Source organism: Novosphingobium sp. JCM 18896 (genome assembly GCF_025938095.1).
Taxonomy (GTDB): Bacteria; Pseudomonadota; Alphaproteobacteria; order Sphingomonadales; family Sphingomonadaceae; genus Novosphingobium.
The window spans coordinates 55854-112019 of sequence record NZ_JAPCZF010000005.1 but is presented as its reverse complement, the minus strand read 5'-3'; the positions used below and the strand labels follow the sequence as shown (position 1 = coordinate 112019).

General features: G+C 66.8%; 53 protein-coding genes (1 of these 53 cut by a window edge). 26 read left to right on the top strand and 27 right to left on the bottom strand.

Annotated features, from left to right (window positions below):
* Positions 1-181 precede the first annotated feature (181 nt).
* From OLX23_RS17800 to OLX23_RS17745, 12 genes are all read left to right on the top strand, one after another.
* A complete protein-coding gene (locus OLX23_RS17800) occupies positions 182-1471 on the top strand; it encodes an amidohydrolase family protein (protein ID WP_264446382.1) in 1290 nt (429 codons plus the stop codon).
* Between the two features lie 13 nt (positions 1472-1484).
* Positions 1485-2918, top strand: a complete 1434-nt coding sequence (locus tag OLX23_RS17795; protein ID WP_264446381.1) for an aromatic ring-hydroxylating oxygenase subunit alpha — start codon at positions 1485-1487, stop codon at positions 2916-2918.
* A 122-nt stretch (positions 2919-3040) separates the two neighbouring features.
* Positions 3041-4012 carry an enoyl-CoA hydratase/isomerase family protein gene (locus OLX23_RS17790; protein WP_264446380.1) on the top strand — a complete coding sequence of 324 codons (972 nt, stop codon included), beginning with the start codon at positions 3041-3043 and terminating at the stop codon, positions 4010-4012.
* Positions 4012-5052: an aldo/keto reductase gene (locus OLX23_RS17785; RefSeq protein WP_264446379.1), complete on the top strand. Its 1041-nt coding sequence runs from the start codon at positions 4012-4014 to the stop codon at positions 5050-5052. Before OLX23_RS17790 ends, OLX23_RS17785 begins: the two co-directional genes overlap by 1 nt.
* Entirely contained in the window at positions 5049-6206 is a 1158-nt protein-coding gene (locus OLX23_RS17780) for a CaiB/BaiF CoA transferase family protein (RefSeq protein ID WP_264446378.1), read from the top strand. The genes OLX23_RS17785 and OLX23_RS17780 overlap by 4 nt, the downstream gene beginning before the upstream one ends.
* Positions 6206-7423 carry a CaiB/BaiF CoA transferase family protein gene (locus OLX23_RS17775; RefSeq protein WP_264446377.1) on the top strand — a complete coding sequence of 406 codons (1218 nt, stop codon included), beginning with the start codon at positions 6206-6208 and terminating at the stop codon, positions 7421-7423. The genes OLX23_RS17780 and OLX23_RS17775 overlap by 1 nt, the downstream gene beginning before the upstream one ends.
* Positions 7424-7590: 167 nt before the next feature.
* On the top strand, positions 7591-8514 hold the full coding sequence (locus OLX23_RS17770; protein WP_264446376.1) for a TIGR03619 family F420-dependent LLM class oxidoreductase: 924 nt from the start codon (positions 7591-7593) through the stop codon (positions 8512-8514).
* Between the two features lie 150 nt (positions 8515-8664).
* The gene (locus OLX23_RS17765) at positions 8665-9888 is read left to right on the top strand and encodes a CaiB/BaiF CoA transferase family protein (protein WP_264446375.1); all 1224 of its coding nucleotides are present in this window, start codon (positions 8665-8667) and stop codon (positions 9886-9888) included.
* Positions 9885-10721 (top strand): SDR family oxidoreductase, encoded by an 837-nt coding sequence (locus OLX23_RS17760; RefSeq protein WP_264446374.1) that lies wholly within the window; start codon positions 9885-9887, stop codon positions 10719-10721. Before OLX23_RS17765 ends, OLX23_RS17760 begins: the two co-directional genes overlap by 4 nt.
* 26 nt (positions 10722-10747) lie before the next feature.
* Complete coding sequence (locus OLX23_RS17755; RefSeq protein WP_264446373.1) at positions 10748-11173, top strand: Zn-ribbon domain-containing OB-fold protein; 426 nt, start codon at positions 10748-10750, stop codon at positions 11171-11173.
* Position 11174: 1 nt separating this feature from the next.
* On the top strand, positions 11175-12338 hold the full coding sequence (locus OLX23_RS17750) for a thiolase family protein (protein ID WP_264446372.1): 1164 nt from the start codon (positions 11175-11177) through the stop codon (positions 12336-12338).
* A 100-nt stretch (positions 12339-12438) separates the two neighbouring features.
* A complete protein-coding gene (locus tag OLX23_RS17745) occupies positions 12439-13440 on the top strand; it encodes a LacI family DNA-binding transcriptional regulator (protein ID WP_264446371.1) in 1002 nt (333 codons plus the stop codon).
* Here OLX23_RS17745 and OLX23_RS17740 read toward each other — a convergent pair whose 3' ends face one another.
* The 4 genes from OLX23_RS17740 to OLX23_RS17725 form a co-directional block, all read right to left on the bottom strand.
* Entirely contained in the window at positions 13441-14730 is a 1290-nt protein-coding gene (locus tag OLX23_RS17740) for an MFS transporter (RefSeq protein WP_264446370.1), read from the bottom strand.
* A 151-nt stretch (positions 14731-14881) separates the two neighbouring features.
* Positions 14882-15349, bottom strand: coding sequence for a VOC family protein (locus OLX23_RS17735; RefSeq protein ID WP_264446369.1), 468 nt, complete (start codon positions 15347-15349; stop codon positions 14882-14884).
* 90 nt (positions 15350-15439) lie between these two features.
* A complete protein-coding gene (locus OLX23_RS17730) occupies positions 15440-16222 on the bottom strand; it encodes an SDR family NAD(P)-dependent oxidoreductase (RefSeq protein ID WP_264446368.1) in 783 nt (260 codons plus the stop codon).
* Positions 16223-16470: 248 nt separating this feature from the next.
* Entirely contained in the window at positions 16471-18606 is a 2136-nt protein-coding gene (locus OLX23_RS17725; protein ID WP_264446367.1) for a PQQ-dependent dehydrogenase, methanol/ethanol family, read from the bottom strand.
* Between the two features lie 146 nt (positions 18607-18752).
* On the opposite strand from OLX23_RS17725, the gene OLX23_RS17720 reads away from it, so the two are divergent.
* Positions 18753-20009: a CaiB/BaiF CoA transferase family protein gene (locus tag OLX23_RS17720; RefSeq protein ID WP_264446366.1), complete on the top strand. Its 1257-nt coding sequence runs from the start codon at positions 18753-18755 to the stop codon at positions 20007-20009.
* Positions 20010-20199: 190 nt separating this feature from the next.
* On the opposite strand, the gene OLX23_RS17715 is transcribed toward OLX23_RS17720, so the two are convergent.
* The 4 genes from OLX23_RS17715 to OLX23_RS17700 are packed head-to-tail and all read right to left on the bottom strand — an operon-like array spanning position 20200 to position 24326.
* A complete protein-coding gene (locus tag OLX23_RS17715; protein ID WP_264446365.1) occupies positions 20200-20991 on the bottom strand; it encodes an enoyl-CoA hydratase-related protein in 792 nt (263 codons plus the stop codon).
* An 11-nt stretch (positions 20992-21002) separates the two neighbouring features.
* Complete coding sequence (locus OLX23_RS17710) at positions 21003-21983, bottom strand: NAD(P)H-dependent flavin oxidoreductase (protein ID WP_264446364.1); 981 nt, start codon at positions 21981-21983, stop codon at positions 21003-21005.
* Between the two features lie 46 nt (positions 21984-22029).
* Positions 22030-23238: an acyl-CoA dehydrogenase family protein gene (locus tag OLX23_RS17705; RefSeq protein WP_264446363.1), complete on the bottom strand. Its 1209-nt coding sequence runs from the start codon at positions 23236-23238 to the stop codon at positions 22030-22032.
* Positions 23235-24326, bottom strand: coding sequence for an acyl-CoA dehydrogenase family protein (locus tag OLX23_RS17700; protein WP_264446362.1), 1092 nt, complete (start codon positions 24324-24326; stop codon positions 23235-23237). The genes OLX23_RS17705 and OLX23_RS17700 overlap by 4 nt, the downstream gene beginning before the upstream one ends.
* A 161-nt stretch (positions 24327-24487) precedes the next feature.
* Between OLX23_RS17700 and OLX23_RS17695 the strand changes: the two genes are divergently transcribed.
* Positions 24488-25345, top strand: coding sequence for an SMP-30/gluconolactonase/LRE family protein (locus OLX23_RS17695; protein WP_264446361.1), 858 nt, complete (start codon positions 24488-24490; stop codon positions 25343-25345).
* Here the strand turns inward: OLX23_RS17695 and OLX23_RS17690 are convergent.
* Positions 25342-25776: a hotdog fold thioesterase gene (locus OLX23_RS17690; RefSeq protein WP_264446360.1), complete on the bottom strand. Its 435-nt coding sequence runs from the start codon at positions 25774-25776 to the stop codon at positions 25342-25344. The two genes, OLX23_RS17695 and OLX23_RS17690, sit on opposite strands and share 4 nt — an antisense overlap.
* Positions 25773-26753 (bottom strand): aldo/keto reductase, encoded by a 981-nt coding sequence (locus OLX23_RS17685; protein ID WP_264446359.1) that lies wholly within the window; start codon positions 26751-26753, stop codon positions 25773-25775. Before OLX23_RS17685 ends, OLX23_RS17690 begins: the two co-directional genes overlap by 4 nt.
* A 212-nt stretch (positions 26754-26965) precedes the next feature.
* Here OLX23_RS17685 and OLX23_RS17680 point away from each other — a divergent pair, with 212 nt between their 5' ends.
* Complete coding sequence (locus OLX23_RS17680) at positions 26966-28756, top strand: sensor domain-containing diguanylate cyclase (RefSeq protein WP_264446358.1); 1791 nt, start codon at positions 26966-26968, stop codon at positions 28754-28756.
* 22 nt (positions 28757-28778) lie between these two features.
* Here OLX23_RS17680 and OLX23_RS17675 read toward each other — a convergent pair whose 3' ends face one another.
* Complete coding sequence (locus OLX23_RS17675) at positions 28779-29828, bottom strand: PAS domain-containing sensor histidine kinase (RefSeq protein WP_264446357.1); 1050 nt, start codon at positions 29826-29828, stop codon at positions 28779-28781.
* A gap of 232 nt (positions 29829-30060) precedes the next feature.
* Here OLX23_RS17675 and OLX23_RS17670 point away from each other — a divergent pair, with 232 nt between their 5' ends.
* From OLX23_RS17670 to OLX23_RS17660, 3 genes are all read left to right on the top strand, one after another.
* Positions 30061-31614: an AMP-binding protein gene (locus tag OLX23_RS17670; protein ID WP_264446356.1), complete on the top strand. Its 1554-nt coding sequence runs from the start codon at positions 30061-30063 to the stop codon at positions 31612-31614.
* Positions 31615-31867: 253 nt separating this feature from the next.
* On the top strand, positions 31868-32287 hold the full coding sequence (locus OLX23_RS17665; RefSeq protein WP_264446355.1) for a GlcG/HbpS family heme-binding protein: 420 nt from the start codon (positions 31868-31870) through the stop codon (positions 32285-32287).
* Positions 32288-32349: 62 nt separating this feature from the next.
* The gene (locus OLX23_RS17660; RefSeq protein ID WP_264446354.1) at positions 32350-33492 is read left to right on the top strand and encodes a zinc-binding dehydrogenase; all 1143 of its coding nucleotides are present in this window, start codon (positions 32350-32352) and stop codon (positions 33490-33492) included.
* On the opposite strand, the gene OLX23_RS17655 is transcribed toward OLX23_RS17660, so the two are convergent.
* Positions 33476-34162 carry a TetR/AcrR family transcriptional regulator gene (locus tag OLX23_RS17655; protein ID WP_264446353.1) on the bottom strand — a complete coding sequence of 229 codons (687 nt, stop codon included), beginning with the start codon at positions 34160-34162 and terminating at the stop codon, positions 33476-33478. The genes OLX23_RS17660 and OLX23_RS17655 overlap by 17 nt on opposite strands.
* A 133-nt stretch (positions 34163-34295) precedes the next feature.
* Here OLX23_RS17655 and htpX point away from each other — a divergent pair, with 133 nt between their 5' ends.
* Positions 34296-35180, top strand: coding sequence for a zinc metalloprotease HtpX (gene htpX / locus OLX23_RS17650; RefSeq protein WP_264446352.1), 885 nt, complete (start codon positions 34296-34298; stop codon positions 35178-35180).
* Between the two features lie 198 nt (positions 35181-35378).
* Positions 35379-36812 carry an aromatic ring-hydroxylating oxygenase subunit alpha gene (locus OLX23_RS17645; protein ID WP_264446351.1) on the top strand — a complete coding sequence of 478 codons (1434 nt, stop codon included), beginning with the start codon at positions 35379-35381 and terminating at the stop codon, positions 36810-36812.
* 79 nt (positions 36813-36891) lie between these two features.
* Here the strand turns inward: OLX23_RS17645 and OLX23_RS17640 are convergent, their stop codons facing one another.
* Positions 36892-38163 carry a DUF1214 domain-containing protein gene (locus tag OLX23_RS17640; RefSeq protein WP_264446350.1) on the bottom strand — a complete coding sequence of 424 codons (1272 nt, stop codon included), beginning with the start codon at positions 38161-38163 and terminating at the stop codon, positions 36892-36894.
* A gap of 165 nt (positions 38164-38328) precedes the next feature.
* Between OLX23_RS17640 and OLX23_RS17635 the strand changes: the two genes are divergently transcribed.
* The gene (locus OLX23_RS17635) at positions 38329-38592 is read left to right on the top strand and encodes a hypothetical protein (RefSeq protein ID WP_264446349.1); all 264 of its coding nucleotides are present in this window, start codon (positions 38329-38331) and stop codon (positions 38590-38592) included.
* A 133-nt stretch (positions 38593-38725) separates the two neighbouring features.
* Here the strand turns inward: OLX23_RS17635 and OLX23_RS17630 are convergent, their stop codons facing one another.
* The 4 genes from OLX23_RS17630 to OLX23_RS17615 form a co-directional block, all read right to left on the bottom strand.
* Positions 38726-39511, bottom strand: coding sequence for a LysR family transcriptional regulator (locus OLX23_RS17630; protein ID WP_264446348.1), 786 nt, complete (start codon positions 39509-39511; stop codon positions 38726-38728).
* A 55-nt stretch (positions 39512-39566) separates the two neighbouring features.
* Positions 39567-40013, bottom strand: coding sequence for a Co2+/Mg2+ efflux protein ApaG (apaG, locus tag OLX23_RS17625; protein WP_264446347.1), 447 nt, complete (start codon positions 40011-40013; stop codon positions 39567-39569).
* Positions 40014-40095: 82 nt separating this feature from the next.
* Positions 40096-40935 carry an SDR family NAD(P)-dependent oxidoreductase gene (locus OLX23_RS17620; protein WP_264446346.1) on the bottom strand — a complete coding sequence of 280 codons (840 nt, stop codon included), beginning with the start codon at positions 40933-40935 and terminating at the stop codon, positions 40096-40098.
* Positions 40936-41070: 135 nt separating this feature from the next.
* Complete coding sequence (locus tag OLX23_RS17615; protein WP_264446345.1) at positions 41071-42279, bottom strand: trans-sulfuration enzyme family protein; 1209 nt, start codon at positions 42277-42279, stop codon at positions 41071-41073.
* On the opposite strand from OLX23_RS17615, the gene OLX23_RS17610 reads away from it, so the two are divergent.
* Positions 42278-43663 carry a phospholipid carrier-dependent glycosyltransferase gene (locus OLX23_RS17610; RefSeq protein WP_264446344.1) on the top strand — a complete coding sequence of 462 codons (1386 nt, stop codon included), beginning with the start codon at positions 42278-42280 and terminating at the stop codon, positions 43661-43663. The two genes, OLX23_RS17615 and OLX23_RS17610, sit on opposite strands and share 2 nt — an antisense overlap.
* A 364-nt stretch (positions 43664-44027) precedes the next feature.
* On the opposite strand, the gene OLX23_RS17605 is transcribed toward OLX23_RS17610, so the two are convergent.
* Positions 44028-44423, bottom strand: coding sequence for a CHAP domain-containing protein (locus OLX23_RS17605; RefSeq protein ID WP_264446343.1), 396 nt, complete (start codon positions 44421-44423; stop codon positions 44028-44030).
* A 280-nt stretch (positions 44424-44703) separates the two neighbouring features.
* On the opposite strand from OLX23_RS17605, the gene OLX23_RS17600 reads away from it, so the two are divergent.
* Positions 44704-45933: an MFS transporter gene (locus OLX23_RS17600; RefSeq protein ID WP_264446342.1), complete on the top strand. Its 1230-nt coding sequence runs from the start codon at positions 44704-44706 to the stop codon at positions 45931-45933.
* A gap of 4 nt (positions 45934-45937) precedes the next feature.
* On the opposite strand, the gene OLX23_RS17595 is transcribed toward OLX23_RS17600, so the two are convergent.
* From OLX23_RS17595 to OLX23_RS17565, 7 genes are all read right to left on the bottom strand, one after another.
* Entirely contained in the window at positions 45938-46525 is a 588-nt protein-coding gene (locus OLX23_RS17595; RefSeq protein WP_264446341.1) for a DUF2238 domain-containing protein, read from the bottom strand.
* A gap of 41 nt (positions 46526-46566) precedes the next feature.
* A complete protein-coding gene (locus tag OLX23_RS17590; protein WP_264446340.1) occupies positions 46567-47685 on the bottom strand; it encodes a glycosyltransferase in 1119 nt (372 codons plus the stop codon).
* Positions 47686-47691: 6 nt separating this feature from the next.
* Positions 47692-48735 carry a 3-isopropylmalate dehydrogenase gene (gene leuB / locus OLX23_RS17585; protein ID WP_264446768.1) on the bottom strand — a complete coding sequence of 348 codons (1044 nt, stop codon included), beginning with the start codon at positions 48733-48735 and terminating at the stop codon, positions 47692-47694.
* A gap of 17 nt (positions 48736-48752) precedes the next feature.
* Positions 48753-49361, bottom strand: a complete 609-nt coding sequence (locus OLX23_RS17580) for a recombination protein O N-terminal domain-containing protein (protein ID WP_264446339.1) — start codon at positions 49359-49361, stop codon at positions 48753-48755.
* Between the two features lie 60 nt (positions 49362-49421).
* The gene (locus OLX23_RS17575) at positions 49422-49670 is read right to left on the bottom strand and encodes an accessory factor UbiK family protein (RefSeq protein WP_264446338.1); all 249 of its coding nucleotides are present in this window, start codon (positions 49668-49670) and stop codon (positions 49422-49424) included.
* A gap of 52 nt (positions 49671-49722) precedes the next feature.
* A complete protein-coding gene (locus OLX23_RS17570) occupies positions 49723-50277 on the bottom strand; it encodes a TspO/MBR family protein (RefSeq protein ID WP_264446337.1) in 555 nt (184 codons plus the stop codon).
* 97 nt (positions 50278-50374) lie between these two features.
* Positions 50375-51139, bottom strand: a complete 765-nt coding sequence (locus OLX23_RS17565) for a TlyA family RNA methyltransferase (protein ID WP_264446336.1) — start codon at positions 51137-51139, stop codon at positions 50375-50377.
* A gap of 48 nt (positions 51140-51187) precedes the next feature.
* Here OLX23_RS17565 and OLX23_RS17560 point away from each other — a divergent pair, with 48 nt between their 5' ends.
* Both OLX23_RS17560 and OLX23_RS17555 read left to right on the top strand, forming a co-directional pair.
* Positions 51188-51727: a hypothetical protein gene (locus tag OLX23_RS17560; RefSeq protein WP_264446335.1), complete on the top strand. Its 540-nt coding sequence runs from the start codon at positions 51188-51190 to the stop codon at positions 51725-51727.
* Between the two features lie 625 nt (positions 51728-52352).
* Complete coding sequence (locus OLX23_RS17555) at positions 52353-53450, top strand: branched-chain amino acid aminotransferase (protein ID WP_264446334.1); 1098 nt, start codon at positions 52353-52355, stop codon at positions 53448-53450.
* Between the two features lie 279 nt (positions 53451-53729).
* Here OLX23_RS17555 and OLX23_RS17550 read toward each other — a convergent pair whose 3' ends face one another.
* Positions 53730-54332, bottom strand: a complete 603-nt coding sequence (locus tag OLX23_RS17550) for a hypothetical protein (RefSeq protein ID WP_264446333.1) — start codon at positions 54330-54332, stop codon at positions 53730-53732.
* A gap of 135 nt (positions 54333-54467) precedes the next feature.
* On the opposite strand from OLX23_RS17550, the gene yghU reads away from it, so the two are divergent.
* The gene (gene yghU, locus OLX23_RS17545) at positions 54468-55316 is read left to right on the top strand and encodes a glutathione-dependent disulfide-bond oxidoreductase (protein ID WP_264446332.1); all 849 of its coding nucleotides are present in this window, start codon (positions 54468-54470) and stop codon (positions 55314-55316) included.
* A gap of 49 nt (positions 55317-55365) precedes the next feature.
* Here yghU and OLX23_RS17540 read toward each other — a convergent pair whose 3' ends face one another.
* On the bottom strand, positions 55366-56166 hold the 3' end of the coding sequence (locus OLX23_RS17540; protein ID WP_264446331.1) for a TonB-dependent receptor. 1653 nt of this gene lie beyond the right edge of the window; 801 of the gene's 2454 nt are visible here — the last part of the coding sequence; the start codon falls outside the window, past its right edge; it ends in the stop codon at positions 55366-55368.

Here is a 56166-nt window from a genome sequence, read left to right as displayed (position 1 = left end):
TCTTAGCAGCAGCCACCCCCTTGTCAATTTGCCGATGACCGATGTGATCGATTGGCCACCGCCATGGAAAACCGCTTCTGCCCTACCAGTCATTTGGCGTAGTCTGCTCTGAGCCTATTGGACAGAACAGCAAATTTGCAGCGCCTTAGGGCTCCCGGGGCGCCGCGACGAGGAGAGGCCAGTGGCCACGACACTTATCCGCAACGCCACGATTTTCGACGCGACCGGCGCGAAGCCGTTCCAGGGCAACCTGCTGGTCGACGGCAACAAGATTTCCGCGGTCGGCGCCGCCGCCGCGAGCGCGCAGGCCGATAGCGAGATCGACGCGACCGGCATGTTCTGCATGCCCGGCATGACCGAGGGCCACGCGCACCTCTCGTTCGAGGGCGTCTGCGCCACCGAGAACCTGATCACGCCCACGCCCGAGGAACAGGTCTTCACCGCCGCGCGCGGCGCCAAGGCGCTGATCGAGATGGGCTTCACCAGCTCCTACGGCGCCTCCGAGGCCAAGCTGCGCCTCGCCGTCGCGGTGCGCAACGAGGTCAACGCCGGCCGCCTGCCCGGCCCGCGCATCCGCGCCGGCGGACTCGAGCTCAGCGTCACCGGTGCGATGGGCGACGAGAGCAAGGAGCACGATCTGCGCCCCGGCGGCCCGTCGCAGATCGTCGACGGCGTCGAGGAAATGCGCAAGGCCGTGCGCTTCCAGATCCGCGAGGGCATCGACAACATCAAGCTCGACGTCTCGGGCGACCCCTTCTACCCCTCGACCCCCGGTGCCTGCACACCGATGACCTTCGAGGAGATCAAGGTCGCGGCCGACACCGCCCACGGCCTCGGCCGCAAGATCAACGCGCACACGCGCTCGGTCGAAGGCTCGAAGCACTGCGTCCGCGCCGGCGTCGACGGCCTGTTCCACTGCGAGTTCTCCGACGAGGAAATGCTCGACCTGATGGAAGAGGCGAAGGATCGCATCTTCGTCTCGCCCACGGTCGGCCTGCTCCACCAGATCATGACCGGCGAAGCCGCGGGCAATGGCCTTTCGGCCGAGATCGGCGGCTACATGGGCATCGGCGAGCTGCTCGAAAACTCGGCCCGGACCCACACCGAACTGCGCAAGCGCGGCATTCGCCACCTGATCGGCGGCGACTACGGCTTCGGCTGGTCGAAGCAGGGTGAGCAGGCGAAGGACATCGCCCTGTTCATGAAATACTACGGCTACTCGGCCGAGGAAGCGCTGATCTGCGCGACCCGCAACGGCGGCCGCGCGATGATGGACGGCGACAGCCTCGGCACTCTGGAAGCCGGAAAGCTCGCCGATTTGATCCTGGTCAATGGCGACGTGCTGGCCGACGTGTCACTCCTGACGGACCATGGGCGCATTGCGCTCGTGATGAAGGATGGCGCGATCCAGCGGATCTCGCCCGCACTCAACCAATCCCACCATTCCCCCGCGCTCGAAGCCGCGGAATAAGGAGTCACGCCTAATGAACGTCGAAACCGGCAAGCTGAAGCCCGGTGAGGCCCGGTGCCCGGCCGAGACCACGCAGGAGATCATCGCGCGCGACAAGGTCGCCGCCCCTGCCTGGGCCGCCAGCGAGAGCTACGAATACCTCGGCAGCGAGGACGTCTCGAAGGAACGCTACACCACCGCCGAATTCGCCCAGGGCGAGTTCGACCGCATGTGGACGCGCACCTGGCAGATGGCCTGCCGCGAGGAGCACATCCCCGACGTCGGCGACTACTACGTCTACGATCTCGGGCCCTATTCCTTCGTCGTCACGCGCAGCGGCGAGGACCAGATTCAGGCTCATTTCAACTCGTGCCTGCATCGCGGTACCAAGCTCAAGCCCTCGGGCACCACGGGCTTCTCGAACAACCTCAAGTGCCCGTTCCACGGCTGGACCTGGAACCTCGACGGCAGCCTCAAGGAAATCCCCGAGAAGTGGGACTTCAGCCACACCGAGGGCCGCAAGATGTGCCTGCCCGAAGCCCGCGTCGAGCGGCTGGGCGGCTTCGTCTGGATCAACATGGATCCCGACGCGCCGAGCCTGACCGACTATCTCGGCAAGGAAATCATGGAGCACATGAAGGCCTGGAAGCTCGAGGACCGCTACATCTACCTGCACGTCCAGAAGAGCTACCCGGCCAACTGGAAGCTGACGATGGAAGCCTTCATGGAGGCCTATCACGTCGGCGACACGCACCCGCAGGTTGCGCCCGCCAACGGCGACGTCAATTCGCAGTACGACTGGTACGAGGATCACGTCGACCGCTTCATCTCGACGCTCGGCGTGGTCAGCCCCAAGCTCTACGGCAAGTATTCCGAGCAGGACATCGTCGAGAACTTCACCATGGGTGACAGCTCGTCGATGGGCGGGCAGAAGCCGCAGCTCAAGGAAGGCGAGCGCGCGCGCCAGGTCATGGCCGACATGTTCCGCAACATGTTCGAGACCGCGACCAAGACCGATCTCAGCCACGTCTCGGACACCGAACTGCTCGACACCTACAGCTACACGTTCTTCCCGAACCTGTTCCTGTTCCCGGGCATCTCGCTGCCGATGATCTATCGCTTCCGCCCCGACGCGCGCGACCATCGCCGCACGATCTACGAAGTGATGTTCATGCGCCCGCGTCCCAAGGACGGCACCGAGGTCGAGACCGCCGAGGTCGAGATCCTACAGGATCACCAGTCGTTCTCCGAGGCGAAGGGCATGGATCCGGGCTTCGGCCACATCCTCGATCAGGACACGGACAACCTCTACGCCCAGCAGGAAGGCCTGGAAGCCAGCTCCAAGCCCGGCATCACGCTCGGCGACTATCAGGAAATCCGCATCCGCCACTTCGAGAAGACGATCGACAAGTACATGGCGATGGGCCCCAAGCTGCCGAACTGGGACAAGCTCCAGCGCGACTGCTGATGTGCCGCACGCTTAGTCGATGAAATTGCGGGCGCGTCCTTGGTGGGCGCGCCCGAACTGCGCAAAGAACCAAAACATGCGGACGGCGCCCCCTTGCCATCCGCCAACCGGGAGAGATTTCCATGCGTGCAACCCTGCGCCGCCCGCCGGCCGAGGAACTGGTCCTCTATTCGAAGGACCCGAAGACCAAGATCGCGACGATCACGCTGAACCGCCCCGACGCGCTCAACGCGCCGACGATCGCGGCGCGCCTGCGCTTCGCCGAACTGGTTCACCGCGCCAACATCGACGACGACGTCAAGGTCCTCGTCATCAAGGGCGAAGGCAAGCACCTGGGCTCGGGCGCCGATCTCGAGGAACAGGACGGCATGCTCAACCCGCAGCCGGGCACCTCGCTGCTCCACGAGTTCAAGATTCCCGAGGACGGCTCGGTCAAGTATCCGCCGGCGGGTTCGTACCGCTTCCTCGGCTCGATCACCAACCTCTATGCCGACGACAGCTTCGGCTGCCGCTCGCTGCAGAACTTCAAGAAGATCTCGATCCTGCAGTGCAAGGGCTACAACTACGGCTGGCACTTCTACCTCGCCGGTGACGCCGACATCGTCGTCTCGTCGGACGACGCATTGTTCGGCCACGCCGCCTTCCGCTACGTCGGCTGGGGCCCGCGTATGTGGACCTGGTGCGAGATGATGGGCGTGCGCAAGTTCATGGAGATGGTCTTCACCGGCCGCCCCTTCACCGCCCAGCAGATGTACGACAGCAATTTCATCAACTCGGTCGTCCCGCGCGAACAGCTCGAGGAAGAGACGATGAAGTACGCGCTGTCGTGCTCAATGACGCGTCCGAACGACACCGTCGTCGCGCAGAAGACCTTCTTCGAGATCTACAAGCAATACCGCGGCGAATACATGGGCTCGCTGCTGACCGGCTTCCTCGAAGGCCTCAAGCCGATCATGACCGACGACGCCGGCGGCATGGACCAGGGCCTTGGCGACGACGTCATGGAAAAGGGCCTGGCCAACTCGGTCAAGGACAACGACCTGCGCTTCCCGCCCGATTGGCGCCTGAGCTTCGGCGGACGCGCGAAGCCCTGATGCAGTACACGCAGCTCGGTTCGACGGGCCTGATCGTCTCGCGTCTCGCCCTGGGTGGATCCACGTTCACCCAGGGCGACAAGTCGCTCGGCGCCTTCTACAAGGTCGGTCCCGAGCTCGCGGACGAACTCGTCGGCAAGGCGCTCGACGCCGGCATCAACTACTTCGACACTGCCGACGTCTATGCCAGCGGCCAGTCGGAGGAGCTGCTCGGCGCCGCGCTCAAGCCGCATCGCGATCGCGTGGTACTGTCGACCAAGGTCGGCAACCGCGGCGCGGGCAATCGCGAGCTGCTGCATTCGGGCCTTTCGCGCCGGCACATCCTGTGGTCGGTCGACCAGAGCCTCAAGCGGCTCGGCACCGACTGGATCGACTACTACATCGTCCACAAGACCGACGTCTTCACACCGCTCGACGAGACGCTCGAAGCGCTCGACGCGGTCGTGAAGGCCGGCAAGGTCCGCTACATCGGCTATTCGAACTGGCCGGCCTGGGAAGTGGCCAATGCGGTGGCCGAGCAGAAGGCCAGGGGCCTCGCGCGGTTCAGCCACGGCCAGATGTACTATTCGCTGCTGGGCCGCGACGTCGAGCGCGACACCACGGCGATGATGAAGCACTTCGGGCTCGGCATGACCGTGTGGAGCCCCCTCGCCTACGGTTTCCTCGCGGGCAAATACACCGCCGAGGACATGCAGAAGGACGACAACCGCTTCGCCAATTTCGACTGGCTGAAGTTCGACCGCGACCAGGCCTTCGCGCTACTGCCGATCCTCGAGGAGATCGCCAAGGCCAAGGGCTGCTCGATGGCGCAACTGGCGATCGCCTGGCTGCTGACGCGGCCGCAGGTCGACAGCGTCCTGCTCGGCGCGACCAAGACCCATCAGCTCGAGGACAACCTCGGCGCGGTCGACGTCGTGCTCGACGAAGAGGATCTGAAGCGGCTCGACGAGGCGACGCGCAACACGCCGATCTATCCGAGCTCGGACTGGGTCGAGATCGACGGCCTCGTCCGCAAGCGGCTGGGAGCACACCGCAAATGACTGATAGTCCCGGCGCCCTCGCCGGCATCACCCTGATCGAGATCGCCGAGCGTCCGGCCGGCGAGAACACCGGCAAGCTGCTGTCCGACTTCGGCGCGACGGTGATCAAGGTCGAGCGCCCGGGCGGCGCGCCGACACGGCGCATGGGGCCGTTCAAGAACGGCGAATCCGCGCTGTTCGCCTTCCTCAACACCAACAAGAAGTCGGTCGTGCTCGACCTGACGCAGCCTGCGGACCGCGCCACGCTCGACAAGCTGCTGGCGAAGGCCAACGGGCTGATCGACGATCACGACGAAGCCTGGGGCGCCAGGCACGGCCTGACCGCTGCCGAAGTCGCCCAGGCCCATCCGCACCTGGTCCACTGCGCGATCACGCCGTTCGGCCAGGGCGCCCCCGCCGAATGGCAGAACGCGCGTTCGATCAACGTCATCAACGCCGGCGGCTGGGCCTATCACTCGCCCAGCGAGATGCCGCACGAGAAGCCGCCGCTGAAAGGCGCCGGCCGCTTCCTGCCCGACTACGAAAGCGCGATCGACGCGGCCATGGCGACGCTCGCCTCGCTCCATCGCCAGCGCAAGACCGGCAAAGGCCAGTTCATCGACCTGTCCGAGGTCGAAGTGCAATTGAACCGCATCGACTGCGTGCTCGATCGCATGGTCGCCGGCGACGCCGATCCCAGCGACGAGCGCACGGCCTACGACATGGGCGGCCCGGGCACCTCCTTCGCCGCCAAGGACGGGCACATCTACCTGTTCATGACCACCAAGGGCCACTGGAACGGTCTCTGCAAGCTCATGGGCGATCCCGCCTGGGCCAAGGAGTTCCGCGAGGACTGGCTCGAGTTCGACTGCACCAAGGAAAACGTCGTCCGCTTCCGCGAGAAGTTCTCCGAATGGATCATAGGCCAGGAAAAGCTGGCGATCAGCGAGGCCGCGCAGAAGGGCGGCGTCGCCATGGTGCCCGTCAACACCGCCGCCGACCTCCCGCAGCACGAGCAGTTCATCCACCGCGGCTTCTTCCAGCAGGCCGAGCATCCGGTCTTCGGCACGGTCTCCTACCCGACCGTGTCCTACAAGATGAGCGCTAGCCCCGTACGCGTGGTCACCCCCGCCCCCGCGCTCGGCGCGCACGATAGCGAAGTGGAGGGCCTGTGATGACCCATCCGGCAACCCGTGGCCCCGGCGGACCGCTCTCGGGCGTTCGCGTGCTCGAGATCACCAAGGTCTGGGCCGGGCCCTACGCCGGCAAGATGCTCGCCCATCTCGGTGCCGAGGTGATCAAGGTCGAGTCGATGTCGAACCTCGACGAGATGCGCGCCTATGGCGGCGTCGACATCAACGCCGCGCCCTATTTCACCTCGATCAACCAGGAGATCCTCTCGGTCCAGGTCAACATGAAGACCCCCGAGGGCCTCGATCTGGTCAAGCAGATGGTCGCGCAGTCGGACATCGTCATCGACAACATCCGCCCCGGCGCGATGGAGCGTTCGACGCTCGGCTACGAAGACCTCAGGAAGATCAAGCCCGACATCATCCAGTGCTCGATCAAGATGTGGGGCAACGAAGGCCCGCTCGGCTATCAGACCGGCTATGCGCCGAGCTTCGCCTCGCTTTCGGGCCTGACCGCGCTGGTCGGGCATGAGGGCGAGACGCCCAAGGGCATGAACATCCGCTATGGCGACAGCTCGTCGGGCGCCTGCGCCGCGCTGGCCTGCATCGCCGCGCTGCACCACCGCGAGAACACCGGCGAAGGCCAGTACATCGATCTCGCCGCGGTCGAATCGATGACCAGCCTGCTCGGCGACAGCCTGTTCTCCTACAGCGTCACCGGCGAAGTCCCGCAGCCCGACGGCAACTTCCATCCCGAGATGTGCCCGCACGGCGCCTACCCCTGCCAGTTGACCGACTGGATCAGCCTGGCCGTCGGCACCGAGGACGAATGGCGTGCGCTCTGCACCGTGCTCGGCGAGGATGACCTGGCGAGCGATCCGCGCTTCGCCACCTTGGCTCAGCGGCTCGATAACCGCCATGCGCTCGACGCGGCGATCGCCGATCTCACGGGCCACCAGGACGCCGCCGAACTGGCCGAACAGCTGCGCCACGCCGGGGTCCCCGCGTTCAAGTCGATGAGCTCGATCGACCTCTGCTCGGACGACTATCTCTGGGGTCGCGAGGCCTATCGCATGGTCAGCGACCACAAGAACGGCAGCCGCCCGATCATCGGCCCGTCCTGGCGGATCAGCCCCGAAGGCCCCAAGGTCGAACGCGGTGCACCGCTGCTCGGCGAGCACAACGATTACGTCTATCGCGAAATCCTGGGCTTGTCGCAGGAGCGATTGGACGATCTGATAGCGCGCAAGGTCGTCGACTGATTCATCCTCCCCGGAACGGGGAGGGGGACCGCGACGCCGCAGGCGGCGTGGTGGAGGGGGCTCTCGACCGGGCGCACCCTCGCAAGGTCGCGCTCGCACGATAGCCCCCTCCACCACCCTTCGGGTGGTCCCCCTCCCCGTTCCGGGGAGGATAGGAGGGAGAGAACATGGAACTGGCATTCGGCATGCCGCACATGGTGCGGCTCAAGGCGATGGGGCAGAAGGCCTGGGAAGCGGCCGTCACCGGCGCCGACCAGACGCATCTCGCGAAATGGGCCGAGAAGCTCGGCTATGCGATGATCGCCGTGCCCGAGCACCACATCATCCCGCAGGCTCACGTCGACCTGTCGGGACCGCACTACTTCCACGCCTATACCGGCATGGCCTATTTCGCCGGCGCGACCGAGACGGTGCGCGTCAACTCGTGCATCGCCATCCTGCCGCTGCAGAACCCGATCGTCACGGCCAAGGCGCTGTCGACGATGGACTGGCTGTCGAGCGGCCGCGTCACGGTGACTTTCGCGGTCGGCTGGCTGCAGGAGGAATTCGACATCCTCGGCGTGCCGTTCAAGGAACGCGGCGCGATGTCCGAGGAATACACGCGCGCGATCATCGAGCTCTGGACCCAGGACAATCCCGAGTTCGAGGGCAAATACGTTTCGTTCAAGGACGTCGCCTTCGAGCCCAAGCCGATCCAGAAGCCGCACATCCCGATCTGGTTCGGCGGCGATGCCGACGCCGTGCTCGGACGCGTCGCGCGCTACGGCACCGGCTGGTGGCCGTTCCTGACCAAGCCCGAGGACATTCCCGCCAAGATCGACTTCATCAAGTCGCGGCCCGACTATGCGGGCAGGCTCGAGGACGTGTTCTACGGCATGTCGACCGGCCGCGTCGGCGAAGGCCATGCCGTGCTCGACGATCCCAATGCCAAGCCGAGCCAAGACAAGCAGTGGATTGTCGACCGCCTCGGCGCGCTCGCCGATCTCGGCGTGACGATGAGTTCGGTCACCACGCCCGACGTCGACGATCTCCAGGCCTTCTACGACTACACGCAATGGGTGGCCGAGGAGATCATGCCCGCGGTGAAGTGACCGCAGCGCCCAAGCGATGATTCCGGCGCGGGAGCGGTCCTGCAGGCCGCCTCCGCTTGACCGGCCTGCGACTTTGCGGGACGGAAGCGAGAAAGCAGACACTATCTCGGGCAACGAACCGAGGCCAAGAACAGAGCGGAGAGATCGACGATGAGCAACGTGATGGAGGGTGTCCGCATCCTCGAAGTGGCCCAGTTCACTTTCGTACCGGCCGCCGGCGGCATCCTCGCCGACTGGGGCGCGGACGTGATCAAGGTCGAGCATCCGGTGCGCGGCGACACCCAGCGCGGCTTCCTCAACATGGGCGGCGTCCAGCTCGATCCGCTGCGTCATACGCTGATCGAGCATCCCAACCGCGGCAAGCGCTCGGTGGGCATCGACCTGTCGACCACCGAAGGCCAGGAACTGCTCTACGAACTGGCGAAGACCGCCGACGTGTTCCTGACCAACTACCTTCCCCAGCACCGCCAGAAGAACAAGTTCGACATCGAGCACATCCGCGCGGTCAATCCGAACATCATCTATGCGCGCGGCTCGGCCTTCGGCAACAAGGGCCCCGAGCGCGAGTTCGGCGGCTTCGACGGCACGGCCTTCTGGTCGCGCAGCGGCATCGCCGACACCTTCACCCCCGAAGGGCTCGACGGACCGCTGACCCAGTCGATCCCGGCCTTCGGCGATTCGATCGGCGCCATGTTCATCGCCGGCGGCATCTCGGCCGCGCTGTTCCACCGCGAGAAGACCGGTGAGGCCAAGGAACTCGACGTCTCGCTGATGTCCAGCGCCTGGTGGGCCTCGGGCGCGCTGCTCTCGCAGATCATGGAAACGGGCGTCACGATGAAGGCGCAGATGCCGACCTCGGGCGGCTCGGCGCGCAGCCCGTTCAATGGCAATTACCGCACCTCGGACGGCGGCACGATCAACCTGTGCATCAACAGCCCGACCGGCCTGATCCGCGACACCTTCGAACATATCGGCCTGCCCGAACTGGCCGACGACCCGCGCTTCTCCGAACCGCGCGCGCTGTTCGACAATGCCGGCGCGGCCAGCGACCTTATGGTCAAGGCCTTCACCGCCAAGCCGTTCGACTACTGGAAGCAGCACCTCAAGACGATGAAGGGCCAGTGGGCGCCGGTGCAGTCGCTGCCGCAATTGCTCGAGGACGAGCAGGCGCTGGCCAACGACATGATCATCGAGGTCGACGGTGCCGACGGCAAGCCGCTGCGTCTCGTCCGCGGCCCCGTGCAGTGGGATAACGAGCCGTTGCAGACCACGCGCGCACCGCAGGCTTCGGAGCATACCGAACTGGTGCTGATGGAACTCGGCCTCGAATGGGACCGGATCGAGGCGTTGAAGGCCAAGGGCGCGATCGCATGAGCCGCACCAACCTCGACGGGCTCGGCTATCGCGGCGCCACGGTGGTGCTCACCGGCGGCGCCTCGGGCATGGGCGAGGCCGCGGCGCGCCTGCTCGGCGAACTCGGCGCCACGGTGCACATCGCCGACCTGGCCGAGCCGAAGGTCGCCTGCGCCAGCTATACGCGGGTCGACCTGTCCGATCCTGCCAGCGTCGCGGCGGCCGCTACGGAGCTCGGCAAGCTGGGCCCGATCGACTTCCTGTTCCCGATCGCCGGTGTGCCGCCGCATGCCGTCGGCGCGCTGACCTGCATGGAAATCAACTATGCCGGCACGCGCCGCTTCACCGAACTGTTGCTGCCTGCGGTCAGGGACGGCGGCACGGTCTGCCTGGTGACCTCGACCGCAGCGCGCGGTTGGCTGCATCATCTGGCCGAAAACCTCGAGATCGTCGCGCTCGATCCGCTCGAGGTCCGCGCCTTCTACGAAGCCCATCCCGACAAGCTGCGCGACGGCTACAGCGCCTCGAAGGAGCTGCTCACCGTCTGGATCCACCAGGCCGCGATCGGGCTCGCGCAGGAACGCCGCGTGCGCCTCAACGGAATCGCCCCCTGCGCCACCGGCACGCCGTTCATGGAGCAGAGCGCGCAGCATCTCGGCCAGGCCTTCATGGAATCCTATCCGCACCCGCTGCTCGGCCGCATGCCCAGCGCCGAAGAGCAAGCCTGGTCGCTGCTGCTACTGTCGAGCCCGCTCAACGCCGCCGTCACCGGCGCGGTGCTGGCCACCGACGAAGGCAACGTCGGCGGCATGATCACCGGCGCGCTGACGCCCAGCTACGCCCGCCAGAACTGAACTTTCCCGAACCGGAGCCCAAACCCATGTCTTCCGCCCCACCGTCTTCGCCGCCGCCGCGGCCCGTACCGAAGCTCGACGCCGAGAACCGCGCCTTCTGGACCGGCGGTGCCGAAGGTCATCTGAACATCGTGCACTGCGGCGACTGCGGCCAGTACACGCATCCGCCGCGCATCCTGTGCCGCCACTGCCAGTCCGAGAACGTGGCCCCGAAGGCTGTCGCCGGCACCGGCGTGATCGATACGATGACAGTCAACCACCAGCCCTGGGCGCCGGGCCTCGAAGTGCCCTTCGTCATCGCCCGCGTCGCGCTCGACGGCGTGCCCGGGGTGTTCCTGACCACCAACATCGTCAACTCGCCGGTCGATCAGGTGAACTTCGGCGACAAGGTCCGCGTCACCTTCGAACAGCAGGGCGACATCTTCTACCCCCTCTTCGAGAAGGCGAACTGAAATGGCGCGCGAAGCCTATATCACCGGCGTCGGCCAGTCCGAGGTGGGCGTCCGCCTGCCGCGCCATCCGCTGCTGCTGACGGTCGATGCCGTCAACCAGGCGCTCGCAGACGCCGGGCTCACGCTCGACCAGATCGACGGCGTGTTCTCGTTCCCCGGCAAGGCGCAGGGCTACCTTGCCTTCTCGCCCGTCGGCACCGACGACCTGATCGAAGTGCTCGGCATCAAGTCGAAGTGGCAAATGGGCGCGATGGAGCAGCCCGCGCAGCTCTCGGCGATCGGCATGGCCGCCTGGGCGGTCAAGGAAGGCATCTGCCGCCACGTCATCTGCTTCCGCACGGTCTACGAAGCCGGCGGCATGGCCAATCCCGCCGAATACATGCCGCTGCAGCAGAAGACGACTTCGGGCTCGTCGCAGTGGACCTCGCCGTTCTGGGCGACCTCGGCCGCCTGCTGGGTCGCGCAGTACGCCGCGCGCCACGTCCACAAGTACGGCATGACGCGCGAACAACTCGCGCAGATCGCGATCAACGGCTCGAAGAACGCGCTGCTCAATCCCAACGCGCGCGCGATCACCAAGGAAGAGCTGACGCTCGACAAGTACATGTCGGCCCGCATGATCTCGACCCCGCTGTGCCTCTACGACTGCGACCGCTTCTCCGACGCCTCGACCGTGATCATCGTCTCGGCCGGCGACGCGCTCGACGAGATCAAGGCCACGCCTGTCCGCATCGCCGCGACCTCGGGCTCGGTCGACCGCTATTCTTGGGACCAGGTCGAATGGTCGGCCGCCTACGACGCCGGCCCGGACCTCTGGAAGAACACCGACTACCGCCCCAAGGACGTCGACACCGTCCAGTTCTACGATGGCTTCGCCTTCCTGCCGATCACCTGGCTCGAAGGGCTCGGCTTCGTCGAGAAGGGCGAAGGCCACAAGTTCATCGAGGGCGGCACGCGCATCGCCCGCGACGGCGAACTGCCGCTCAACACCGCCGGCGGCCAGCTCGGCGCCGGGCGCCTGCATGGCTTCGGCTTCGCGCACGAGGCCGTGACCCAGCTGCGCGGCGCGGCCGGCGAACGCCAGATCCCCGGCGATCCCAAGGTCGCGGTCGCGACTTCGGGCGGCGGACCAATGGCGGCCGCACTGCTGCTGGCGCGGGACTGATGTCTCACCCCCTCCCGCTTACGGGAGGGGGGCCGACTGCTGGGGAAAATTTACCACAATGTCCTTGAGTTTCCGCATGGGAAACCGGTAGCAACCCCGCATGTCCAAGCCGACGATCAACGATGTCGCCGCCGCCGCAGGCGTGTCCAAGAAGACGGTCAGCCGCGTCATCAACAATTCGCCGCTGCTCAATCCCGAGACGCGCGCGAAGGTCGAGCGGGTGATCGCCGAGCTCGGCTATGTCCCCAACCCGCAGGCGCGCGCGCTGGCGATGGGGCACAATTTCCTGATCGCGCTGCTCCACGACAATTCGAACCCGGAACTGGTCCTCGCCGCGCACCATGGCGTGTTCGAGGCGATCCGCGACACCGAATATGCGCTGATCCTGCGCCCGGTCGACCGCTCCTCGGCGAGCATGGAAGACGATCTGCGCCACTTCCTCGAGACCCAGCGGCCGGCCGGCGTCGTGCTGCTGCCGGGCGTGGCCGAGAACAATGCGCTGGCCAACGTCTGCGCCGCGGTCGGCTGCAAATACGTGCGGATCAGCGCCTCGGTGCGCGACGCCCGGTCGATCACCTCCAACGATCGCGAGGCAGCGGCCAGTGCGGTCGCGCATCTGATCGGCCTCGGCCACCAGCGCATCGGCCTCGTCGCCGGTCCCGACGAGGCGGGCACCGCCCAGCAGCGCGAACTCGGCTATCTCGACGCGATGGCCGACCACGACCTCGACCGCGGCCCGGCACTGATCGCCAGCGGCGACCTGAGCTTCGAAGCGGGCGTGGCGGCGGGCAATCTGCTGCTCGAGGTCAGCCCGCGCCCCACGGCGATCTTCGCGGTCAACGATGCCGTGGCGGCGGGCGTGCTCCACGCCGCCTATTCCCACAGCATCAGCGTGCCCGACGAGCTCTCGATCGTCGGTTTCGAGGATACGCCGATCTCCGCCCGCGTCTGGCCACCGCTGACGACGGTGCACGTACCGATCGCGGTCATGGCCTGCGCCGCGGTGTTCAAGATCATCTATCCCGAACAGGCCGAGACCTTGCCCTCGCACTTCCCGCTCGAATTCGTCTCGCGCGCCTCCGTCGGGCGCGCCAACGGCTAATCAGGCCGGTTGCGGCGCCTTGCCCGCGGCGTGCGGGCGCTTCACCCATTCGGGATAGTCGGGCAGGCCGAAAATCAGCGCCGCGCTGATCAGCGTGCCGACGATGCCGATCCACAGATAGGGATCGTAGGTCCCGTAGCGATCGAAGACATAGCCGCCGAGCAGCGGCCCCAGCCCCGAACCGGCTGCGATCAGGCTGGCCATCGTCCCGAAGATCGCGCCGAAGTTCTTCATGCCGCCATAGGCCGAAGTCAGATAGCCGGCGATCTGCAGCTTGGTGCCGGCGGCATAGCCGTTGATGAACATGGCGGTAAAGATGATCGGCATCGTGCGGTTGGGCACGAGCAGCAGCACGAAAGTCAGCGCCGTCGCCGCCAGGGTCACGCCGCCGACCCAGCGCGCCGGATAGCGATCGAGCAGCCAGCCGGTGACGAGCTTGCCCGCCACGCCCGCCAGCCCGGCCATGCCCGCGTAATAGGCGGCGGCGGTGCGATCGACGCCGATCGACTGAAGGATCGGGATCTGGTGGACGACCAGCGCGATCGTCACGACCATGATCACGAAGGTCGAGATCGCGATGCGCCACAGCGCGACGCTGCGCCAGGCCTCGGGAATCGACAGCCCCGGCGCATCGGCGAGCAGGGCTTTCGACGAAGGCGCCTCACCGCTGGCCGCGCGCGCCTTGCGGCTGGCATCGTAGCCGTCGAACAGCAGGAAGGCGCAGAGCAGGATCGCCAGCCCGCCCCAGCCGAGCCCCAACCAGACCAGCGCCATGCGCCAACCGAACTCGTTGATCAGCCAGTTGGTCAGCGGCGGCGTCAGCGCCTGGGCGAAGGCGCTGCCCGACAGGGTCAGGCCCAGCGCCAGCCCGCGCCCCGCGTCGAAGGCGCTGGCGACGCCGGCGGTCCAGACCGTCGACTTGGTCGCGAGCGCGGCCGCGGCATAGACCGTCCAGACCGCGAACCACATCCACACCGACCCGTCGAGCAGGCTCAGCGAGGCCATCGTCGCGGCGAGCAGCACGAGCCCCGGCAGCGCCATGCGCCGCGTGCCCATCCGGTCGATCAGCACGCCGAACACCGGCGAGAACAGGAAGGTCGTGACCGAGGTGATCGACATGCCCGAGGACAGCAGGGTCCGGCTCCAGCCGAACTCCTTGGTCCAGGGCTCGATGAACAGCCCGGTCGAAGCCGTCATGACCGAAGTGAAGGAGAAGGCGAAGCTCGCCGCCAGCACGAGCGGCCAGTGCCGGCGCCACTCGGCCCGCGCCAATGCCTTGGTATCGGTCAAGCAAACTCTCCCATCTTCATCCTCCCCGGCACGGGGAGGGGGACCATGCGAAGCATGGTGGAGGGGGCTCTCGGCCAATCACGGCGCTGGCGGAGAGCCCCCTCCACCACGCCGCTTCGCGCCGCGGTCCCCCTCCCCATTCTGGGGAGGATTAGCGCGGCAGCTTATCCAACCCAAACGCATTCCCCGGCGCGGTCTGCTGGACCTCGATGACGTTACCCTCGGGATCGTAGCCGTAGAGCGTCTTGACATGGCCGACGTCGACGAAATCGCGATCGTTGAAGGTCATGCCGCACTTCTGGAGGTGAACGATGTCGTTCTCCATGTCGGTCACGTCGATGCAGAAATGGGTATAGGCGCGGTCGTTGGGGCGCATCGGCCGGTCGATGTCCGAAGCGGGCGCGCTGTACTGGAACAGTTCGATGTAGCAGGTGCCCGCGCGCATCATCACGCCCTTGGCGGCCGAGCCCTTGAGATCGACGATATGGTCCATCATCGGCTCGTCGGCCCAGGCGAAACCCTCGTCGACCGGTTCGAAACCGAAGGCCTCGCCGTAGAACCGCTTCATGCGCTCGATGTCGTGGCAGTTGATGCCGATGTGGTGGATGCCGCGGATCATTGTCTCATCTCCCCAGATGCTTTGGCCCCGCTTATCCGCGATGGTCCAAGGCGGGGCAAGCGGAGGAGCTTGCCCCGGTAGGCTCAGCGATCAGTCCGGATCGACCCACTTGGTATTGGTCACGCGCGGGCTCAGATACTTGGTCTTGGTCCAGCCGCCGTCGACGACGATCGACTGGCCGTTGATCATCTCGCTGCCCGGCGAGCAGAGGAAGGCGATGACCGCGGCGGTGTCCTCGGGATCGGCGAGCCGCGGATAGGGCGTGGTCTCGACGTTGACGCGCTTGAAGGCCTCGTCCTCGAAGCGGTGCGCGACCATTTCGGTGCGCGTCACGCCCGGCGCGACGCAGTTCGAGCGGATGCCGCGCGGGCCATATTCGCAGGCCATGTGCTCGGTCAGCGACTTGAGACCGCCCTTGGCCGCCGAATAGGCGCCTCCGCGGCGGCCGCCGATATGCGCGAAGGTCGAGGTGATGTTGACCACCGAGGCGCCCTCGCCGAGGTGCGGGATGACCTCGCGGCACAGGCGGAACGGCGCGGCGAGCATGATGTCGAGGAAGTAGTCGAGCATCTCGTCGTCGGTCTCGTCGAGCGGCTTGGGGCTGCCGACGCCGGCATTGTTCACCAGGAAGTCGATCCGGCCGAACTTGTTCAGCGCGAGGTCGACGATCTGCTTCGGCGCATCCTTGGCGGTGACGTCGACCGAGATCGTCGCGACGCGCTCACCGCCGAGCTCCTGCTCGAGGTTGGCCAGCTTGCCCGTGTCGCGGCCAACGCCGACGATCGCGTGGCCCGCGGCGTGAAGCAGCTTGGCGGTCTGCAGGCCGATGCCGCTGCCGGCGCCGGTGATGATCGCAACCTTGGTATCGCTCATGTCTCTTCCCTGTAACCTGTGCACGTGTTCAGCGAGGTCGGTAGCCGGATCGACGCGGCGCGTCGAGATCGCACCACCCGGCTATAGCTCTAAGTTTTCCCGTCGCCCCTGCGAAGGCAGGGGCCCAACCAACATATCCCAATACGGCGACGGCAGCGCCAATACGCAAGGTCAGTTGGGCCCCTGCCTTCGCAGGGGCGACGAAAAGAGGTTAGCGCGGCAAAGCTTGCGACATGACGGGCTGCCAGTCACTTCAAATGCAGCGAGACATCCTGATCCTTCGGCGCCTTCGCCTGCCCGCGCAGTTCGGCGGCGCGGGCGCGCAGATAGTAGCGGATGTCGTCGATCTGCGCGTCGCTCAGCTCGGCGAACTTGGGCATGCCCTGCACTTCGAGCGCGCCCTCGCGGACGATCTGCACGAAGGTCGCGCGGTCCTGCGGCAGCGGCGAACGGCGCAGGTCGGGCGCCTGGATCGCACCGACAGCGAGGCTGCCATGGCAATCGCCGCAATGCCGCGTATAGGCCATGGCCCCGGGCATGAAACGCGCCTGATCGACCTTGAAGCTCGGATCGGCCGGCGGCTCGGGCGGCTGCGGGCGCGGTGGCAATATCTGCTGGCCGCCGATCACGAAAGTCAGCACGCGCCGCGCCTGGCTGCGCGGATCGAGCCGATAGCGCTCGGCATTGGCAGGATCGAGCGCGCCCATGTTCTTCGGATAGGCCATGCCGAGGCCGGTCAGCACGGTGACGTACTGCTTGCCCTTGGCCTCGTAGGTGATGGCCGGCGCGATCATCGGCGCGCGCGTGTCGTAGGCCCAGAGCCGGCGGCCGTCGGTCGCCGAATAGGCCTTGAAGAACCCATCGATCGTGCCCTGGAAAACGAGATCGCCGCCCGTCGCCAGCACGCCGCCGTTGACGTAGGTTGGGTGATCGATCCTCCAGACGGGCTTCTGCGTCACCGGGTTCCAGGCGATCAGCGCGCCAACCGGCGCCTTGCGGCCGATCAACGGACCGCCGATCATGTTGGCGCCGGCATCGGTGTTGCGATCGGTCGCGGGCTTCCAGTCCTTCGCCGGCTCCGAATAGTCGACCTCGAACTCGGCCGCGGGGATGTAGACCAGCCGCGTCTTCGGGCTGAAGGCCATCGGCAGCCAGTTGTGCGCGGCCAGCGGCGACGGCGCGATCGTCGCCGCCTTGCCCTGGTCATAGCGCGCACCGGGTACCTCGACCGGGCGGCCCGTCGCGAGATCGATCTTCGAGGCCCAGGTGACGGGCACGTAAGGCTCGGCCGAGATCAGCTTTCCGTCGGTCCGGTCGATGACATAGAGAAAACCGTTCTTCGGCGCCTGCATCAGCACCTTGCGCGGCTTCCCGGCGATCTCGAGATCGGCGAGTTCGATGTCCATCGTCGCGTCGAAGTCCCAGGTGTCGCCGGGCACGGTCTGGTAGTGCCAGCGATACTTGCCCGTCTTGCCGTCGACCGCGACGATCGAATCGATGAACAGGTTGTCGCCCTTACCCTGGCTGCGCAGCCGGTGGTTCCAAGGATAGGGGCTGCCCACGCCGAAATAGACGAGGTCGAGATCGGGATCGTAGGCAATCGAGTTCCACACGTCGCCGCCGCCGCCGAACTTCCACCATTCACCGGCCCAGGTCTTCGCGGCCATGGCCATGGCCTCGTTCTCAAAGCCCTTCGCCGGGTCGCCGGGGACCGTGTAGAAACGCCAGAGCTGCTTGCCGGTCTTCGCGTCGTAGGCGGTGATATAGCCGCGGCTGACGCCGTTCGAGCCGCCGTAACCGATCAGCACGCGCCCGCCGAGCACGCGCGGCGCGCCGCTGATATAAGCGGCGGCGTTGAGGTCGAAGGTCTGTTGCGCCCAGACGGGCTTGCCGGTCTTGGCGTCGAGCGCGATCAGCCGCCCGTCCTGGGTGCCGACGTAGACTTTCCCTTGCCACCAGGCGACGCCGCGCACGCCCCAGCCGACGCGCAAGTTGAGGCCCGCGGCCTTGCCGACCTGCGGATCGTATTGCCAGAGCAGCTTGCCGCTGACCGCATCGACCGCCGAGACCACGGAGAGCCCAGCGGCGAAATAGAGCACGCCGTCGACCGCGATCGGCTGGGTCGCGGCATTGCCGAGCGGCAGGTCCATCGACCAGGCCAGGCCGAGGCCACTGACGTTGGCCTGATCGATCGCCGCGAGCGGGCTGTAGTGCTGCTGGCCGTAAGTCCGGCCATAGCCAGACCAGTCGCGGCCGCTGCTGTCGTCGAGAAGCTGCGCTTCGGCGCCGGACGATCCGCCCAGCCCCAGACCATCGCAACTCCCCAGTGCCAGCGCCGCAACGGCAAGCATACCCAGCAACGGCAGCCGGCTTCGACCGATCATGCGCCTCTCTCCCTATCCTGCCGCGCGACTATCGTCACTTTGGTAGCGCAGGCAATGGCTCGGGCAACGAAATAACCAACGCTGTTGATCGCCATAGCGCGTGCTAGCCCCTTGCCCCTGCCCGGATTGGGTGCTTACAGGCTCGCATGAGCATCGAACCCAGCGCCGCCAAGCCCAGCTCTCTCGAGGGCATCCGCGTCATCGACATGAGCCGTGTCTTTGCGGCCCCGGTCGGAGCCCAGATTCTCGGCGACCTCGGCGCCGACGTGATCAAGATCGAGCGCCCCGGCGTGGGCGACGACGGCCGCGGCTACGGCACCGCCTGGGTCAAGGGCAAGGACGGCCTCGAAACCCGCCAGTCGAGCTTCTTCACCGTCTCGAATCGCAACAAGCGCTCGATCACCTTGAACCACTCGAAGCCCGAGGGGCAGGAGATCATCAAGAAGCTCGTCGAGACCGCCGACGTGCTGATCGAGAACTACAAGGTCGGCGATCTCAAGCGCTTCGGGCTCGACTACGAGACCTTGAAGGCGATCAACCCGCGGCTGATCTACTGCTCGGTCACCGGCTTCGGCCAGACCGGGCCGAGCGCCGCACTGCCGGGCTATGACGGCCTGTTCCAGGCCCAGGGCGGCATGATGGCGGTCACCGGCATTCCCGACGGCCACCCCGGCGCCGGGCCGCTCAAGGCCGGCCCCAGCCTCGTCGACTTCATCACCGGCCACAACACCGCGCTCGCGATCCTCGGCGCGCTGATGTACCGCGAGCGCACCGGCGAAGGGCAGTACATCGACATCGCCCTGCTCGACACTTCGGTGGCGATGGTCAGCCACATCATGCAGGACTACCTGATCAGCGGCATGGCGCCGCCGCGCCTCGGCAACGGCGGCAACGGCGGCGGCCCGGCCGACCTGCTCCACGCCAGCGACGGCATCGTCTACCTGACCGCGGGCACCGACGAGCACTATCGCCGCCTGACCGTGCTGATGGACCAGCCCGAGCTGTTCACCGACGAGCGTTTCGATTCGAACTTCAAGCGCGCGCGCTCGGGCCAGGCCGAACTGATCCGCATCATCAACGAATGGTCGAGCAAGATCCCCGTCGCCGAACTGCTGGCCAAGTTCGACAGCGTCGGCATTCCGGCCGCCAAGTACAACGAGCTCGACGACGTCTGGCAGGATGCCCAGGTCCTGCATCGCGGCCTCAAGGCGACGACGCCGCACGCCCATGCCGAGGCTGGCTCGGTCGACCTGATCGCCAGCCCGCTCGCGCAGATGGAAAAGAGCCCCGCCTCGATCCGCCGCGCCCCGCCGCTGCTCGGCGAGCATCTGGACGAGGTCCTGGGCGAACTCGGCTACAGCGCAGAGCGTATAGCCGAGCTGAAGGACGCGAAGATCGTTTGAGATAGCCCCTTCCCCCTTGATGGGGGAAGGATGCGAAGACTTGGGCGCTTGCGCCCTAGTCGTAGCTGGATGGGGGTGAGCGCGCCGCAAACACTGCGCTCGCCGGAGACATCACTCCTACCCAACTCCAGCTAGGCAGCAAGCTGCCAAGCTTCCGTATCCCTCCCCCATCAAGGGGGAGGGTACAGGATCACCGCCCCTTGAACTCGGGCTGACGCTTGCCCGCAAAGGCGGTCACGCCCTCGACGAAATCCTCGGTGCGGCTCGCCGCGAGCTGGCCCGCGCGTTCGTGCTGGAGCGCCTGCTCGAGGCTGCAATCGGCCGCGGCCCAGGCGATGCGCTTGATCATGCCCAACGAGCGCGGTCCCTTGGCCAGCTGGATCGCCAGCGCCATGCCGGCGCTCTCGACCTCGTCGTCGGGGACGACGCGGTTGACCAGGCCCCATTCGAGCGCCTGCGCGCCGTAGAGCCGTTCGCCCAGCAACATCATCTCCATCGCCCGCACGCGGCCGACCGCGCGGGTCAGCAGCCACGACGAGCCGCCGTCGGGCACGAGGCCGACGTGGCGGAAGGCCTGGAGGAAGAAGCCACCCTCGCCGCAGACGATCATGTCGCCCGCCATGGCGAGGCCGCAGCCGACACCCGCCGCGGCGCCGCGCACGGCGGTGACGATCGGCTGTTCCATCGCCTTCATGCGGGTGATGATCGGGTTGTAGTAGCGATCGAGCAGATGGCCGACGTCGCGCATCGGATCGTCGAGCACGGCTTCGGCATCGGCCAGGTTGGCGCCCGAGTTGAAGCCCTTGCCCTCGCCGGTGAACAGCACGGCGCGGCTCTCGAAGGCGGCGCGGTTGAACGCGTCGACCAGTTCCTCGCCCATCTGCGCCGAACCGGCGTTGCGCGTCGCCGGATCGTTCATCGAGATCCGCGCGACGCCCTCGTCGTTCAGCGAATAGAGGACTTTCTCGTAAGTCTTGCTCATCTGCCCGTTCCTCAGCCGACCATGCCGCCGAAGCGCTGCTTCACGATCGCCTCGGCATCGCCGATGATGCGGTCGATCAGTTCCTGGCACGACGGGATGTCGTGGATCAGGCCCTGCACCATGCCGGCCCAGAAGATGCCCTGGTCGACGTCGCCGCTCTTGAGCATCTCGCGGCCCACCGCGCCGGCGACATAGGGCTTGATGTCCTCGAACACCGCGTCGGGATTGGCCGAGATCTCGACCACCTTGTCCGAGACCGAGTTCTTGCCGACGCGCGCGGTGTTCTTGAACTTGCGGAAGATCAGGTTGGTGCCGCGCTCGTCGTTCTGGACGTAGAGCTGCTTGATGTTGTCGTGGATCGGCGCTTCCTTGGTCGCGCAGAAACGCGTGCCCATGTTGATGCCCTCGGCGCCCAGCGCCAGCGCGGCGACGAGGCCACGGCCGTCGCCGATACCGCCCGAAGCGAGCATCGGGATCTTCACCTTGTCTGCAGCCGACGGGATCAGGATCAGGCCCGGAATGTCGTCCTCGCCCGGATGGCCCGCGCATTCGAAGCCGTCGATCGAGATGATGTCGCAGCCCGCGCGCTCGGCCGAGAGCGCGTGGCGGACGGCGGTGCACTTGTGCAGCACGGTGATGCCGTGCGGCTTCACCATTTCCCAGATCTCGCGCACTTCCTGCGTGCCCGCGGTCTCGATGATCTTGATGCCGGCGTCGATCGCGGCCTGGGCATAGCCCTTGTAGTCGGGCGGCAGGATCGTCGGCAGCACGGTGATATTCACCGCGAAGGGCTTCGAGGTCATCGACTTGCAGCGCTCGATCTCGTCGCGCAGCGCCTCGGGGCTCGGCTGGGTCAGCGCGGTCAGGGTGCCGAGACCGCCGGCGTTCGACACGGCGCTCGCCAGCTCGGCGAGACCGACGCCCTGCATGCCGCCCTGGACGATCGGGTGTTCGATACCGAGCATTTCGGTGATGCGCGTCTTGAAGGCCATTACGTCTCGTCTCCTGAAATTACGCGGGTATCTGCCCCTGCCCGGCTCACGCCGGTATTTGGTCGAATGGCACGCCTTTGTCCGGACGGTGGTCCTGCGGCAAGCCCAGAATCTTTTCGGCAATCGTGTTGAGCAGCATTTCGTCGGCCCCGCCGGCGATGCGCCCGGTGGGCGCGGCGAGCCACGAGGCGACCCAGTCGTCCTTGCTGCTCGCGAGCGGATCCCATGCGAGCCCGAGCTGGCCCATCAGATCGATCGCCAGTTCCGACAATTTCTGCCGGCTGCGCACCGACACGAGCTTGTTGAGCGAGCCCTCGGGGCCGGGCTCCATGCCCGCGGCCATCATCCGCATCGCCCGCGTGGTGATCGCCTCGAGCCCCATGCGCATCGCATGGCTGCGCGCGATCGCCGAGCGGATGCGCCCGTCTTGGATCGCCGGGCGACCGTTGACCTCGCTGGCCTTGGCCAGTTCGACGAAGGTCGCCGTGGTCGGGCCGAAGCCCGCGGGATCGGAGGCCGAATAGCGCTCGATCATCAGGGTCGCCATCGCCGTGGCGAAACCGCCGCCGACAGGGCTCAACCGCTGGCCGTCGTCGAGCCGGACGTCGTCGAAGAACACCTCGTTGACGTGATCGTGCCCTGCCGCGGCCAGCTTGATCGGGCGGACGGTGACGCCCTGCGCCTTCATGTCGAGCCAGAAGAAGGTCAGGCCCTTGTGCTTGAGCGCCTTGGGATCGTTGCGCGCGATGATCACGCCGTAATCCGAATGCTGGGCAAATGTGGTCCAGAGCTTCTGGCCGTTGAGCTTCCAGCCGTTCCCTTCGGTCTCGACCTTGGTCCGCAGCCCGGCGAGGTCTGAGCCGCCCGAGGGTTCGGAGAACAGCTGGCACCAGATCTCGTCACCGCTGAGCGCTGCGATCGCGCGCTCGCGGGCCCAGGCACGATCCTGCGCGAAGCGGAGCACGATCGGCACCGAGATGCCCAGCGAGACACCGAAATAGGCGATCGGCATGCCGAAGCCCATTTCCTCCTGCTCGAACACCACCTTGTGCAAGGGTGTGAGTCCTTGGCCGCCGAGTTCGGGATCCCAGTGGATGCCGGCGAAACCCGCCGCGAACTTGGCGCGCTGATAGGCGCGGCCGGCGGCCAGATGCTCGGCTTCGGACAGGCCCTGCAGGGCATCGCGGCCGTAGGTCGGCGCGACCGATTGCAGCCAGGCACGCGCCTTTTGCCGATAGGCTTCGATCTCGCTCATGCGCCCGCTCCCGCGAGTTCGTCGACCAGCAGGTCTTCCCAGAACAGCATGTTGCCCTGCTCGATCGCCAGACTGCGCGCGCGGCGCATGTGGAGGTGGAGCCCGCCTTCCCAGGTCGTGCCGATACCCCCGTGGACCTGGACGGCATCGCGCGCGGCGGTGTCGTAGGCCTTGGTCGCACTCAGCCGCGCGGCGGCGGCGGCGGCGAGGAACCCCGGCTGGCCTTCGAGCGCCGCGGCATGGATCGCGTTGGCGCGGGCGATCTCGACCAGGCCGTAGAGCTCGGCCAGCCGGTGCTTGACCGACTGGAACGCGCCGATTGGCTGGCCGAAGGCCTTGCGCTCGTTGGCATAGTCGCGCGCGACGAACAGCAGCGCCTCGGCGCCACCGACCTGTTCGTGCGCGGTGACGACGGCCTGGCACGCGAGCAGGTCGAGCGCGGCGAAGCGCGCGGCCTCGCCGGACAGCAGCAAGGTCGCCGGCGCATCGACGAAGGCGAGATCGGCGAAGAGCCGGCCGTTATCGAAACTGTCGATCGGCTGGCGCGACACCGCGGCGAGTTCGGCCAGGACCAGCGCCGGTTCGCCGGCGTGCTCGGCCCAGACTACAGCAATGTCGGCGACAAGGCCCGCGGTCACGCCGGGCTTGTGCCCGTTCAACCGGCCATCGGCGAAAGTCACGGCCGGGGGCGCGGGCAGGATCGCATTGCCCTCGGCAAAAGCCACGGCGCCCACCACCTCGCCCGTGGCGAGCCGCGGCAGCCAGAGCGCCTGCAACTCCGCATCGGCGGCCTGCAGTGCGCGGACCACGCCGTAGTTGCTCGTCAGGAACGGCGCCCCCGCGGTCGCAGCGCCGCTCGCCTGGGCGACGAGGCCGAGTTCGATCAGGCCGAGCCCCAGCCCGCCCTGCGCCTCGGGCACGGCCAGGGCCGTCCAGCCCTGTTCGACCGCGGTGTCCCAGAAAGTCCGGTCCCAGGCGCCGGTCCGTTCGAGCAGGTCGAGCAACCGCGCCTTGTCGGCACGCGCATAGAGCACGCGACGGGATTCGCGCGCGATCGCTTCCTGCTGCTCGTCGTAGACTATCGACATCCCGCCTGCCCTCGCCGACCGTCCCCATCGGGATCATGCCGTGCCGGGCTAGGCCATGCGGCACACGGCATCAAGCGGGCTTGCCGCTGCGGTCTGTCTGCGGAGGTTGTCCTCCTTCTCTTGCGCTGCAATCCTGCCGCCCAACAACAAGGGAGAGAGACATGGAGATCGTCGCCGAGGGCCTGCGCTTTCCCGAAGGCCCCGCGGTCATGGCCGACGGCTCGGTCATCGTCGTCGAGATCCACGGCGAGCGCGTCACCCGCTGCTGGAACGGCCGCACCGAGACGATCTGCGAAGTACCCGGCGGCCCCAACGGCGCGGCGATCGGCCCCGACGGCGCGCTGTGGCTCTGCAACAACGGCGGCATCGGCAAGACCGGTCCGGGCAGCGAAGGCCGGATCGAACGCGTCGACCTGGCCACGGGCAAGCTCGAACGCGTGTTCGAAACCTGCGACGGCGTACCGCTCGAAGCACCCAACGACCTCGTGTTCTCGGCCGACGGGCGCTTGTGGTTCACCGACATGGGCACGCTCCACTTCGGCGAGCATGGGGTGAAGAGCAAGGCGTTCGGCGGGCTCTATTCGGGGCTGGCCGACGGCTCCTCGCTCACCGCGATCAAGCGCGGCACCCTGTCTTATAACGGCATCGGCCTCTCGCCCAACGGCGCGCACGTCTATTGCGCCGACACCTTCCAGGCGCGGCTGTTCCGCTACGACGCGCGCGTGGCAGCGCAGGAGCCGGTCTACGTCGCGACCGGCCTCGGCAACGTCGGCTTCGACTCGCTGGCGGTGACCGCGGCCGGCAACGTCTGCGTCGCGACGATCTTCTCGGGCGGGCTAACCACGATCACGCCCGACGGCCAGGTGTCGATGCTGGCGATCCCCGAAGACGTCAGCGTGACCAACATCGCCTTTGGCGGCGAGGACATGCGCGACGCTTATGTCACCTATTCGAACCGCGGCTGGCTAGTACGCCTGCGCTGGGACGAGCCGGGCCTGAAGCTCGCGTTCAACGCTTAGCCCCGCTCCTTCGCGATCACCGCGACGGTGAAGCGCGATATGCAGACCAGTTTGCCGGCTTCGTCCTCGATGCGGATAGACCAGACGTGGGTCGAACGGCCGAGCGCTTCGGGCCGCGCGGTGGCGTAGACCCAGCCGGAGAAGGCCGGGCGGATGTGGTTGGCGTTGATCTCCTGCCCGACCGCGACCGAGGTTTCGCCGTCGATGCACAGGTTGGCGGCGATCGAGGCGACGGTCTCGGCCAGTGCCACCGAGGCGCCGCCATGGAGCCGCCCGAACGGCTGGTGCGTGCGCTCGTCGACCGGCATGCGCATGCGCAACCAGTCGTCGCCGCAATCGACCACTTCCATGCCCAGATGCGCGTGCAGCCCGCGGCTGCGGACATGCTCGAGCCGATCGGCCGAAGGCCGTTCTCCGCCGAACCAGATCATGCGATGCCCGCCACCGGATGCGGTACGTAGGGTGCCTGCAAGGCCTCGACCTCCTCGGCCGAGAGTTCGACATCGAGCGCGGCGAGCGCATCGTCGAGATGGCGCATCTTCGAGACGCCGACGATCGGCGCGGTCACGTCGGGCTGGGCCAGGACCCAGGCCAGCGCCACCTGCGCCATCGGCACCCCGCGCGCGGTAGCGATCTTCTCGACCGCCGCGACGACCGCGCGGTCGCTCTCCTCGGTCTTGGAATAAAGGTTGGCCTGGATCTTGTCGCTCTGCGCGCGCGCCGTATCACCACCCCAGGGACGGGTCAGCACGCCGCGCGCAAGCGGGCTCCACGGGATCACGCCGATGCCCTGGTCGCGGCAGAGCGGCAGCATCTCGCGCTCTTCCTCGCGGTAGATCAGATTGACGTGGTTCTGCATCGACACGAAGCGCGCCCAGCCGCGGCGTTCCGAGATGTTGAGTGCCTTGAGGAACTGCCAGGCATGCATCGACGAGGCGCCGATATAGCGCGCCTTGCCCGCGCGGACGATGTCGTTCAGCGCCTCGAGCGTTTCCTCGATCGGCGTCTCGTCGTCCCAGCGGTGGATTTGGTAGAGATCGACATAGTCGGTGCCGAGCCGGCGCAGGCTATCGTCGATCGCCTGGAACAGCGCTTTGCGCGACAGACCTGACTGGTTCGGCCCCTTGCCCCAGCGGCCGTTGGCCTTGGTCGCGATGACGATCTCGTCGCGGCGGGCGAACTCCTTGAGCGCGCGCCCTGTCACTTCCTCGGACGAACCCGCGGCGTAGATGTTCGCGGTATCGAAGAAATTGATCCCGGCCTCGACCGCCCGGCGCAGCACCGGTCGACTCGCCTCCTCGTCGAGAATCCAGGGATGCCAGCCCTTCGACGGATCGCCGAAGCTCATGCAGCCGAGGCAGAGCCGCGAGACCTTGAGGCCAGTCTTTCCGAGGTTAACGTAATCCATGAGCTTGGGCATCCTATCGAACGAACGGCGTATATTTCTCAGAATTAGTCGGCACAAAATTCAATCGCTTGGCGATGAAACTTCACATTCATGCAAATCCTAAACCCCGCCCGCTGCTGCAGGTGTCGACCGGCGCGACGATTGCTCGGCTCGTCGCATACTAGGTCGGGAATAATGGCGTTGTTAACCACGATCCTTGTATTTCGGAAGACGTGGAACACGCAGCCGCCCGCGCGAGAGGAAACCGGAACTGGCTGAGCGCGATCGCGCTCGCCACGGTCTATTTCGCGCTCGCGGCCCTGACCTTGCGCTACACCCGTTTCAACGGCGGCGTCGCGCTGATCTGGATCGCCACCGCACCGCTGCTCGCCTATCTCGTCACCCGCCCCAAACGGCTCTGGCTGATCCCCGCGCTCGCCTGCGGCCTGGCCGGCGCCACCGCGACCATCATCTTCGGACTCGGCCCCAAGGCCGCCCTCCCCTTCGCGCTGATAAATGTCGGCGAAGCGATCGGCGGCGCGCTGATCCTGCGCCGGATGCTGCCCCGCTCCTATCGCTTCGAATCGCTGCGCGAGATCGGCATCTTCCTCGGCGTCGCGGGCCTGCTGATGCCCGCGGTCGCCGGCTTCTTCGCCGGCCTGACCGCCAATGCGGTCACCGGCCTGCCGATGCTGCGCAACTGGTTCGACTATTTCACCGGCCACGGCCTTGGCGCCATCGCCTTTACCCCGCTGGTCCTGCTCGCATCGAGCGGCGAAGTGCGCAACTGGACCGCCAAGGCGAACGCGCGCGAGCGGATCGAGGCGGCATCGCTGGTCGTGATCATGGGCGTGGTGACGCTCGGCGCATTCACCCAGAACGTCCTGCCGCTGCTGTTCCTGCCGATCCTGCCGATGATGATCGCGGTGTTCCGCATCGGCCGGCTCGGCGCGGCGCTGACGATCACCTTGCTGACCGTGATCGCGCTGATCTGCACGATCGAAGGCGCCGGCCCGATCAACCTGATCGCCGGCAGCAGCGGCATGCACGCGCAGTTCCTGCAGTTCTACCTGGCCTGCGCCGTGCTGATCGCCTGGCCCGCGGCGGCCGAGCTCAAGCACCGCAAGATCATCCATGGCCAGCTCCAGGCCGCCTCGGCGGTCGCGCGTCTGGTGGTCGACCGGACCGGCGACATCATCATCTATTTCGCGGTCGACGGGACGATGCAGTACATCTCGCCGGCGATCGAGATCATCGCCGGCTATGGTCCCGACGAACTGACCGGCAAGATGCCGCATTCGCTGATCCATCCGGCCGACATGGACGAAGCCATCCGCATCCACCGCCTGGCGCTGCAGCACCCCGACGACACCTTCATCGTCGAATACCGCGCGCGCAGCGCCGACGGATCCTATGCCTGGTACGAAGGCCACAGCCGCGCGACGGTCGACGAGGCCGGCCAGTCGAGCGGCGTGGTCAGCATCATCCACGGCGTTTCGGCGCGCAAGGATGCCGAGGACGCGCTGGTGCGCGAGACGCAGACCGATCCGCTGACCGGCGTGCTCAACCGCCGCGGCTTCGACGCCGCGCTGGCCGAGCGCTTCGCCGCGGGCAGCCCGGTCGCGCCGTTCACGATCGTGATGTTCGACCTCGACCACTTCAAGGCGATCAACGACACCTACGGGCACGAGACCGGCGATCTCGTCATCAAGGCCTTTGCCGAACACCTGCAGGGCATGCTGCGCAAGAACGACGCGGTCGCGCGCTTCGGCGGCGAAGAATTCGTCGCGATCCTCGACGGCGCGACGGCCCAGACCGCGCACGAGGTCTGCGAGCGGCTACGCGTCGGCTTCGCCCAGTTCCAGAGGCAGGCGGTCGATGGCCGCGCCTTCAGCGTCACGGTCAGCGGCGGCATCGCGGTCTACCGCGAGGGCATGGACGTGGCGCGGCTCCTCGCGGAAGCCGACGCGGCGCTCTATCGGGCAAAATCGGAAGGTCGCAACCGCCTGGCGCTGGCAGCCTGACCCCAGCCGGATACCACCGACTTCAGGTCAGCAGCACCTGCGCCGCGGGCGCCTGCTCGAGCGGCAGGTCGACGTGGAAGATCGTGCCGACACCCTCACGCGTGTTGACGTGGATCCGGCCGCCGTGGCGTTTGACGATGCCCTTGCAGATCGCGAGCCCCAGCCCCGCCCCGCCCTGCGCATCACGCGTCTCCTGCGCGAAGCGTGAGAACAGACGCTCGCGGAATTCTGCGGATATGCCGGGCCCGCGATCGATGACGCTGATCCGCATGCCCTCGGCCCCGGGCCTCAGCCTTACGCGCACGCGGCTCCCCTTGGGCGAGAACTTCGCGGCGTTGGACAGGAGGTTGTCCATGACCTGGAGCATGCGGCCGCGATCGAGCTCGGCCGAGATCGGCGCCGCGGGCACTTCGAGATCGATCTCCACCCCACGGCTCTGCGCGTAGATCTGGTTCTGCTCGATCGCGTCGCGGAGCATCGCGGTCACGTCGATCGGCTCGAAGCGAAATTCGAACATGCCGGCTTCGAGCTTGTCGATCTCCAGCAGGTCGTTGACGATGCGCGCGAGCCGATCGGCGTTCTTGCCCGCCACCTCGATCAGATGCTGGGCGCTCGGCTCGAGTTCTCCGCCCAGCCCGCCCTGGAGCAGGCCGAGCGCGCCGACGATCGCGGTCAGCGGCGTGCGCAGTTCGTGGCTGACCGTGGTGACGAGTTCGTCCTTGAAGCGCGCCGCCGCGCGTTCGGTCGTGACGTTGCGCAGCCGCATCAGGAAACAGCCGTCGTCGATCGGCATCCAGACGACTTCGACGATCGTGCCGTTGACCATCTCGCGCTCGCCCTGCGCCGGCTTGCGCGAGCGGATCATCGCCATGATCCCGTCCGCGAGCGTCGCGGGATCTCCGGGGCCATAGTCGCCGCGATCGGCCAGGGCGCGCAGCATCGGTAGCGCCGGTGCGCCCAGATGGATCAGTTCGCTCGGCATTTCGAGCAGTTCGGGAAAGACGTCGTTCCACAGGCAGACGCGATCGTCCGCGTCGAGCACCATGAAGCCCTCCTCGAGGTTATCGAGCAAGGCCCGCAGAAGCGGGGACAGATTGCGACCCTTTTCCAGGCAGTCGGATCCCTTCGACGCGCCAGGGCTCTAAGGCCCTGAAAATTTTTACGCCTCACACCGAAGATTGTCGATCCGCGCGCGCATCCAATTCGGAGGAATCACCGGACATATGGAACTTGAGTTCCGATTATGCTTGTTTGAGCGAATCCCGCGACAGACGGGACCAGAACCGACAGGATTGGGAACCAGGATGACCGACGACGCGCTGCACCGCCCGCTCTACACCGCGGATCTCCTCGTCAACGCGCTGAGCAGCGCGGCCGACCGGCCGATGCTCCACCTGCTCGGCGGCCCGACCCTGACCGCGGGCGAAGTGCGCGACGAGACCAGCCGCATGGTCCAGGCGCTCGCCAGCCTCGGCGTCGGCCGCGGCACGCACGTGGGGCTGATCTCGCCCAACCGCCCCGAAGTGCTCCACGTCAGCCACGCGGTGCAGATCCTCGCGGCAATCTACGTGCCGATGCATCCGCTCGCCGGGCTGGCCGACCATCTGCATGTGATCCGCGATTCGGGCGTCGAGCTGCTGGTGTTCGACGGCACCCGCTTCGCCGACCGTGCCGGCGAGATCGGTGCCGCCGTCCCGGACCTGAGGCTCATGGCCTTCGGCGAATGCGCGATCGCCGCGGACCTTTCGCAGCTCGCCGCCGGCTTCGCGCCGCAGCCGCTGGTGGCGCCGCGGGTAGAGCCCAGCGACGTCATGCGGCTCGGCTATTCGGGCGGGACCACGGGCAAGCCCAAGGCGATCCCCTCGATCCAGCGCGTCGGGGTTACGACCCTGCAGATCATGATGACCGACTGGGAATGGCCCGCCGAACCGCGGGTGCTCACCTGCACGCCGCTGAGCCACGCCGGCGCGGCGATGTTCCTGCCGACCCTGCTTCGCGGCGGAACGATGGTCGTCCAGCCGGGTTTCGAGCCCGTCGCTGTGATGGAGAACATCGAAAAGTACCGGATCAACTGCATGATGCTGGTGCCGACGATGATCTATGCCCTGCTCGACCATCCGCGCTTCGGCGAGTTCGACCTGTCGAGCCTCGAGACCGTGTTCTACGGCGCCTCGGCGATCGCGCCGGCGCGGCTCCGCGAGGCAATCGAGCGGATCGGCCCGGTGTTCCAGCAGTTCTACGGCCAGGCCGAGGCACCGATGGCGCTGACCATCCTGCGCAAGGCCGAGCACGACGTCACCGATCTGCGCCGGCTCGCGAGCTGCGGCCGGCCGACGCCCTGGGTCAACCTCGCGCTGCTCGATGCCGAGGGCCAGCCCGTCCCCGACGGCGAGCCCGGCGAGATCTGCGTGCGCGGGCCGCTGGTGATGGACGGCTATCGCGACAATCCCGAGCTCAACGCCGAGACCTTCCGCGACGGCTGGCTGCACACCGGTGACGTCGCCGTGCGCGATCCCGGCGGCTTCCTGCGCATCGTCGATCGCACCAAGGACATGATCGTGACCGGCGGCTTCAACGTCTATCCGCGCGAGATCGAGGACATCATCGGCGAGCATCCTGCCGTGGCGCAGGTCGCGGTGATCGGCGTGCCGCATCCGAAATGGGGCGAGGCGGTCAAGGCCTTCGTCGTGCTCAAACCGGGCACGCGTGCCGATCCGGCCGAGCTGACCGCGCCGGTGGCAGCGCGCAAGGGCTCGTTCCAGGCACCCAAGGCGGTCGAATTCGTCGAAACGATCCCGCAGACGCCGGTCGGCAAGCCCGACAAGAAGGCGCTGAGGGCGCTGGCGGTGCAAGGGTAGAGCCGTCACCGCTTCCAAATTCTCTCGTCGCCCCTGCGAAGGCAGGGGTCCAACCGGGCTCTCGCTCTGCAACGGAAGGCGCGGGAAGGCACGGTCAGTTAGGCCCCTGCCTTCGCAGGGGCGACGGGACAACAATAAAGCGAAGCCGTCAGCAAAGCCGTGAGCCCAGCGGCCACAGGCTCCTCCACACGCAAACCTTGCCCGCTTCCACCCACCTGCTAAGGCACCGATCGGATACATTTTGGGAGTCGTCATGATCCAGCTCGAACAGGCCCGCACCGTCATCGCCGCCGCCCGCGCACACGGGCGCGAGCACGGATTGAAGCCGCTGACCGTCGTCGTGCTCGACGCCGGCGGCCACCTCGTCGCGATGGAGCGCGAGGACGGTTCGGGATACGGTCGCCCGCAGATCGCCCAGGGCAAGGCCGCGGGTGCGCTCGCCATGGGCACGTCGAGCCGCGTGCTCGGCGACATGGCCGCGGACCGGCCGCAGTTCATCGCCGCGCTCTCGGTCGCCTGGGAAGGCAAGCTGATTCCCGCAGCCGGCGGCGTGCTGATCCGCGACGCGGCCGGCACCCTGCTCGGCGCGGTTGGCGTCAGCGGCGATCTGTCTGACAAGGATGAAGAAGCCGCCCAGGCCGGCATTCACGCGGCCGGGCTCGCCCAGGGCTGAGCGCAGCGCTTGATCCCCTCCCCGCCGCGTGATCATTCTCGCGGCGAGAGGGAGATGCCGCGATGAACGACAATTCGCCGGACCACGGCCTGCAGCTGACGTCGACGCTGGAGGCCGACGGCACCTTGCGGCTGGTCCTGGCCGAAGTGTCGGTCGACGCGCCGGCGGCCGACGAAGTGCTCGTCCGGCTCGAAGCGGTACCGATCAATCCCTCGGACCTGATGCCGCTGCTCGCCGGCGCCGATCCCGCAGCCGCGCATTTCGGCGGCAGCACCGCGGGGCCCGAAGTGACGATCACGCTCTCGCCCGAAGCCGCGCAGGCCTATGCCGGAAGGATGGGCGCGGCGCTGCAGCCTGGGCTCGCCGGAGCCGGCACGGTGATCGCGGCGGGTGCCGAGGCGAGCCACCTGCTCGGCCAGCGCGTCACCCTGCTATCGCTGCGCCGCGGGACCTTCGGCCAGTACGTCACCGTCTCGACCGCCGAATGCGCGGCTTTGCCCGAGAGCGTCTCGGCACGCGAAGGCGCCGACGCCTTCTGCAACCCGATGACCGCACTGGCCATCGCCGAGACCGTTCGGCTCGACGGCCACAAGGCGCTGGTCCACACGGCCGCCGCCTCCAACCTCGGACAGATGCTCGTGCGCATCTGTGCCGAGGACGGCATTCCGCTGGTCAACGTCGTGCGCCGCGCCGAACAGGCGCAGCTGCTACGCGAGCTCGGCGCCGAGCATGTCTGCAATTCGGCCGATCCCGACTTCGCCGAGCATCTCCGCGCCGCGATCGCCGCCACCGGCGCGACCGTCGCCTTCGACGCGATCGGCGGCGGCACCTCGCCGGGCCTGCTGCTCGCCGCGATGGAGGAGGTCGCCGCCGCGCAGATGGGCTTCTACAGCCCCTACGGCTCGCTGACGCTCAAGCAGGTCAACATCTACGGCCATCTCGATCGTTCGCCGACCGTGCTGCACAACGCGCGCTACGGCATGCTCTGGGACGTGCGCAACTGGGCGCTGCCGCGCACGCTGGGCCAGCTTCCGCCCGAACGCATTGCGGCGATGAACGCGCGCGTCCTGGCCGGGCTCAAGACGACCTTCGCCAGCCATTTCACCCGCGAGATCTCGCTGGCGCAGGTGCTCGATCGCGAGACGATGACCGCCTATGCCAAGCTGGCGACGGGCGAGAAGTTCGTGATCAATCCGACGCTTTAGCGGCGTCGGCCAAGCGCTCGTTGGCCATGATGCCGTCGATGACGAAATCGGCGATGGCATCGCGGATGTCCTCGTCCTTGGCCATGCCCGCGGGGAACAGCCAGTCCTTGAACATCAGGCTGGCGAGCACGGCGACGAAGGACACGCGCACCATCAGCTTGGGATCGACCGGCGCGCCCTCGCCCACGCGGTTGGTCATGACGCTGGCGCCCTGCTCGAAATAGGCGCGCAGGCCTTCCATGTCGCTGACCGGGTTGGTCGCCTCGGGCGAATAGGCCGAGGCGACGATCAGCGACATGAACATGCGCGAGTGCTGCTCGACGAAGTCCTGCAACTCGTTGATGTAGCGCCGCGCCATGCCGCGCATCGTCGTGTTGTCGCCGAGCGGCACCTGGTTGGCCTCGTGGAAGGCGACGAGATGGCGGTTGAGCGGCTTGAAGATCGCGGCGCGGAACAGCTCCTGCTTCGAGCCGTAGAACCGGAAGATCTGCGCCTCGGTCACTTCGGCGCGCCGTGCGATCGCCGCGGTCGTCGCGCCCGAATAGCCGGCGTTCTCGAACTCCTCGGCGGCGGCATCGAGAATGCGGTCGGCCACTTCCTCGGACGAACGGCGTTTGCGGCGCGGCTGCTCGGTCATCGCTGCGCTCTTGCCGCCTTGCGCCTTCGTCACCTGGTACTCCCCGTTGGCCAGAAGATCATCCCTAATGTTACATAGCTTTGCTGCCAAGTTCCGGCCGGGCAAACGCGTTGAAACTTCCCAGCCTTATCCTAGATTCCATGGGGATGAACGGGAGAATTTCATCGTGAACGGATTGAAGACGGCCATGCTTCTGGCGGCGCTGACGGCGCTGTTCATGGCCTTGGGATACATGTTCGGCGGAACCGGTGGCGCGATGATCGCGCTGCTGATCGCCGCGGGCATGAATCTCTTCACCTATTGGAACGCCGACAAGCTGGTCCTGCGCATGCACAACGCGCGCGAGGTCGACGCGGCTTCGGCACCGGACTTCTATGGCCTCGTCGCCGACCTCACGCGCCGCGGCAACCTGCCGATGCCCAAGGTCTACGTGGTCGACGACCCGAGCCCCAACGCCTTCGCCACCGGCCGCAATCCCGAGAATGCCGCGGTCGCCGCGACGACGGGCCTGCTCAACATGCTGACCCGCGACGAGGTCGCCGGGGTCATGGCGCACGAACTCGGCCACGTCCGCAACCGCGACACCCTGGTCATGACCATGGTCGCGACGATCGCGGGTGCCGTGTCGATGATCGCCAATTTCGGCCTGTTCTTCGGCGGACACGGTGAGGACCGGCCCAACCCGCTGGTTGCCCTGCTGGCCGTGTTCATGGCGCCCTTCGCGGCGATGATCGTGCAGATGGCGATCAGCCGCACGCGCGAGTACGGCGCCGACCGCGCCGGCGCCGAGATCAGCGGCAATCCGCGCGCACTGGCCTCGGCCCTGGCTAAGATCGCCGGTCCGGCCCAGCATCGGCCGAGCGAAGCGGCGATGCGCAACCCGGCGGCGGCGCAGCTCTACATCGTGCCGACGTCGGTCTCGGAGATGTTCTCGACCCACCCGGCGACCGACAAGCGCATCGCCGCGCTTCAAGCGATGGCCGGCACCGGTGCGAGCGGCACGCCGCCCCAGCCCGTCCGCCGCTCCGCGCTCGATCCGCATCGGCGCTGAACCGCTTGTTTCTCGCGGACATGGGCCTTTTCCCGCGATGCGCCTTCGCTGCAGCGATGACTGGGATCCCCGCGGGTTGAGGCCGAACGGCCGGTGTGGCAGAGTCCCGTGCAATCGCGAGTGAGCAAGACCCCCATTGCCTAGGCTTGGGGGTGTTGTACATTTGTTCAGCAGAAAACGAATCCAAGAGGTGTGGGAGTGCTCAAATCAGCTAACACGGGCCTGCGCGACGTGCCGTTCCCGATCGAAGATCCCGAACGCATCCCGGCTCAGCGCTATTTCGATGATGAATTCTATCAGATGGAGCTGGAACACGTCTGGCCGCACGTCTGGCAGAATGCCTGCCGCATCGAGCAGATCCCCGAGGAAGGCGACTGGATCGAATACCAGAACGTCGGCAAGTCGGTCCTGATCGTCAACACCAAGGACGGCATCAAGGCGTTCCACAACGCCTGCCGCCACCGCGGCGTGCCGATCGCGGGCAACCCGCTCAAGGACGACCTGACCGGCGGCGGTCACGGCAACTGCCGCAAGTCGGGCTTCGTTTGCCCGTTCCACGGCTGGCGCTGGAACGCCGAGGGCGAGAACACGATGGTGTACGGCAAGCACCTGTTCTCGGAACGGCAGCTCGATCCCGCCGACATCAACCTGGTCCCCTGCCGCGTCGACACCGCGATCGGCTGCGTCTGGATCAACTTCGACGACGACGCGCCGAGCCTGCGTGAATCGATCGGCCCGCTGATCGACCGCCTCGAAGCGCACAACCTGCACAAGCTGCACGCCGAGTGGCAGTTCGGCACGGTCCTTCCGGCCAACTGGAAGGTCGCGATGGAAGCCTTCATGGAAGGCTATCACGTGATGAAGACCCACCCGCAGCTGCAGGCCGCGCATCCCGAGATGTACGGCTCGATGTACGAGAAGCCGCGCGGGCCGATGCCGCAGATGGCCGATCCCGAGCTTTCGCACACCGAGAACCAGAAGATCCAGGTCGGATCGATGGCGCTGCTCAGCGAAGGCATGGCCGGCATGCTCCACGCCAAGGAGCTCGAGATCGCGCGCGGGATGGTCGGCATCGAGGAAGGCCTTCCCGAAGACAAGAACATGGCCGTGTTCCAGTGGCTCGGCATGGTCATGCATCAGATCTCGACGCAGCTGCAGGCGCGCGGCGAGCCCGTGCCCGACCTGTGCACGGTGACCCAGACCGATCCGATCAAGTCGGTCGAGTTCCTGTTCCCGCACTACTTCCTGCTGCCCTATTTCAGCAGCTTCTCGGCCTACCGCATCCGTCCGCTCGGCCCGGAATCGTGCTTCTTCGAGCTGTGGTCGCTGACCACCTTCCCCGAAGGCGAAGAGCCCGAGCCGGTCATGGGGCCGACGATCCTGCCTTACGACAGCCAGGAATTCCCGCCGATCCCGCGGCAGGACTATGCCAACATTCCGATCCAGCAGCAGGGCATGCATGCCAAGGGCTTCGAATTCATGCGCCTGTCGCGCGACGTCGAAGGCATGATCAGCAACTACCAGCGGATCATCGACGGCTACATCGCCGGCGTGCCGCAGAAGAAGCTGGCCGAAGCCAACCAGCTGCTCGCGGGCAACTTCGACGGTCCGATCCTCGAATTCGATTTCTGATCGGAACCTGACGACCAAACAGAAAAGCCCCGGACGCGAGTCCGGGGCTTTTTCTATTCCTCCCCGCTCCGGGGAGGAATTACCAAAGCGGCCGTTCCTGCAATGCGCGCCGACGCTCGCGGACGATCTCCTGCCGCTGTTCGGTCGTCACCGTGGCGACGCCCTTGGGCAGCGCCTTCAGCACCTCGGTCACCTTGACCTTCTTCACCGTCGGCATCGGCTGGCTGTCGCAGCCGGTCCAGCGGCCCTGGATGATCCCGGTCGGATGACCCGCCGTGTCGAGCCAGTTCCGCGCGCCCGGATCGCGCGCCGAGACGACGATGCGCAGCTTGCCGTCGGGATCGGCGGGCGCCTGGGCGCCGTTGAGGCTCGAATGGTTGTTGTACCAGTCAGTGGTTTCGTAGAGCTCGTTGGTCAGGATCAGCGAGCGATAGTCGCACTTCGCCGGGATCGGCGATTCGATGATCAGCGCCTCGTCGTCCTTAAGATCGTAGACGCCCTCGTAGTAGAACTGCCCCTGGAGGATCGAGCCGGGCGGGTTGAAGATCTTGAGGCTGTTGACGAAGCCCTCCTGGCGCAGCTTCTCGACATGATCGACGAACAGCAGCGCGATGAAATCGACCTGGCGCGGCAGCGCGCGCAGCTTCTGTTCGAGCCATGTCGCGGTCGGACGCGGCCGGGCCGCAGGCTTGTCGATGCGCTCGATCGCCAGAGTCGGCTCGACCTCCTTGCTCCAGTCGGCGCTGACGAAGCGGACCATCAGGCGGTTGGCGCTGGGCTTCAGCTCCCACCAGTCGCCGCTATAGCCCGCAGGCTTGGTCGCGCTCAACAGCACGTCGAAGCGGCCGTCCTTGTCGGCCTTGAGCGTCGACAGATCGAGCTGCGCGGCAGCGCCCTGGTTCCGCTCGGACGGCGGCAGGACCTGTTGCATCACCGCGAGCGAGACGTCGCCACGCTGACCGCGCAGGCGGTAGGAGCCGCCCGGCGTGATCGAAGCGCTGCGATAGATCGTATCGGCGTTGGGCTGGCCGATGTTGAGCACCTGCCCCAAGGTGGGCAGGAACTGCGGCGCGTCGCCGTCGCCGCCGATCGCCTCGAGCGTCTGCGAGGCCAGCGCCTCAAGCGCTAGCCGCGCGACCTCTTGCTGGATCTGCGGATCGCGGCGCTGCGCCTCGGGCAGCTTGGCGAGCATGCGATCGGGCAAGGTGCGCAGGCTCTCGACGAAGTCCTGCCAGCCCGCCACCGTCGGTGGTACCGAGGTGTCGGCGGGTGCGGCGGCGGCGCGCGCGGTCCAGCCGAGCGAGGCCAGGGCGACGGCGGCAAGCCCCAAGGGCCACAGGCGTTTGTTCATTTGTCATCCTCCCAGATCCGAATGGTGGCCAGTCTGGCCACGCGCGACCGATCAGGCAACGCCCGTCGCGCCCGCCGGGCCGTTCATCGCCTTGGCAGCACTGCCCATCTGGAACATTGCGCCGCGCCGGGCTTTGTGCGGGAACCAGTTCAAGGGATGACAGCCATGCAACGTTCGCTTCTGATCCTCGCCACCGCGGCTCTGACGATCGGCACCGCCACCAGCGCCGACGCACGCACCTGCCGCCGCCTCAACAAGACCGAAGGCGCCGTCGTCGGCGCGGCCGGCGGCGCCGTGCTCGGCGCAGTCGTCGGTGGCCGCGGCGCACCGATCATCGGCGCGGTCGCGGGCGGCGTCGCGGGTCACGAGATCGCGCGCACCAAGTACAACAAGAACTGCCGCCGCGTGTATCGCCGCAGCCGGCGCTGATTTGACGAAAGGCAGGGACATCCGTCCCTGCCTACGGCACCGGACCACGCCCCCACCCGGCCTCCCATAGGGTACTATCTTAGGGAGGCCGGGTGGGGGCGTGGGCCTGTGCCGTTTTCAGTCGTCAGACTGACTATTCGCCCGAAAGGAAGGCGACCAGCGACTTGACCTTCTTCTGCCGCCACTGCGGCAGCGGCGCGACCAGCCAGTAGCCGCGGCGTCCCTGTTCGATCGGTCCTTCGGGCTTGACCCGGCCATCGTCGATCCAACTCTGCGCGAGCAGCGCGGGAACGCGCGCCCGGCCGAGGCCGGCCGCCGCCGCGGCGATCGCCTCGCCGGCGTCACCGACGATCAGCGGCGCCTTCTCGTGCCCCTCGATATGCGCGAGGTCGCCCGGCCAGGCGATCCACTCGCCCTCGCCCACGGTCACGCGCTCGGGCGCGCCGAGGGCCACGCCTTCGAGATCGCCCGGCCCCTCGGTCCAGCGCACGGCGATGTCGAGGTTGGCCTCGGTGAAGTCGGTCATCTCGCCATCGACCAGGACATAGCGGACCTGCGGGTTGGCGGCGCGGAAGGCGGCCAGACGCTCGGCCAGCCAGGCGACGAAGAAGTCGCGCGGAGCGGCGATCGTGTAGACGTGGCTCGACTGGCCCGCCTGCATCGCCTGCACCGCATCCTCGAAATGGAGGAAGCCCGTGCGCAGCGATTCGAGCCCGGCCTGCGCCTCGTCGGTCAGTTCGAGGCCTTTCGACGTACGGCGGAACAGCACGACGCCGAGCAGGTCCTCGAGCGCGCGGATCTGCTGACCGACCGCAGCCGGCGTCACCGCCAGCTCGTCGGCGGCGCGGGTGAACGAGAGGTGCCGGGCGGCCGCATCGAAGACGCGCAGGGCGTTGAGCGGCAGATGGGTGCGCTTCATGCCCCGGTCCTATGGCAAAGACCGGCGGGTTACAACGCCTGGGAGTAAGGTCCGCTCAGCCCGCGGTCGCGGGGGCGGCCAGCGGGAAGAACGGGATCGCCGCCTGGAATTCCGATCCGTCGTGGCGACGGAAGGTGTAGTGGCCTTCCATCGAGCCGTGCGGCGTGGTCAGCGGGCAGCCCGAAACATAGTCGTGGCTCTGCCCCGGGCGCAGGATCGGCTGTTCGCCGACGACGCCGTCGCCATCGACGAAGTTGACCATGCCGCGCCCGTCGGTGATCCGCCAATGGCGGGTGATGAGCTGGACGGTCTCGTCCGAATCGTTTTCGATGCGGATGTGATAGACCCAGAACCACTTCCCGGCCTCGATCCGCGACTGTTCGGGCAGGAAATTCACCGCGACACGCACGGTGATCCCGCCGCTGGCCGCGGCCACGGCAGCGCCGCTCGCGTCGATCACGCTGACCGGAGTGATCGCGGCGTGCTGGAACAGTTCCTTCATAGCGGCGGGAACCTAACGCCTGAATCGGAGCCGTTCAACCACGGTCTGATCGAGAACGGGGCGGCCAACGCCAAGGCTCCGACTAGTCGAGCGGTATCGCCATTTCGGCCAGCTCGCGCTCGGCCCAGAACAGCCGTCCGGTATATTCGGCCGGATTCTCGCAGGCCGAGAAGTAGACGATCATGCGCGCGGGGACGGTCATCGGCACGGCGACGCTGTCGTCGAGCCCCAGTTCGCGCACGCGGATCGCGACGAGCTCGGTCGAGACGAGCCCCGGATGCAGCCCGACGACGAAGATGTTCTTCTCCGCGAGTTCGGGCGCCAGGGCATTGCCCAACCGGTCGAGCGCGCGCTTGCTGGCGTAATAGGCCGGATGGGTCAGGCTGAACTTGCCCACGGCGTTCACCTTGGGCGGCTCCTCGGGCAGGCGGAAGACCTCGCCGCTGCCAGTCGAAAGGTTGATGATCCGCCCGCCGCCGCGCTTCTCCATGATCGGCCAGCACATCTGGATCAGCGAGAAGGGCGCGTGGACGTTGACGTCGAACTGGTAGAGCCAATCCTCGCGGCTCAGTTCGAGCGAGCCGATGTTCCAGTAGTCGCCCGTGGTCGCGGCGGCGTTGTTGACGAGAATGTCGACCCCGCCGAAGCGCGCGACCGTGGCATCGACCAGGTTCTGGAGGTCGGCCTCCTTGGCCAGATCGGTCGGCACGGCCAGGGCACCGACACCCAAGGCCTCGATCTGCTGCAGGGTCTCGCCCAGGGTGCCGGGCAGCGCGTTGTCCACCTCGACCGTGCGCGCCGCGATGACGACGTTTGCGCCGCGCCGGGCGAAGTCCATCGCCGCCTGCTTGCCCACGCCGCGGCTCGCGCCGGTGATGATGACGGTCTTGCCTTCTAGGCTCAGCTCGCGCTGACGTTCCATTCCGCATTCTCCCTTGTCGTTGCCGACAGGGAAGCATGGAGCACGACGCGAACAAAGCATCGTCGCGCCGGAAAGCGCAAAATCAGGACATCGCCGCCACGACCATGCCCAGGCATCGCCGTGGCGAACGAAAGGTCAGAGCCCGGCCTTGCGGAACGCCTGGTCGAGATCCTCGATCAGATCGTCGGGATCCTCGAGCCCCACGTTCATGCGCAGCATGCCGTCGACCACGCCCATCTCGGCGCGCGCCGCATCGCCGATCGAGCTGTGCGTCGTCGAAGCCGGATGGCAGATCAGCGAGCGCGTATCGCCGATGTTGTTCGAGATATCGATCAGCTCGAGCGCATCGAGCACGGCCCAGGCCTGCTCGCGGCCGCCGTCGAGCAGCATCGAGAAGATCGCGCCGCCCGCGCTCATCTGCTTGCGCGCGAGCTCGTACTGCGGATGGCTCTCGAGCCCCGGGTGCAGGACGCGGGGGACGCGGCTCTCGACGAACTTGCCGACCTTGACCGCGTTCTCGCTCTGGCGATGCGCGCGCAGGTCGAGCGTCTCGAGCCCCTTGAGGACGATCCAGGCGTTGAACGGCGCCAAGGTCGGCCCGGTGTTGCGCTGGAAGGGCAGCAGCTTGCCGTCGATCCACTCCTTCGAACCGCAGACCGCCCCCGCGAGCACGCGGCCCTGGCCGTCCATCAGCTTGGTCGCCGAATAGGCGACGACGTCGGCGCCCAATTCGAGCGGGCGCTGCAGCGCCGAGGTGCAGAAGGCGTTGTCGACGACGGTGACGATCCCGTGTGCTTTGCCGAGCGCCGAGACGAAGGCGATGTCGACCACGTCGAGCGTCGGGTTCGCCGGCGTCTCGAAGAAGAAGACCTTGGTCTCCTTGCGGATCGCCTTTTCCCAGGCGTCATTGTCGCGGCCGTCGACGAACGAAGCCGTGATGCCGAAGCGCGGCAGCAGGTTGTCGATCACCCAGCGGCAGGGGCCGAACATCGCCTTGGCCGCGACGAGGTGGTCGCCGACCGAGAGCTGGCACAGCAGCGCCGCGGTCATCGCCGCCATGCCCGAAGCCTGGGCGCGGCAGGCCTCGGCGCCTTCCATCATGGCGATGCGCTCTTCGAGCATCTGCACCGACGGGTTCTGCGTGCGCGAATAGGTCATGCCCGGCTTCTCGCCGGCGAAGCGCGCGGCCGCCTCGGCGGCGCTGTCGTAGGTGTAGCCCGAGTTGATGAACATCGCCTCGCTGGTTTCACCCTGTTCCGAGCGCCAGGTGCCGGCACGCACGGCATGCGTGGCGGAGCGCCATTTCGAGGTGATCGAGCGGTCTTGTCCGGTAGAGCGTTTCATGGCCCGGCTTCTAGGAGTCGCGGCAAGCGCGCGCAAGCGGTGGAAGACCACGACTGCGGGGGCTTTGTCTTTTCGCCGCGTTCCTCTATCCGACGCGCTGATGCAGACCTCGCCGACGCAAGACCGCGACCCGCTCTTCTGGACCGCGGGCCTGGCCCTCGCCTTCCTCGCGCTCGTCTGGCACCGGCTCGGCATCCCGACCAAGATCTACTTCGACGAGGTCCACTACGTCCCCGCGGCGCGCAAGCTGCTGGCGATGCAATCGGCCAATCCCGAGCATCCGATGCTCGGCAAGGAGATGATCGCCGCGGCCATCGCGCTGTTCGGCGACAGGCCGCTGGTCTGGCGCCTGCCCTCGGCGCTGTTCGGCGCGCTCGGGCTGTTCGCCTTCGGTCGGCTGATGTGGTGGGCCAGCCTGCGCCGTTTCGCGACCCTGAGCGCGCTGTTCCTGCTGGCGACGGGCTTCGCCTGGTACATCCAGAGCCGCATCGCCATGCTCGACATGGTCATGGCCGGCCTCGGCATGGCCGCGCTCTGGCAATTCGCCGCGGCGCTGCGACTGCCCGCGCGCCAAGCACGCTGGCGGCTGGCCTTGACCGGCCTATGCTTCGGCCTCGCGCTCGGCGCCAAGTGGTCGATCGCGCCCGCGGCGATGCTGCCGGGCCTGTGGTTCCTGATCCAGCGCCTGCGCGACCACGGCCGGCATTTCCTCACGCGCAGCGATGGCGGCCCGATCCCCGGCATTTCGCTGATCGAGGCGGCGTTCTGGCTCGGGTCGGTGCCCTTGATCGCCTACTGGCTGACCTATCTGCCGACGTTCTTCTATGCCGAGAGCCCGGTCGCCTGGTGGAACATCGCCGGGCACCACCGCTACATGCTCGAACTGCAGGACAGCGTGAAGAAGCTGCATCCCTATCGCAGCGTCTGGTACGAATGGGTGATCAACTGGCGCGCGATTTGGTACCTCTACGAACCGATCGACGGTGCCCAGCGCGGCGTGCTGCTGATCGGCAACCCCTTCACCATGCTCGCCGGGCTGCCCGCACTCGCCTGGGCGCTGTGGGCCGGCGTCCTGCGCGGACGGCGCGACGCGCTGGCGCTCGCCGTGCTCTACATCGTGAGCCTCGGCATGTGGCTGGTTTCGACCAAGCCGATCCAGTTCTACTACCACTACCTGCTGCCCGGCACCTTCATGCTGGGCTGCCTGGCGCTCGCGCTCGACGAGCTCTGGCGCAAGGGCGGACGCTGGCAATGGATCCCGGCCGGCAGCCTGGCCGCGGCGGGAGCGATGTTCGTCTGGTTCTATCCGATCATCTCGGCCGCCAAGCTGCACAACGGCCGGCCGTCCTACGTCCACTGGATGTGGCTCGATTCCTGGCGCTGAAACCGCGCTTGCAAAAATATCAATCGTTGATCGATATTTCGCACTTGCAGCAATTGCTGCGACGCAACATAAAGGGCGTGCCTTTCAGGCATCCTCTCCCAAAACTTCCAAGGCCCGGTCGGCAACGATCGGGCCTTTTTTGGCTGATGCGAGGGCTGCTCACTCTACATTTTCACCGCGTCCTGACGAAAGTCAGGAGGATCCATTCGGAGCGGCCTCGCCCTGTCGGCACGGCCGTTGGGTCGCCATGGCGCAAAGCTCGCGACAGGCCGGCCACGCGGCGCACAATGGATCCTGACTTTCGTCAGGATGACGGGAATGGAACCTGTTGGGAGTGGCTGCGCTTAACAGCGCCTCGCCGCAATCAGCGGCGCGCGAGCTTTCTCGCACCGCCGGTCGAAGCGGCGGGATAGATGAAACCGAAGGTCGGCGACTGGCGGAGACCCAGCGAATGCGTGCGGCCGTACCACACGCGCACGTTGCTCCAGTCACCGGCTTCCGAAACGTCGACCGCCATCACGCCGCGTTCGACCAGGCCCGGGCCCGACCAGTTGGCGTGATCAAGCAGGACGTGGCGCGCATCGATCACCTTGCTGACCACGGCGACATGACCATAGGGCATTGCTGCAGTGCCGCGAAACGCCAGCACCGCACCTTCGCTCGGCTGCTGGCCGCGGGCGTAGACGCCGGCCGCATTGCCCCACCAGTCGCGCGCATTACCGCTGATCTGCACGTCCGAGATCGAACGGGCATAGGTCACGCACTGCAGCCGCGCATGGGCTGCGGTGGGAAGAGCGACGAGAGCGGAGAGCGAAAGAAGGGCGCTGAGAACGATTCGAAGCATGGACAGGGTAAGTACGGATTTGGAGGGATTCGCGAACCCCTGGGTTCCTCAACTCACCCCGCGCGACGAACCGTTGAACGGCGCTTGGAAAGGTCCTGTTAACAAAGTTCGCTAATATCTTGGTCAGCATAACGCTTGACGCGCTTCCTGCGAGCGCCTTCTCTGTCCCGAAGGGCCACAGGCCACGGGAGAGAAAATGCGCATCTATTTCGGCTGGTGGATCGTCACGATCACCGTACTCGTCTACACTCTGGCGATCGGCGCCTCGATCCAGGCCTATGGCGTCTTCGTGCTGCCCGTGTCCGAGGCCTTCGGGCTGAGCCGCGCCGAAACCAACACCGGCGCGATCGTGCTCAACGTCGGCATGGCCCTGGCCGCGCCCATCATCGGCCGCCTGGCCGATCGCCATTCGGCGCGTCTGATCATGGCGATCAGCGCCGTGGTCTTCGCCGCAAGCTTCGTCGTGCTCGCACTGTCGAACAACCTCTGGCTCAGCACCGTGGTCCTGACCGTGGGTGTAGGCGGCGCGATCGTCGGTGCCGGCACGGTCACCTCGCCCGTGCTGGTGGCGCGCTGGTTCACCGTCCATCGCGGCCGGGCCATGGCGATCTCGTCGATCGGCGTCTCGCTCGGCTCGATCGTGGTCATCCCGGTCATCGGCCTGCTGATCGAGGCGGTGGGCTGGCGTCAGTGCCTGATGATCGTCGGCCTCGGCGTCGGTGCGATCCTGCTGCTGCTCGCCGCGCTCGCGCGCAACGCGCCCGGGCCGAACGACGTCGAGCCCGGTGCGAGCCACGGCGAACCGGCCGACGACATGCCCGCCGTCGCCGCCGTGCCCCTGGCCATGGGCCGCCTGCTGCGCCTGCCGCAATTCTGGACGATCGCCGTACCCTCGGCCCTGGCCTTCGCGATCATCACCACGAACATCGTCTCGATCGTGCCCTTCGCCCAAGGTCAGGGTCTATCGGTGACGCAGGGCGCCAGCGCCATGTCGGTCTACGGCGTCGCCGCGGTGATCGGCACCCTGCTCTACGCCTGGCTGGGCGACCGCTTCGCGCGCGTGCCGACCTTCGCCGGGCTCTGCCTGCTGCTGGGCGTGGCGACGGGCCTACTGCTCACCGCGCACGGCTATGCGCCGATCATGGCCTACGTGTTCCTGATGGGCATGGCCGGCGGCGCGATCACGCCGGGCTTCCTGGCGCTGCTCGCCGACGGCTTCGGTGCGATCAACTTCGGCAGCGCCGCCGGCGCCGCGAGCTTCCTGTCGACCTTCGTCTCCGCCATCGCGATCCGCTTCGGCGGCGAGGTGTTCGACCGCACGGGCAGCTACGACGCGATGTTCGTCAGCTTCTTCGTGCTGGCCCTGGCCGCGGCGGCGCTGGTCCTGTCGACGACGGCGATGTCACGCCGCCATGCAGTCGCCTAGAAGATTAGCGGCGCAAACGCAGCCAGATAGCGGTTAGCAGAGCACCACAACCGGCACAGGCCATATCCTTCTGAGCGTCCCATACATCGCCCTGCTGGCCATTGTATGCATCGGCGTCCGCACCGGCCATGAGCATGGTAAGCATCCACTCGAAAATTTCATAAAGCGCACTTGCCGCGAAGATGAATTCCACCGCGATGTAGAGTGAAAGCCTAGCCCCCACCCCAGCATAGCGCCGAAGCATGGTGGCGATCGGATGCACCAACAACAGGCCAAAGGAAAAATGGACGAGCCGGTCGTAATGATTGCGGCGAAATCCGAAAACATCGCTCAACTTCGGCAAACCGAGTGCCTGCACCCAATCATCATAGGGCACATAGGAATAGATGTACCGTCCTCCCAGCGTATGCAGCATCAGGAAGATCGCAAGGCAGGCTACTACCGAACTAGGCAGGGGCCATCGCCGAAGGCTGCCCGCCAATGCAGCGACAACCAAAAGCGTCGGGAGATTCTGCATCGGCGCCAGTTTGGGAAATGGCGTATCGAACAGGCTAAGCAGCGCTCCAAGCGCGGTCACGCCCAGCCAGGCCATTTGATCTCGCGGGACGACGTGCCTCGCGAGGGAAGATGCCATCAATAGCGACCCCAGACGAAGCGCGAGGACAGCGCGAAGTTCCACACCGAGCCGACGATGATGCCGGTGATCGCCGAGGGATATTCGTGCACGCCGAAGCGCACGAGGATCGCGGCGACGCCGATGTTGGCGGTCAGGCCGACCGAGCAGGTCAGCGCGAACTTGCACCAGCCCTTGAGCAGCGGGACGAAGCCCGTGAGCCGCTTGTCCGAATAGGTCAGCGCGTTGTTGAGCACGAAGTTGAAGGTCATCGCGACCATCGCCGCCGTGGTCTGGCCGAGCTCGAAGGCCGTGACCAGTTGCCCGCGCACCGGCGGTCCGCCGAAGATTTGCAGGAAGGTCGCCAGCACCGCCATGTGGACGACGACGCCGACCGCGCCGATCGTGCCGAACAGCGCGAAGCGCGTCGGGATGATGCGGCCGAGCCAGCGATCGTAGAGGCCGACGAGAAATTCGAAGACGACGGTGCGGTCGAGCTTGGACTCGCCCGTGGCGCGCGCGGCGAAATGCATGGGGAATTCCTTGACGCGCAGGGCCGTGTCGACCGTGGCCATGATATCGAGCAGGATCTTGAAGCCGACGCCCGACAGGCGGTGCGCATCGGCCCGCAGCGTCTCGGTGCGCAGCATGAAATAGCCGCTCATCGGATCGCTGAGTTCGACCCCGGTGAGCTTGCGCGCGAGGCTGTTGGCGATGCCCGAGGCCTTGACCCGGTCGGGCCGGCCCCAGGCCTCGGTGCTCGCGCCCTCGGCGAAGCGCGAGGCGATGGCGACGTCATAGTCGTCGCTTTCGACCGCCTTTAGCATCTCGGGCAGCAGCTTGGGATCGTGCTGGTGATCGGCATCCATCACCGCGACGACGGGCGCCGCGGTCGAGAGCATACCCTCGATCGCGGCCGAAGCCAGGCCGCGGCGGCCGATGCGCTGGATCACGCGCACGCGCGGATCGCGCTGGCTGACCTCGCGCGCCTCGTCCGAGGTGCCGTCGGGGCTGTTGTCGTCGACGAAGATCGCCTCCCAGGCCACGCCCTGGAGCGCTTCGTCGAGGCGTTCGATCATCGAAGCGATGTTCGAACGCTCGTTATAGGTCGGCAGGACGACCGCGAGTTGTACGCTCATGGAGGGTCAGAGCCTTTCGAGGACCGCGTCGCCGATCGCGACGGTGCCGTGGCTGCCACCGAGATCGCCGCCCTTGATGCCGTCGGCCAGCGCCTTGGCGACCGCCGCCTCGATCCGCTTGGCCTCGGCTTCGCGGCCGAACGAGTGGCGCAGCAGCATGGCGGCCGACAGGATCGTCGCCATAGGATTGGCCAGGCCCTTGCCGGCGATGTCGGGCGCCGAACCGTGGATCGGCTCATAGAGGCCGAGCGTGCCTTCGGACAGCGAGGCCGAGGCGAGCAGGCCGATCGAGCCGACGCACATCGAGGCCTGGTCCGAGAGGATGTCGCCGAACAGGTTGCCGGTGACGATCACGTCGAAGGCGCCGGGGTTCTTGACCAGTTGCATCGCCGCGTTGTCGACGTACATGTGGCTGAGCTCGACGTCGGGATATTCCTTCGCCACCTCGATCACCACGTCGCGCCAGAGCTGCGAGGTCTCGAGCACGTTGGCCTTGTCGACCGAGCACAGCTTCTTCTGGCGACCCTGCGCGGCGCGGAAGGCGACGTGGGCGATGCGGCGCACCTCGTCCTCGGCATAGGACATGATGTCGTAGCCCTGGCGGCGGCCGTCGGGCGTGGTGCGCATGCCCTTCTCGCCGAAATAGACGTCGCCGTTGAGCTCGCGCACGATCAGCAGGTCGATCGACCGCGCGACTTCGGGGCGCAAGGTGGTCAGGTCTTCGAGACCTTCGAACACCGTGGCCGGGCGCAGGTTGGCGAAAAGGCCCAGCTCCTTGCGCAGGCCGAGGATCGCCTGTTCGGGGCGCAGGTGACGTTCGAGACCATCGAGGCTGAAATCGCCGACCGCGCCGAACAGGATGCCGCCGCTGGCCTTGGCGATGTCGAGCGTTTCCTGCGGCAGCGGGTGGCCGTGCTTGCGATAGGCGGCACCGCCGACGTCGCCCTCGACCAGTTCGAGACCGGGAAGATCCAGCGCCTGCAGCACGCGCACCGCTTCGCGCGTCACTTCCGGGCCGATTCCGTCACCTGCGAAAACCGCGATCTTGATCGAATTCGTCGTCACACTCATGCCCCATCAATTCTGGCCAACCGCTCCCGCAGCATGGCGCGCGCCGCCATAACATCGACGCGGCGATGGGCAAGCGGATAGCGCGCGAGATCGCGTCCGAGCCGGTCGAAGGCTGTGAGCAAATCGGGCCAGTCCTCGGATCGCGGGCGCTCGATCGGCCCACCGTAGCCGAGCTCGCGCATCAGCAGGACCTCGTAGGACAGCAGCGGCATGGCCCAGCCGCGCGCCGATGGCGCCAGGCACACCGCGTCGAGCAGCGCCGTCAGCGCCTCGTAGAGCGCCGGAAACGGCTGGCGTTCGGGCAGCGCGGCGGCGGTCAGCGCAGTCACCCAGCCGATCGCCGCCGACTGCAGTGGCTCGGTCAGCCAGGGGCCGCGGCTGGTCAGCAGTTCGAGCCGCGCGAAAGGCAGCTGGCTGTCCGAGCGCGCGCGCAGCTCGGCTTCGACCAGATTGCCGGGGATCAGCACGGGCCGCAGATCGCGTCCCCTGCCCCCGGCGACATAGCCGGCGACGAGCCCGTGGTCGGCGGTCAGCAGACGCGCGACGACGGCGGTCTCGCCGTTGGGACGGCTGGCGCAGACGACGGCAGGGGCGCGGACATGCATGGCGGGGGTGTGGCGACAAAGCCCCGCGAATTCAATCGCGGCCCATACGGTCGGGAGAGGTTACTTGCCCAGCTTGGCCTCGAGCGCGTCGAGCCGCGCCTTAAGCGCTTCGCTATCCTCGCGCGCCCGGGCGGCCATCGCCTTGACCGCGTCGAACTCATCACGGCTGACGAAATCGAGCCCGCCGATCGCTTCCTTGGCGCGTTCGCGCGCGCTGTCGCGGGCTTCGCGGGTCATGCCCGCGAGCGTGCCGGCGGCGCTGTTCATCAGCTTGACGAAATCGGCGATCAGGGGGTTTTCGCTCTGCATGGCGCCTAAATGGTGAGCCGCGCCTTGCGAGGCAAGCTAGATTTTCACGCGCCTAGATCTTGACCCGAACAGCCGCGCCCGAAACGTTCTCGCCGTCGGCCTGCGGATTGGCTTCGTGGAACTGCCAGGTCAGCACGGTCGCGAACAGCGCCCAGAGCAGATAGGGCACGAGCAACAGCGCCGCGACCGGCCGCACCAGCCGGAACAGCACGATCGTGCCGATCACCGCGATGTCGAGGACGACGATCAGCACGAAGGCCGCGACGATCTGGTGCGCGGCGAAGAACAGCGGCGTCCAGGCGAGATTGAGCACGAGCTGGACCGCGAAGACGATCAGCGCAGCCAGCCGCCACTGCGCCCCGCGCGCCGAGGCAACCATGGCCAAGGCGAAGCCCATCAGCGCGTAGAGCACGGTCCAGACGATGCCGAACACCGCCGGCGGCGGATAGAGCGGCGGCTTTTCGAGATCGGCGAACCACGGGTTCTCCGCACCGCTGCCGCCGAGCTGTCCCGAAAGCATGCCCAGCAGGAGCACGCCCGGCACCAGCACCAAAGCCCAACGCAGCAGGCTTCCGCGCAATTGATCCCGTGAGGCAAGCTCAGTCATCCGCGGATTTCCCCGAATCACATGATGGAAGTACGCGGGGTTTGTGACGAGCGCGACGAACCGTGGCAACGGGGTTGTTGCAGGGATTTTCGCGGTTTTACGCGTCCCTGTGCGCAGAAATGAGAAACTCGACGTTGCCTTCGGGTCCGGTGATCGGGCTCTGGGCGATTCCCTGGACGATCCAGCCCCCCGCTTCGAGCCAGTCGCGCACCTCCTGGCACACGCGCTCGTGCAGCGTCGGATCGCGCACGACGCCGCCCTTGCCCACCTCGGCGCGGCCGACCTCGAACTGCGGCTTGATCAGCGCGACGAGCTGGCAGCCCGGCTCCGCCAGGCGCAGCGGCACTTCGAGCACCTTGGCCAGCGAAATGAAGCTGGCGTCGCAGACCACCCAGGTGACCGGCGCGTCGATCTGCGCGCGGGTCAGCACGCGCGCGCTGGTCTGCTCGAGCACGGTGACCCGCGGATCCTGGCGCAGCTTCCAGGCAAGCTGGTTGGTCCCGGAATCGACCGCGAAGACGTGGGCGGCGCCCTTGGTCAGCAGCACGTCGGTGAAGCCGCCGGTCGAACTGCCGACGTCCATCGCGGTGACGCCGGTGGGATCGAGCGCGAAGTGGTCGATCGCATGGGCCAGCTTGATGCCGCCGCGCGAGACCCAGGGGTGATCGCGCCCGCGCACCTCAAGCGGCGCATCGCCGGCCAAGGTCTGGCCCGACTTGGCGATCTTGGTCTCGCCCGAAAACACCAGCCCGGCGAGGACGAGCGCCTGCGCGCGGGCGCGGCTTTCGGCGAGGCCGCGCTCGACCAGCAGCTGATCTACGCGTTGTTTGGCGGCGGGACGAGGTTTCGACGGGGTGTTCACGGCATTCCGGGGGTTGTGGCGCGGGGCGACAGATTCCATACGAAGACGATGATGGCAAATCGCCGCTCGGCGCTCCCTTTCGTTTCGACCGTGATGGCGCTTGCCGCGGTGACCTCGGCCTGCTCGCAGCGGGTCATCCCGCCGCCGACACCGGCGCCCACGCCGCGGCCGAGCGCCACCCCCGTGCCGCCGCCGCAACAACGCCCGACCACCACCGACTGGCGCGACGTGCCGATCACGCCGGGCAACTGGACTTCGGGCACCGAGAGCGGCCAGTCGGTCGCGCGCTTCGCCGGCGGGCAGGTGGTCCTGCGCTGCGATCGCACGGCGGGCACCGTCACGCTCCAGCGCGCGGGCACCGCGACGGGGCCCGAGCCGATGACCGTGACGACGAGCAGCGGCTTCCGCACGCTGTCCGCCGCGCCGCTGCCCGCGGGCGGGATCGGCGTAGCGCTGAGCGCGCGCGATCCGCTGCTCGACATGATGGCCTTCAGCCGCGGCCGCTTCGCGATCGAAGCACCGAATCTCGCCCCGCTCTACGTGCCGTCCTGGCCCGAAGTGAGTCGCGTGATCGAGGACTGCCGCTAGGCTTTCGGCTCCATCAGAATGGTGTTTTTGAGGTGTTCGCGAGGCGCGCTTTCAGCGCCCGACCGGCCCGGGCAAAACCCCGCATTCTAGCTGGGGATATCTGGCCGAAGCCCCAATTCTGACGCCAAATAATTTGATTGCAAGTCTTGTTGTGCGTTGCGGAATCACCCAAGTATTGAGGCAAGGCGGGAATGGGTCGCAAGCCTACCGCCCCAGCCGCGAGAGCGGCGCTTTGGCTCTAACAGCGCGAAAGGAGGTGATCCGATGTCTCATGGTCCAGCAGAGAGGTCGGCAATTTCCGTCGCGAGGCATTATCGCTGATTCTAGATTAAGCGATAAAGGCTTCGTAGGCGGCACTTCCGGCCGCTGACCATGCGAAGGGCCGTATCCGGGACCGGGTGCGGCCCTTCTCATTTGGGGCCAACCGAACGCGCGCCTCGCCGCACGATCGCACGCCCGATCCGGCCCGCACGATAGCCGTTCCATTCCGCTCCCTCTTCCCTCGCCGCCGGATTCCCCCTATCCGGGAATGCAGAAAACGCACTTGTCGTTTATGTCTTTTCAATTGCCGTTGGCGTAATTTTTGTTCAACGCTGCAAGAGAACAATCGAGGGGATTCCGACCCATGGCGACCTCCGCCACCACCGAAGCCGCATTCACCCGCCTGGCTCACCCGGCGCCGACTTCTGCCGAACTGCGCGAGCAGGTCCTGGCAAACCCCGGTTTCGGCACCAATTTCACCGATCACATGGTCACGATCGAATGGACCGAAGGTCGCGGCTGGCACGATGCCACGATCGGTCCGCGCGGCCCGATCGCGCTCGATCCCGCCGCCTCGGTGCTGCATTATGCGCAGGAGATCTTCGAGGGTCTCAAGGCCTACAAGCACGGCGACGGCTCGATCGCGCTGTTCCGCCCCGAGGCCAATGCCCGGCGCTTCAACCAGTCGGCCGAGCGCCTGGCCATGCCCGAACTGCCCGAAGAGCTGTTCGTCGAATCGATCCGCCAGATCGTCGCGGCCGATCGCGACTGGATCCCTTCGGCCGAAGGCGCCTCGCTCTACCTGCGCCCCTTCATGATCGCGACCGAGGCTTTCCTCGGCGTGCGCCCGGCCAAGCAGTACAAATTTATCGTCATCGCCAGCCCGGCGGGCAACTACTTCAAGTCGGGCGCGCCGGCCGTGTCGATCTGGGTCTCCGACTACACGCGTGCGGCCCCCGGCGGCACCGGCGCGGCCAAGTGCGGCGGCAACTATGCCGCCAGCCTCGTTCCGCAGGCCGAGGCGATCGAGCGCGGCCACGACCAGGTCGTCTTCCTCGACGCTGCCGAGCACAAGTGGATCGAGGAACTCGGCGGCATGAACCTCTATTTCGTCTTCGCCGACGGCACCCTGGTGACCCCGGCGCTGACGGGCACGATCCTGCCCGGCATCACCCGCGATTCGATCCTGGCGCTCGCCCGCGACGAAGGCCTGACCGTGCGCGAGGACCGCTACAGCCTCGAGCAGTGGCAGGCCGATGCCCAGTCGGGCAAGCTGGTCGAGACCTTCGCCTGCGGCACCGCCGCGGTGGTCACCCCGGTCGGCAAGGTTTCGGGCCGCGAGGTCGAGTTCACCATCGGCTCGGGCGGCCCCGGCCAGCTCACGCAGAAGCTCAAGAGCCGTCTCGTCTCGATCCAGCGCGGCGAAGCGCCGGATCCGCACGGCTGGGTGATGAAGATCTGAGCAAACCATCCTCCCCGGCACGGGGAGGTGGCGGCGCGAAGCGCTGACGGAGGGGGCTCACCGCCAAGCGCGGCCTATGCCGAGAGCCCCCTCCACCACCCTACGGGTGGTCCCCCTCCCCTTGCAGGGGAGGAATTTTCCTACATCGTCTGGTCGTGACACAAGCGGGTCATGACCGCTCGCCTCCCGCTCGTTCGTCATCGCTCGTCCGGCAGACAAAGTGACAGATCCTCCTCAAAAGCCCTGTCACTTTCGTCACCTTTGTCACCTTACCGCCGGTCAGTATTCGCCCTCGCCCACGGTGTTGAACTGCGGGTGCACCGCCTTCCAGCGGTACATCCAGTCCATCCCCTCCTTGGCGCGCTTCATGTCGTCTTCGCGCGGGGCGAGTGCCGCGGTCGCCGCCGCGGCGACCGCGGGCAGGACCGAAGTGTCCCAGCCCTGCTCCTCGACGTCCTTGGCCAGGCGATCCGCGCCCGCGCGGCGCAGCAGGGTCGGCAGGCGATCGCGCAGCGCAGAGACCACCCAGGGGATCATCGGGCCGTTGGTGTCGGGATCGTAGCCCCACAGCGTGTTGTGGTTCGTTTCGTTGTGGATGTAGTGGTAATGCAGCACCACGCCGAACACGTCGAAGCGCAGATATTCGTCGCTGTGCGTTGCGTCGAACACGTGGATCGACGGGCCACGCACCATCCGCTCCGGGCTGTCGCCCAGCGCCCGCGCCTCGACCGCGATCGAGACCGGCCCGGCATCGAACCAGGTCGCGTGCTCCTCGAGCATCGGGATCAGCGCGAACTTGTGGTACTGGCCGCGGATCGTATCGACCTGGCGATTGCTCAGCGGCGCGGTCGGCGGCGGCGGGTTGTCCATCGTGGCACCCATGACCCATTCTCCCATGTGAAACTTTGTTCGCTGCATTCATTGCAACTTTCTTTGGGGGGCGTGTCAATTCTCCTTGCTTGATCGAACGTCCAGCAGACCCAATCTTCGCGTCTTTCCCCCTTCAGGAGCTTGCCCATGGCCGAGGATTACACGCCGCCCGAAATCTGGACCTGGGACAAGGACGCGCCCACGCCCTTCCGCGGCAACCGGCCGATCGCCGGTGCCACCCGCGACTCCGTGCTGCCGCGCGGCGATCATCCGTTCCAGCTCTATTCGATGGGCACGCCTAACGGGCAGAAGGTGACGATCCTCTTCGAGGAACTGCTCGCCGCCGGCCATGCCGGCGCCGAATACGACGCCTGGATGGTCGAGATCATGAAGAACGACCAGTTCGGTTCGGGCTTCGTCTCGGTCAATCCGAACTCGAAGATCCCGGCCCTGCTCGACGTCTCGGGCGAAACGCCGGTCCGCGTCTTCGAGTCGGGCGCGATCATGCTGCATCTGGCCGAGAAGTTCGGCGCCTTCGTGCCCACGAACGGCGCAGCCCGCGCCGAAGCCCTGTCGTGGCTGTTCTGGCAGATGTCGACCGCGCCCGTGCTCGGCGGCGGCTTCGGGCACTTCTATGCCTATGCGCCCGAGAAGATCGAATATGCGATCAACCGCTATGCGATGGAGGCCAAGCGCATCTTCGACGTCGCCGACCGGCGCCTGGCCGAAGCGCGCTATTTCGCCGGTGACGACTACACGATCGCCGACATGGCGATCTATGGCTGGCTAGGCTACTTCCACCGCGGCGAAGCCTACAACGGCGGCTCGAAGTTCCTCTCATTCGACGAATACAAGAACATCGACCGTTGGGCGCGCGAACTCGGCGAGCGCCCCGGCGTGAAGCGCGGCATCGTCGTCAACCGCAGCGGCGACGGCTTCGCCAAGGAACGTCACAGCGCTGCGGACATCGACGCGGTGCTCGGCCAAGCGGTCTAAGTCGAATGGAGCGTCCGGCCTGCCCCCAGCAGGCCGGACGCTCGCGACGTTACTTGCCGAAGCTGTAGCGCAGCCGCATGCCATACATCCGCGGCTGGCCGATCAGCAGCGTCTCGATACCCGCCGAATAGTAGGTACCGCCGACGTAGACCGGATACTTCTCCTTGGTCACGTTGGTCGCGAACAGCGACAGGTCGATCGGCGTGCCGGCGATCCCCTCCCAGCTGGCGTTGAGGTTGACCAGGTTGGTCGAGGGCAACCGGCCGAGCGGCGAGTCCGCCGAGGCGATCTGCGTTCCCGTATAGGTATAGGTCGCGCCGAAGGTGATCTTGCCCACGCTCTCGTCGAGCGGCAGCGTGTAGCTGCCCGTCACGGTCAGCTTGTGCCGCGGCGACAGCGCCAGGTCGCCACCGACCTGCGAGGTCGGCGTCGGCGGCTGGAACAGCGGGAAGTTCGGAGGGCTGTACGACTTCAACTGGGTATCGAGATAGGTGTAGCCGCCCGAGAAGCGCAGCCCCTCGACCGGGCTGATCAGCGCCTCGACCTCGACACCCTGGATCTTCGACTTGCCGGCATTGACGATCGCGGCCGAAGGCGATGCCGTCGTGCCCGGCAGCGGCACCAGGTTCGCCTGGAGCTGCTGGTCGCTGAAGTCGTTGTAGAATGCCGAGATATTGAAGTAGCCGTTGACCGAACCGTGGAAGCTGGCCTTGGCGCCGACTTCGAAGGAATCGACCTTTTCCGGCCCCCAGACGATCGGCAGGGTGTTCGACGGATTGACCCCGCCCTGGCGATAGCCGCGCGCGTACTTGCCATAGATCAGCAGGTCGTCGGTGGGCTTGTAGTCGAG

What these genes read in the sequence shown, in the direction of transcription:
- OLX23_RS17795 (WP_264446381.1), top strand. Translation starts at nt 1,485, where the DNA reads ATGAACGTCGAAACCGGCAAGCTGAAGCCCGGTGAGGCCCGGTGCCCG.
- OLX23_RS17790 (WP_264446380.1), top strand. Translation starts at nt 3,041, where the DNA reads ATGCGTGCAACCCTGCGCCGCCCGCCGGCCGAGGAACTGGTCCTCTAT.
- OLX23_RS17785 (WP_264446379.1), top strand. Translation starts at nt 4,012, where the DNA reads ATGCAGTACACGCAGCTCGGTTCGACGGGCCTGATCGTCTCGCGTCTC.
- OLX23_RS17780 (WP_264446378.1), top strand. Translation starts at nt 5,049, where the DNA reads ATGACTGATAGTCCCGGCGCCCTCGCCGGCATCACCCTGATCGAGATC.
- OLX23_RS17775 (WP_264446377.1), top strand. Translation starts at nt 6,206, where the DNA reads ATGACCCATCCGGCAACCCGTGGCCCCGGCGGACCGCTCTCGGGCGTT.
- OLX23_RS17770 (WP_264446376.1), top strand. Translation starts at nt 7,591, where the DNA reads ATGGAACTGGCATTCGGCATGCCGCACATGGTGCGGCTCAAGGCGATG.
- OLX23_RS17765 (WP_264446375.1), top strand. Translation starts at nt 8,665, where the DNA reads ATGAGCAACGTGATGGAGGGTGTCCGCATCCTCGAAGTGGCCCAGTTC.
- OLX23_RS17760 (WP_264446374.1), top strand. Translation starts at nt 9,885, where the DNA reads ATGAGCCGCACCAACCTCGACGGGCTCGGCTATCGCGGCGCCACGGTG.
- OLX23_RS17755 (WP_264446373.1), top strand. Translation starts at nt 10,748, where the DNA reads ATGTCTTCCGCCCCACCGTCTTCGCCGCCGCCGCGGCCCGTACCGAAG.
- OLX23_RS17750 (WP_264446372.1), top strand. Translation starts at nt 11,175, where the DNA reads ATGGCGCGCGAAGCCTATATCACCGGCGTCGGCCAGTCCGAGGTGGGC.
- OLX23_RS17745 (WP_264446371.1), top strand. Translation starts at nt 12,439, where the DNA reads ATGTCCAAGCCGACGATCAACGATGTCGCCGCCGCCGCAGGCGTGTCC.
- OLX23_RS17735 (WP_264446369.1), bottom strand. Translation starts at nt 15,349, where the DNA reads ATGATCCGCGGCATCCACCACATCGGCATCAACTGCCACGACATCGAG.
- OLX23_RS17730 (WP_264446368.1), bottom strand. Translation starts at nt 16,222, where the DNA reads ATGAGCGATACCAAGGTTGCGATCATCACCGGCGCCGGCAGCGGCATC.
- OLX23_RS17725 (WP_264446367.1), bottom strand. Translation starts at nt 18,606, where the DNA reads ATGATCGGTCGAAGCCGGCTGCCGTTGCTGGGTATGCTTGCCGTTGCG.
- OLX23_RS17720 (WP_264446366.1), top strand. Translation starts at nt 18,753, where the DNA reads ATGAGCATCGAACCCAGCGCCGCCAAGCCCAGCTCTCTCGAGGGCATC.
- OLX23_RS17715 (WP_264446365.1), bottom strand. Translation starts at nt 20,991, where the DNA reads ATGAGCAAGACTTACGAGAAAGTCCTCTATTCGCTGAACGACGAGGGC.
- OLX23_RS17710 (WP_264446364.1), bottom strand. Translation starts at nt 21,983, where the DNA reads ATGGCCTTCAAGACGCGCATCACCGAAATGCTCGGTATCGAACACCCG.
- OLX23_RS17705 (WP_264446363.1), bottom strand. Translation starts at nt 23,238, where the DNA reads ATGAGCGAGATCGAAGCCTATCGGCAAAAGGCGCGTGCCTGGCTGCAA.
- OLX23_RS17700 (WP_264446362.1), bottom strand. Translation starts at nt 24,326, where the DNA reads ATGTCGATAGTCTACGACGAGCAGCAGGAAGCGATCGCGCGCGAATCC.
- OLX23_RS17695 (WP_264446361.1), top strand. Translation starts at nt 24,488, where the DNA reads ATGGAGATCGTCGCCGAGGGCCTGCGCTTTCCCGAAGGCCCCGCGGTC.
- OLX23_RS17690 (WP_264446360.1), bottom strand. Translation starts at nt 25,776, where the DNA reads ATGATCTGGTTCGGCGGAGAACGGCCTTCGGCCGATCGGCTCGAGCAT.
- OLX23_RS17685 (WP_264446359.1), bottom strand. Translation starts at nt 26,753, where the DNA reads ATGGATTACGTTAACCTCGGAAAGACTGGCCTCAAGGTCTCGCGGCTC.
- OLX23_RS17670 (WP_264446356.1), top strand. Translation starts at nt 30,061, where the DNA reads ATGACCGACGACGCGCTGCACCGCCCGCTCTACACCGCGGATCTCCTC.
- OLX23_RS17665 (WP_264446355.1), top strand. Translation starts at nt 31,868, where the DNA reads ATGATCCAGCTCGAACAGGCCCGCACCGTCATCGCCGCCGCCCGCGCA.
- OLX23_RS17660 (WP_264446354.1), top strand. Translation starts at nt 32,350, where the DNA reads ATGAACGACAATTCGCCGGACCACGGCCTGCAGCTGACGTCGACGCTG.
- OLX23_RS17640 (WP_264446350.1), bottom strand. Translation starts at nt 38,163, where the DNA reads ATGAACAAACGCCTGTGGCCCTTGGGGCTTGCCGCCGTCGCCCTGGCC.
- OLX23_RS17635 (WP_264446349.1), top strand. Translation starts at nt 38,329, where the DNA reads ATGCAACGTTCGCTTCTGATCCTCGCCACCGCGGCTCTGACGATCGGC.
- OLX23_RS17630 (WP_264446348.1), bottom strand. Translation starts at nt 39,511, where the DNA reads ATGAAGCGCACCCATCTGCCGCTCAACGCCCTGCGCGTCTTCGATGCG.
- apaG (WP_264446347.1), bottom strand. Translation starts at nt 40,013, where the DNA reads ATGAAGGAACTGTTCCAGCACGCCGCGATCACTCCGGTCAGCGTGATC.
- OLX23_RS17620 (WP_264446346.1), bottom strand. Translation starts at nt 40,935, where the DNA reads ATGGAACGTCAGCGCGAGCTGAGCCTAGAAGGCAAGACCGTCATCATC.
- OLX23_RS17610 (WP_264446344.1), top strand. Translation starts at nt 42,278, where the DNA reads ATGGCCCGGCTTCTAGGAGTCGCGGCAAGCGCGCGCAAGCGGTGGAAG.
- OLX23_RS17615 (WP_264446345.1), bottom strand. Translation starts at nt 42,279, where the DNA reads ATGAAACGCTCTACCGGACAAGACCGCTCGATCACCTCGAAATGGCGC.
- OLX23_RS17600 (WP_264446342.1), top strand. Translation starts at nt 44,704, where the DNA reads ATGCGCATCTATTTCGGCTGGTGGATCGTCACGATCACCGTACTCGTC.
- OLX23_RS17595 (WP_264446341.1), bottom strand. Translation starts at nt 46,525, where the DNA reads ATGGCCTGGCTGGGCGTGACCGCGCTTGGAGCGCTGCTTAGCCTGTTC.
- OLX23_RS17590 (WP_264446340.1), bottom strand. Translation starts at nt 47,685, where the DNA reads ATGAGCGTACAACTCGCGGTCGTCCTGCCGACCTATAACGAGCGTTCG.
- OLX23_RS17580 (WP_264446339.1), bottom strand. Translation starts at nt 49,361, where the DNA reads ATGCATGTCCGCGCCCCTGCCGTCGTCTGCGCCAGCCGTCCCAACGGC.
- OLX23_RS17575 (WP_264446338.1), bottom strand. Translation starts at nt 49,670, where the DNA reads ATGCAGAGCGAAAACCCCCTGATCGCCGATTTCGTCAAGCTGATGAAC.
- OLX23_RS17570 (WP_264446337.1), bottom strand. Translation starts at nt 50,277, where the DNA reads ATGACTGAGCTTGCCTCACGGGATCAATTGCGCGGAAGCCTGCTGCGT.
- OLX23_RS17560 (WP_264446335.1), top strand. Translation starts at nt 51,188, where the DNA reads ATGATGGCAAATCGCCGCTCGGCGCTCCCTTTCGTTTCGACCGTGATG.
- OLX23_RS17555 (WP_264446334.1), top strand. Translation starts at nt 52,353, where the DNA reads ATGGCGACCTCCGCCACCACCGAAGCCGCATTCACCCGCCTGGCTCAC.
- OLX23_RS17550 (WP_264446333.1), bottom strand. Translation starts at nt 54,332, where the DNA reads ATGGGTGCCACGATGGACAACCCGCCGCCGCCGACCGCGCCGCTGAGC.
- yghU (WP_264446332.1), top strand. Translation starts at nt 54,468, where the DNA reads ATGGCCGAGGATTACACGCCGCCCGAAATCTGGACCTGGGACAAGGAC.